57 protein-coding genes (1 of these 57 only partly in view) are annotated in these 54,647 nt (G+C 70.7%); 30 read left to right on the top strand and 27 right to left on the bottom strand.

Annotated features, from left to right (window positions below; translation table 11 throughout):
- Positions 1–779 carry the 5' portion of a DUF2267 domain-containing protein gene (locus tag ACIBD9_RS17705; protein ID WP_396718825.1) on the bottom strand. It extends 199 nt beyond the left edge of the window, so 779 of the gene's 978 nt are visible here — the first part of the coding sequence; its start codon is at positions 777–779; the stop codon falls past the left edge of the window.
- Between the two features lie 203 nt (positions 780–982).
- Between ACIBD9_RS17705 and ACIBD9_RS17700 the strand changes: the two genes are divergently transcribed.
- The gene (locus ACIBD9_RS17700; protein ID WP_396718823.1) at positions 983–1,297 is read left to right on the top strand and encodes a hypothetical protein; all 315 of its coding nucleotides are present in this window, start codon (positions 983–985) and stop codon (positions 1,295–1,297) included.
- Positions 1,298–1,373: 76 nt separating this feature from the next.
- Here ACIBD9_RS17700 and ACIBD9_RS17695 read toward each other — a convergent pair whose 3' ends face one another.
- Positions 1,374–1,718, bottom strand: coding sequence for an STAS domain-containing protein (locus tag ACIBD9_RS17695; RefSeq protein ID WP_396718821.1), 345 nt, complete (start codon positions 1,716–1,718; stop codon positions 1,374–1,376).
- Between the two features lie 210 nt (positions 1,719–1,928).
- Between ACIBD9_RS17695 and ACIBD9_RS17690 the strand changes: the two genes are divergently transcribed.
- The 5 genes from ACIBD9_RS17690 (at position 1,929) to ACIBD9_RS17670 (ending at position 6,361) form a co-directional block, all read left to right on the top strand.
- Positions 1,929–3,686 (top strand): PP2C family protein-serine/threonine phosphatase, encoded by a 1,758-nt coding sequence (locus ACIBD9_RS17690; RefSeq protein ID WP_396718819.1) that lies wholly within the window; start codon positions 1,929–1,931, stop codon positions 3,684–3,686.
- Positions 3,687–3,694: 8 nt separating this feature from the next.
- On the top strand, positions 3,695–4,720 hold the full coding sequence (locus tag ACIBD9_RS17685; RefSeq protein WP_396718888.1) for a B12-binding domain-containing protein: 1,026 nt from the start codon (positions 3,695–3,697) through the stop codon (positions 4,718–4,720).
- A 117-nt stretch (positions 4,721–4,837) separates the two neighbouring features.
- Complete coding sequence (locus ACIBD9_RS17680; RefSeq protein WP_396718817.1) at positions 4,838–5,185, top strand: STAS domain-containing protein; 348 nt, start codon at positions 4,838–4,840, stop codon at positions 5,183–5,185.
- 93 nt (positions 5,186–5,278) lie between these two features.
- The gene (locus tag ACIBD9_RS17675; protein ID WP_396718815.1) at positions 5,279–5,725 is read left to right on the top strand and encodes a response regulator; all 447 of its coding nucleotides are present in this window, start codon (positions 5,279–5,281) and stop codon (positions 5,723–5,725) included.
- Positions 5,726–5,839: 114 nt separating this feature from the next.
- Positions 5,840–6,361 carry an ATPase gene (locus tag ACIBD9_RS17670; protein ID WP_396718814.1) on the top strand — a complete coding sequence of 174 codons (522 nt, stop codon included), beginning with the start codon at positions 5,840–5,842 and terminating at the stop codon, positions 6,359–6,361.
- 24 nt (positions 6,362–6,385) lie between these two features.
- Here ACIBD9_RS17670 and ACIBD9_RS17665 read toward each other — a convergent pair whose 3' ends face one another.
- The 3 genes from ACIBD9_RS17665 to ACIBD9_RS17655 form a co-directional block, all read right to left on the bottom strand.
- On the bottom strand, positions 6,386–7,237 hold the full coding sequence (locus tag ACIBD9_RS17665) for a hypothetical protein (protein WP_396718812.1): 852 nt from the start codon (positions 7,235–7,237) through the stop codon (positions 6,386–6,388).
- 260 nt (positions 7,238–7,497) lie between these two features.
- Complete coding sequence (locus tag ACIBD9_RS17660; RefSeq protein ID WP_196922768.1) at positions 7,498–7,923, bottom strand: OsmC family protein; 426 nt, start codon at positions 7,921–7,923, stop codon at positions 7,498–7,500.
- A gap of 110 nt (positions 7,924–8,033) precedes the next feature.
- Positions 8,034–8,981 (bottom strand): serine/threonine-protein kinase, encoded by a 948-nt coding sequence (locus tag ACIBD9_RS17655; RefSeq protein ID WP_396718810.1) that lies wholly within the window; start codon positions 8,979–8,981, stop codon positions 8,034–8,036.
- A gap of 201 nt (positions 8,982–9,182) precedes the next feature.
- Between ACIBD9_RS17655 and ACIBD9_RS17650 the strand changes: the two genes are divergently transcribed.
- The 3 genes from ACIBD9_RS17650 (at position 9,183) to ACIBD9_RS17640 (ending at position 11,744) form a co-directional block, all read left to right on the top strand.
- Positions 9,183–9,413 carry a hypothetical protein gene (locus ACIBD9_RS17650; RefSeq protein WP_091408172.1) on the top strand — a complete coding sequence of 77 codons (231 nt, stop codon included), beginning with the start codon at positions 9,183–9,185 and terminating at the stop codon, positions 9,411–9,413.
- A 104-nt stretch (positions 9,414–9,517) separates the two neighbouring features.
- The gene (locus tag ACIBD9_RS17645) at positions 9,518–10,264 is read left to right on the top strand and encodes a response regulator transcription factor (RefSeq protein ID WP_396718808.1); all 747 of its coding nucleotides are present in this window, start codon (positions 9,518–9,520) and stop codon (positions 10,262–10,264) included.
- A gap of 31 nt (positions 10,265–10,295) precedes the next feature.
- The gene (locus ACIBD9_RS17640; RefSeq protein ID WP_396718886.1) at positions 10,296–11,744 is read left to right on the top strand and encodes a sensor histidine kinase; all 1,449 of its coding nucleotides are present in this window, start codon (positions 10,296–10,298) and stop codon (positions 11,742–11,744) included.
- Positions 11,745–11,769: 25 nt separating this feature from the next.
- Here the strand turns inward: ACIBD9_RS17640 and ACIBD9_RS17635 are convergent, their stop codons facing one another.
- On the bottom strand, positions 11,770–12,618 hold the full coding sequence (locus ACIBD9_RS17635; RefSeq protein ID WP_396718884.1) for an arginase family protein: 849 nt from the start codon (positions 12,616–12,618) through the stop codon (positions 11,770–11,772).
- 200 nt (positions 12,619–12,818) lie between these two features.
- Here ACIBD9_RS17635 and ACIBD9_RS17630 point away from each other — a divergent pair, with 200 nt between their 5' ends.
- From ACIBD9_RS17630 to ACIBD9_RS17615, 4 genes are all read left to right on the top strand, one after another.
- The gene (locus tag ACIBD9_RS17630; RefSeq protein ID WP_165947858.1) at positions 12,819–12,968 is read left to right on the top strand and encodes a hypothetical protein; all 150 of its coding nucleotides are present in this window, start codon (positions 12,819–12,821) and stop codon (positions 12,966–12,968) included.
- Between the two features lie 18 nt (positions 12,969–12,986).
- Positions 12,987–14,417 (top strand): class I SAM-dependent methyltransferase, encoded by a 1,431-nt coding sequence (locus ACIBD9_RS17625; protein ID WP_396718806.1) that lies wholly within the window; start codon positions 12,987–12,989, stop codon positions 14,415–14,417.
- Positions 14,410–16,413 carry a sulfatase-like hydrolase/transferase gene (locus tag ACIBD9_RS17620; protein WP_396718804.1) on the top strand — a complete coding sequence of 668 codons (2,004 nt, stop codon included), beginning with the start codon at positions 14,410–14,412 and terminating at the stop codon, positions 16,411–16,413. The genes ACIBD9_RS17625 and ACIBD9_RS17620 overlap by 8 nt, the downstream gene beginning before the upstream one ends.
- 257 nt (positions 16,414–16,670) lie before the next feature.
- Complete coding sequence (locus ACIBD9_RS17615; protein ID WP_091408199.1) at positions 16,671–17,954, top strand: citrate synthase; 1,284 nt, start codon at positions 16,671–16,673, stop codon at positions 17,952–17,954.
- Positions 17,955–18,028: 74 nt separating this feature from the next.
- Here the strand turns inward: ACIBD9_RS17615 and ACIBD9_RS17610 are convergent, their stop codons facing one another.
- The gene (locus tag ACIBD9_RS17610) at positions 18,029–18,673 is read right to left on the bottom strand and encodes a maleylpyruvate isomerase N-terminal domain-containing protein (RefSeq protein ID WP_396718802.1); all 645 of its coding nucleotides are present in this window, start codon (positions 18,671–18,673) and stop codon (positions 18,029–18,031) included.
- A gap of 160 nt (positions 18,674–18,833) precedes the next feature.
- Positions 18,834–20,105 carry a glycosyltransferase family 4 protein gene (locus ACIBD9_RS17605; RefSeq protein WP_396718882.1) on the bottom strand — a complete coding sequence of 424 codons (1,272 nt, stop codon included), beginning with the start codon at positions 20,103–20,105 and terminating at the stop codon, positions 18,834–18,836.
- 480 nt (positions 20,106–20,585) lie between these two features.
- Here ACIBD9_RS17605 and glgX point away from each other — a divergent pair, with 480 nt between their 5' ends.
- The 3 genes from glgX to treZ are packed head-to-tail and all read left to right on the top strand — an operon-like array spanning position 20,586 to position 26,732.
- On the top strand, positions 20,586–22,703 hold the full coding sequence (glgX, locus tag ACIBD9_RS17600) for a glycogen debranching protein GlgX (RefSeq protein WP_396718800.1): 2,118 nt from the start codon (positions 20,586–20,588) through the stop codon (positions 22,701–22,703).
- A 1-nt stretch (position 22,704) separates the two neighbouring features.
- A complete protein-coding gene (treY, locus tag ACIBD9_RS17595; protein ID WP_396718798.1) occupies positions 22,705–25,011 on the top strand; it encodes a malto-oligosyltrehalose synthase in 2,307 nt (768 codons plus the stop codon).
- Positions 25,008–26,732, top strand: a complete 1,725-nt coding sequence (gene treZ, locus ACIBD9_RS17590) for a malto-oligosyltrehalose trehalohydrolase (protein WP_396718796.1) — start codon at positions 25,008–25,010, stop codon at positions 26,730–26,732. The genes treY and treZ overlap by 4 nt, the downstream gene beginning before the upstream one ends.
- Before the next feature lie 336 nt (positions 26,733–27,068).
- Here treZ and ACIBD9_RS17585 read toward each other — a convergent pair whose 3' ends face one another.
- The 3 genes from ACIBD9_RS17585 to ACIBD9_RS17575 form a co-directional block, all read right to left on the bottom strand.
- On the bottom strand, positions 27,069–28,268 hold the full coding sequence (locus ACIBD9_RS17585) for a toll/interleukin-1 receptor domain-containing protein (RefSeq protein WP_396718794.1): 1,200 nt from the start codon (positions 28,266–28,268) through the stop codon (positions 27,069–27,071).
- Positions 28,269–28,656: 388 nt separating this feature from the next.
- Positions 28,657–29,166 (bottom strand): NUDIX domain-containing protein, encoded by a 510-nt coding sequence (locus ACIBD9_RS17580; protein ID WP_396718792.1) that lies wholly within the window; start codon positions 29,164–29,166, stop codon positions 28,657–28,659.
- A gap of 2 nt (positions 29,167–29,168) precedes the next feature.
- Positions 29,169–30,545, bottom strand: a complete 1,377-nt coding sequence (locus ACIBD9_RS17575; RefSeq protein ID WP_396718790.1) for a hypothetical protein — start codon at positions 30,543–30,545, stop codon at positions 29,169–29,171.
- A 223-nt stretch (positions 30,546–30,768) separates the two neighbouring features.
- On the opposite strand from ACIBD9_RS17575, the gene ACIBD9_RS17570 reads away from it, so the two are divergent.
- Both ACIBD9_RS17570 and ACIBD9_RS17565 read left to right on the top strand, forming a co-directional pair.
- A complete protein-coding gene (locus ACIBD9_RS17570) occupies positions 30,769–30,930 on the top strand; it encodes a hypothetical protein (RefSeq protein WP_396718788.1) in 162 nt (53 codons plus the stop codon).
- Complete coding sequence (locus tag ACIBD9_RS17565; protein ID WP_396718786.1) at positions 30,917–32,068, top strand: helix-turn-helix domain-containing protein; 1,152 nt, start codon at positions 30,917–30,919, stop codon at positions 32,066–32,068. The genes ACIBD9_RS17570 and ACIBD9_RS17565 overlap by 14 nt, the downstream gene beginning before the upstream one ends.
- Before the next feature lie 28 nt (positions 32,069–32,096).
- Here ACIBD9_RS17565 and ACIBD9_RS17560 read toward each other — a convergent pair whose 3' ends face one another.
- Together ACIBD9_RS17560 and ACIBD9_RS17555 are read right to left on the bottom strand one after the other, a co-directional pair.
- Positions 32,097–32,285 (bottom strand): hypothetical protein, encoded by a 189-nt coding sequence (locus ACIBD9_RS17560; RefSeq protein ID WP_396718785.1) that lies wholly within the window; start codon positions 32,283–32,285, stop codon positions 32,097–32,099.
- 533 nt (positions 32,286–32,818) lie between these two features.
- A complete protein-coding gene (locus ACIBD9_RS17555) occupies positions 32,819–33,457 on the bottom strand; it encodes a TetR/AcrR family transcriptional regulator (protein ID WP_396718783.1) in 639 nt (212 codons plus the stop codon).
- A 61-nt stretch (positions 33,458–33,518) separates the two neighbouring features.
- On the opposite strand from ACIBD9_RS17555, the gene ACIBD9_RS17550 reads away from it, so the two are divergent.
- Entirely contained in the window at positions 33,519–34,187 is a 669-nt protein-coding gene (locus ACIBD9_RS17550) for a class I SAM-dependent methyltransferase (RefSeq protein WP_396718781.1), read from the top strand.
- 31 nt (positions 34,188–34,218) lie between these two features.
- Here ACIBD9_RS17550 and ACIBD9_RS17545 read toward each other — a convergent pair whose 3' ends face one another.
- Both ACIBD9_RS17545 and ACIBD9_RS17540 read right to left on the bottom strand, forming a co-directional pair.
- Entirely contained in the window at positions 34,219–34,896 is a 678-nt protein-coding gene (locus ACIBD9_RS17545; protein ID WP_396718778.1) for a hypothetical protein, read from the bottom strand.
- 95 nt (positions 34,897–34,991) lie between these two features.
- Positions 34,992–36,065 carry a glycoside hydrolase family 43 protein gene (locus ACIBD9_RS17540; protein ID WP_396718776.1) on the bottom strand — a complete coding sequence of 358 codons (1,074 nt, stop codon included), beginning with the start codon at positions 36,063–36,065 and terminating at the stop codon, positions 34,992–34,994.
- Positions 36,066–36,274: 209 nt separating this feature from the next.
- On the opposite strand from ACIBD9_RS17540, the gene ACIBD9_RS17535 reads away from it, so the two are divergent.
- Positions 36,275–36,961, top strand: coding sequence for a Type 1 glutamine amidotransferase-like domain-containing protein (locus tag ACIBD9_RS17535; protein ID WP_396718774.1), 687 nt, complete (start codon positions 36,275–36,277; stop codon positions 36,959–36,961).
- Between the two features lie 263 nt (positions 36,962–37,224).
- Here the strand turns inward: ACIBD9_RS17535 and ACIBD9_RS17530 are convergent, their stop codons facing one another.
- The 3 genes from ACIBD9_RS17530 to ACIBD9_RS17520 are packed head-to-tail and all read right to left on the bottom strand — an operon-like array spanning position 37,225 to position 38,293.
- Positions 37,225–37,647, bottom strand: coding sequence for an SHOCT-like domain-containing protein (locus ACIBD9_RS17530; protein WP_112698352.1), 423 nt, complete (start codon positions 37,645–37,647; stop codon positions 37,225–37,227).
- Between the two features lie 11 nt (positions 37,648–37,658).
- Positions 37,659–37,916 carry a hypothetical protein gene (locus ACIBD9_RS17525; RefSeq protein WP_396718771.1) on the bottom strand — a complete coding sequence of 86 codons (258 nt, stop codon included), beginning with the start codon at positions 37,914–37,916 and terminating at the stop codon, positions 37,659–37,661.
- On the bottom strand, positions 37,916–38,293 hold the full coding sequence (locus tag ACIBD9_RS17520) for a DUF2089 domain-containing protein (protein ID WP_387170025.1): 378 nt from the start codon (positions 38,291–38,293) through the stop codon (positions 37,916–37,918). Before ACIBD9_RS17520 ends, ACIBD9_RS17525 begins: the two co-directional genes overlap by 1 nt.
- Positions 38,294–38,499: 206 nt before the next feature.
- On the opposite strand from ACIBD9_RS17520, the gene ACIBD9_RS17515 reads away from it, so the two are divergent.
- Positions 38,500–38,832 carry a hypothetical protein gene (locus tag ACIBD9_RS17515; RefSeq protein ID WP_396718768.1) on the top strand — a complete coding sequence of 111 codons (333 nt, stop codon included), beginning with the start codon at positions 38,500–38,502 and terminating at the stop codon, positions 38,830–38,832.
- Between the two features lie 185 nt (positions 38,833–39,017).
- Here the strand turns inward: ACIBD9_RS17515 and ACIBD9_RS17510 are convergent, their stop codons facing one another.
- Positions 39,018–39,683, bottom strand: a complete 666-nt coding sequence (locus ACIBD9_RS17510; RefSeq protein ID WP_396718766.1) for a TetR family transcriptional regulator — start codon at positions 39,681–39,683, stop codon at positions 39,018–39,020.
- Positions 39,684–39,783: 100 nt separating this feature from the next.
- Here ACIBD9_RS17510 and ACIBD9_RS17505 point away from each other — a divergent pair, with 100 nt between their 5' ends.
- Positions 39,784–40,698 carry an SDR family NAD(P)-dependent oxidoreductase gene (locus tag ACIBD9_RS17505; RefSeq protein ID WP_396718764.1) on the top strand — a complete coding sequence of 305 codons (915 nt, stop codon included), beginning with the start codon at positions 39,784–39,786 and terminating at the stop codon, positions 40,696–40,698.
- Between the two features lie 65 nt (positions 40,699–40,763).
- On the opposite strand, the gene ACIBD9_RS17500 is transcribed toward ACIBD9_RS17505, so the two are convergent.
- Positions 40,764–41,153: a hypothetical protein gene (locus ACIBD9_RS17500; protein WP_396718762.1), complete on the bottom strand. Its 390-nt coding sequence runs from the start codon at positions 41,151–41,153 to the stop codon at positions 40,764–40,766.
- Between the two features lie 217 nt (positions 41,154–41,370).
- Here ACIBD9_RS17500 and ACIBD9_RS17495 point away from each other — a divergent pair, with 217 nt between their 5' ends.
- The gene (locus ACIBD9_RS17495) at positions 41,371–41,826 is read left to right on the top strand and encodes a DUF3592 domain-containing protein (protein ID WP_396718759.1); all 456 of its coding nucleotides are present in this window, start codon (positions 41,371–41,373) and stop codon (positions 41,824–41,826) included.
- Positions 41,827–41,853: 27 nt separating this feature from the next.
- Here the strand turns inward: ACIBD9_RS17495 and ACIBD9_RS17490 are convergent, their stop codons facing one another.
- On the bottom strand, positions 41,854–42,786 hold the full coding sequence (locus tag ACIBD9_RS17490; RefSeq protein WP_396718757.1) for an NmrA family NAD(P)-binding protein: 933 nt from the start codon (positions 42,784–42,786) through the stop codon (positions 41,854–41,856).
- Between the two features lie 105 nt (positions 42,787–42,891).
- Between ACIBD9_RS17490 and ACIBD9_RS17485 the strand changes: the two genes are divergently transcribed.
- The gene (locus ACIBD9_RS17485; RefSeq protein ID WP_396718755.1) at positions 42,892–43,470 is read left to right on the top strand and encodes a TetR/AcrR family transcriptional regulator; all 579 of its coding nucleotides are present in this window, start codon (positions 42,892–42,894) and stop codon (positions 43,468–43,470) included.
- 176 nt (positions 43,471–43,646) lie between these two features.
- Here ACIBD9_RS17485 and ACIBD9_RS17480 read toward each other — a convergent pair whose 3' ends face one another.
- Positions 43,647–44,306: a winged helix-turn-helix transcriptional regulator gene (locus ACIBD9_RS17480; protein WP_396718752.1), complete on the bottom strand. Its 660-nt coding sequence runs from the start codon at positions 44,304–44,306 to the stop codon at positions 43,647–43,649.
- 75 nt (positions 44,307–44,381) lie between these two features.
- On the opposite strand from ACIBD9_RS17480, the gene ACIBD9_RS17475 reads away from it, so the two are divergent.
- Entirely contained in the window at positions 44,382–44,879 is a 498-nt protein-coding gene (locus ACIBD9_RS17475) for a pyridoxamine 5'-phosphate oxidase family protein (RefSeq protein ID WP_396718750.1), read from the top strand.
- A 39-nt stretch (positions 44,880–44,918) separates the two neighbouring features.
- A complete protein-coding gene (locus ACIBD9_RS17470; protein ID WP_396718749.1) occupies positions 44,919–45,485 on the top strand; it encodes a dihydrofolate reductase family protein in 567 nt (188 codons plus the stop codon).
- A 4-nt stretch (positions 45,486–45,489) separates the two neighbouring features.
- Here ACIBD9_RS17470 and bla read toward each other — a convergent pair whose 3' ends face one another.
- From bla to ACIBD9_RS17455, 3 genes are all read right to left on the bottom strand, one after another.
- On the bottom strand, positions 45,490–46,404 hold the full coding sequence (bla, locus tag ACIBD9_RS17465; RefSeq protein WP_396718746.1) for a class A beta-lactamase: 915 nt from the start codon (positions 46,402–46,404) through the stop codon (positions 45,490–45,492).
- Between the two features lie 26 nt (positions 46,405–46,430).
- Positions 46,431–49,061, bottom strand: coding sequence for a rifamycin-inactivating phosphotransferase (gene rph, locus ACIBD9_RS17460; protein WP_396718744.1), 2,631 nt, complete (start codon positions 49,059–49,061; stop codon positions 46,431–46,433).
- Positions 49,062–49,230: 169 nt separating this feature from the next.
- Entirely contained in the window at positions 49,231–49,932 is a 702-nt protein-coding gene (locus ACIBD9_RS17455; protein ID WP_396718742.1) for a DUF4396 domain-containing protein, read from the bottom strand.
- Between the two features lie 155 nt (positions 49,933–50,087).
- Here ACIBD9_RS17455 and ACIBD9_RS17450 point away from each other — a divergent pair, with 155 nt between their 5' ends.
- From ACIBD9_RS17450 to ACIBD9_RS17435, 4 genes are all read left to right on the top strand, one after another.
- Positions 50,088–50,558, top strand: coding sequence for a hypothetical protein (locus ACIBD9_RS17450; RefSeq protein WP_396718740.1), 471 nt, complete (start codon positions 50,088–50,090; stop codon positions 50,556–50,558).
- A 70-nt stretch (positions 50,559–50,628) separates the two neighbouring features.
- The gene (locus tag ACIBD9_RS17445) at positions 50,629–51,411 is read left to right on the top strand and encodes an MBL fold metallo-hydrolase (RefSeq protein WP_396718738.1); all 783 of its coding nucleotides are present in this window, start codon (positions 50,629–50,631) and stop codon (positions 51,409–51,411) included.
- 8 nt (positions 51,412–51,419) lie between these two features.
- Positions 51,420–52,070 carry a TMEM175 family protein gene (locus ACIBD9_RS17440; RefSeq protein WP_396718735.1) on the top strand — a complete coding sequence of 217 codons (651 nt, stop codon included), beginning with the start codon at positions 51,420–51,422 and terminating at the stop codon, positions 52,068–52,070.
- Between the two features lie 14 nt (positions 52,071–52,084).
- The gene (locus ACIBD9_RS17435; RefSeq protein ID WP_396718732.1) at positions 52,085–52,528 is read left to right on the top strand and encodes a DUF5990 family protein; all 444 of its coding nucleotides are present in this window, start codon (positions 52,085–52,087) and stop codon (positions 52,526–52,528) included.
- Between the two features lie 13 nt (positions 52,529–52,541).
- Here the strand turns inward: ACIBD9_RS17435 and ACIBD9_RS17430 are convergent, their stop codons facing one another.
- Positions 52,542–53,633 (bottom strand): winged helix DNA-binding domain-containing protein, encoded by a 1,092-nt coding sequence (locus tag ACIBD9_RS17430; RefSeq protein ID WP_396718729.1) that lies wholly within the window; start codon positions 53,631–53,633, stop codon positions 52,542–52,544.
- A gap of 9 nt (positions 53,634–53,642) precedes the next feature.
- Positions 53,643–54,326, bottom strand: coding sequence for a DUF418 domain-containing protein (locus ACIBD9_RS17425; RefSeq protein ID WP_396718726.1), 684 nt, complete (start codon positions 54,324–54,326; stop codon positions 53,643–53,645).
- Between the last annotated feature and the right edge of the window lie 321 nt (positions 54,327–54,647).

Here is a 54,647-nt window from a genome sequence, read left to right as displayed (position 1 = left end):
AGGTTGTCGGGCGGCAGCGCGACCACCCGGTAGAGCCCCTGGCTGTCGCCGGCCCAGTAGGGCAGGTCGTCCAGCGCCGCGCTGATCTCGTCGGCGTCCAGGGTGGGCGTGGTGGTGGAGGCGCCCACGAGGCCGCCGCCGGCCTCCGGCGGGTTCAGCAGGTCGCGCAACCCGTCGGGTACGTGCAACGACTCGATCAGGTCGCCGTCCTGCTCGGCGAGCGCGGCGATCGTCGCCTCCGCCTGGTACCGGGCCTGCTCCGGGGTGTTGCCGCTGATCCGGCCCACCTCGGCCAGGAAGCCGGGCAGGTCCTGGTGCCGCTCGATGCCGTCGACCGGCAGCACGTCGTGCAGCGACGACGGCACCGCGGTGAGCAGCCGCTGCCGCTCGGCGGCCTCCAGGGCGAACGCGAGCACCAGCACAGTTGCCTCGGTGCCCACCTTGGCCGTCTTGAAGTCGACCCCGGCGCGACGCCGGACCTCGTCGACCAGATCGTGGTAGCCCACGCTGCTCACACCGGCCGCGCCGCTCGGCGGGGACGGTTGGGGCCGCGGATTGTCGGCGCTACCGACCGGCGGCGGCGCCGGCCCGCCCCGGGTGCTGTCCGGTTTGCGCATTCCGGCCGCTGGTGGGCCGGCACGCTTACCGGCATCGAGGCTCGTGAGCTGCTTGGTGGCGCTCAGGCTGGCACCGATCTCGCTGGGCTGGCGATTCTGTTCGCGGGCCTGCCGGGCCAACGCCCGGCGCCTCTGGTTGTCGCCCTCCATCTGCTTGCGCATGGTGTGGCACCCCTTCCGCTGGGGATCGTGGCTGCGCCAGTCGCCTTCCCGCCGCCCCCGAGAAGGAAACGGAGGCCGCCGGCCGGGTCGGCCCGGTCTCCGCCACGCTTCATCCGGCGGGGGTGAGGGGTGTTCACCCGCACCGGCGGCAGGATCGGGGTCAGGACCGGAGTTCTTCCGAGGTACGCGGAAGGAAGGTCGTCATGAAGGAACTCGTCGAGATCGTCCCCGCTCGACCCGGCTGGTACGCGCGCTGGCAGCTCACACCCGATGTCACCAGGTGTTACCCGGTGAGCCTGTGGGCGCTGCTGGAGGAGGCCGACGGGACGGGCCGCGAGGTGATCGGGATGGACTGCATCGGTCAGTGGCCCGGTGCGGACGACAACGAGGCGGGTGGGCAGTTCGTCCGCTACCTGTACCAGACGCCCGATTCGGGGAAGCCCGAGGACGTCGACCCGGCCCCCATCGGCGAGCTGCGTGAGGACGGCCCCCGGCTCCAGCCGATGACGGCAACCTAGACATTCCTCCGGCCCCCGACCCCAGGTCCCAGGGTCGGGGGCCATCCCCGTTCACTACCCGGGGGTGGCCCTCGGATCAGCCGATGGCGCGCACGTCGTCGTCGGCGTACGCCACGGCCAGCAACTCACTCAGCCCCGTGCGGTCCAGCATTCGCTGGAGCTGGGGGCTGACCCCGGTCAGTCGGATCGCCCCGGCGGCGCGGTGCACCACCAGCAACGCGCTGAGCCCGGAGGAGTCGCAGAGAGTCACCCCGGTCAGGTCGACCAGGACCGGGGCGTCGCCGTCGCCGTCGCCGCGCAGCTCGGCGGCGGCGGCGATCAGCTCGGGCGCGCTGTCGTAGTCGAGCTCGCCGGTCAGCCGGAGTCGGACCTGCCCGGCGGCGAGCCGGGTCGTCTCGATGGTCAACAGCTGGTCGGGCATCCCACCATTTTCCTTGTCGAGCGACAAAACGCAAAGCGGAGGGCGGTGAACGGCCCCGTATCCCTGACCCAATGCCCCGTCCTGGCGGTGCCCGTCACCCGCCGTGAGATGCCGCTATCCGGGTTCGGGCGTAGGGTGGCTGGAGAGTTGTGACCGTGAACGTCGGTTCCGGCACGGGTTCGGTGAACGAGAAGGAGTGAGGCTCAGCTGGTGACTGCTTCCGACGTCAGGGACTGGGACCCGGGCGACGGACGGCTCTCCACGCCGAGCACGACACGACCCTCGGCGTGGTCCGCCGACGTTCGCCGTCCCACTTCGGCCCTGCCGCCACTGGCCCCCGACCGGGGTCAGGGCACGCCCGACTGGTTCGAGGTCGTCGAGCACTTCCGTGAGGGTCTGGTGGTCTGCGACGCCGATGGCGTGGTGCGGCATATCAGCCCGGTGGCCGAGCGGTTGCTACCCGAGGTGACGCCCGGCGAGCTGCTCAGCGCGGCAGGTGTGCCCGGCCTGAGCGAGGGCGTCCCCGGCGGTTTCACCCACCGCGAGCGCAGGCTCACCGCCCGCCAGGTTCCGATCTCCGGCGGGCGCTGCTGCTGGTACGTGGAGGACGTCACCGACAGCGTCAGCCGCGCCGACGCGCTGCTCGCCGAACGGGCGCGTTCGGCGTTCCTGGCCGTGGTCGGCGACAAGCTGGGCAACCCGCTGCACCCCGACCGGGCCGCCGCCGCGGTCGTTCGACTGGCGGTGCCGACCCTGGCCGAGGTGGCGGTGCTGGTGCTCGCCCCGCGGGGCGGTCGCGCCCGCTGGTGGCGGGCCTCGCGCACCGACGACGAGGCGCCGACGGTGGACAGCGGCGTGCTGGCCGGCGGCGAGTTGCCGACCGCGTTCGCCGACGGGCTGACCGGGGCCGAGCCCCACGCGGTGGACTGGCTGGTCGAGCAGGCGGTCGACGCCGGGTGGCTGCCGGGGCTCGCCGGCACCGAGAGCGCCGCCCGGGTCGTCCCGCTGCCGGGCCGCGACGCGCCGGTTGGTGTGCTGCTGGTGGCCCGTCGCGCCACCCGCTGGTACGACGAGGCCGACGTGGAGCTGGTCCGCGCGTTCGCGGCCCGCGCCGGAGCGGCGTTGACCACCGCGCTGCTCTACCGCGACCAGGCGGAGGTGGCCGACACCCTTCAGGCCAGCCTGCTGCCGGTCGAGCCGGTCGAGGCCGTCGGCGTGCAGTGGGGCACCGCGTACCGGCCCGCGCAGGCGGGGCTGCGCATCGGCGGCGACTTCTACGGTTCGCACCGGCTCACCGACGGTGGCTCGTTGTTCTTCCTCGGCGACGTGTCGGGCAAGGGCGTCGAAGCCGCCGTCTTCACCGGCCAACTCCGCCAGTGCCTGCAGGCGCTGCACCGGTTGGAGTCGAACCCTTCGCGGTTGCTGCGGCTGCTCAACGACGCGCTGCTGGAGACCACCCAGGCGCACGGCCAGGGCCGCTTCGCCACGATCGTGCTCGGCGTGGCCCGCCCGGAGCGCGACGGTGGCCTCACCCTCACCATGGCGGGCGGCGGTCACCTGCCACCACTGGTGCTGCGCGCCTCCGGCGAGGTGGAGACGGTGCCGTTGCGCGGCATGCTGATCGGGGTGGTGTCCGACCCCCGCGTCGGAGAGGTGACCGTGCGGCTGGCGCCGGGCGAGACCTGCCTGCTCTACAGCGACGGCGTGACCGAGGCCCGGGGCGGCCGGCGCGGCGACGAGCTGTTCGGCCCCGAGCGGCTGGTCACCGCGCTGACCGGCTGCCAGCGGATGCCCGCGCCGGCCCTGGCCGAACGGGTCGAGCAGGTCACCTGCGACTGGCTGGGACAGGGCGACCACGACGACATCGCCGTGCTGGCGCTGCGGGCGGCCGGCCTGAGCGGGCGCGGGGCGCGGCACCTGCACTCGGTGCCCGACCGCATCGACCAGACAGAGGGGATCGACGCGTGACCGCCGCCATGACCACCAGCCACCTCGGCGAGGCGTACGCCGGCTATCTGGACCACCTCGCCGACGCCGACGAGTACGCCGCGACCGACCTGGCGATCGGCCTGCTCGACGCGGGCGTCCCGGCGGAGCGGGTGCTGCTCGACCTGGTCGCGCCAGCCCAGGCCGAGGTGGGCGAGCGGTGGGCGCGCAACGAGTGGAGCGTCGCCCAGGAGCACGCGGCCACCCACATCAGCGAGCAGGTGGTGGCGGCGGTGTCCGCGCACGTCAGACCGCGGCCGACCGGCGGCCGGGTGGTGGTCGCCTGCATGGACGGCGAGTGGCACGCGCTGCCGCCCCGGCTGGTGGCGGAGGTGCTGCGGTTACGCGGGTGGCAGGTGACGTTCCTGGGGGCCAGCGTGCCGGCGGCGCACCTGGTGTCGTATCTGCACCGCCACGACGCGCACGCGGTAGCGCTGGCGTGCGCGCTGCCGATGCGCCTGCCGTACGCCCACCGGATGATCGAGGCCTGCCGCCGCTCGGACGTGCCGGTGGTGGTGGGCGGGCGCGGGTTCGGCACGGACGGCCGGTGGGCGCACCGGCTCGGGGTGGCCTGGGCGCCGGACGCGCCCTCGGCTGCCGAGTTGATCAGCGACGAGCGGGCCCTGCGCGGGGCGCCCCCGGCGCGGCTGGCCCACCTTGCCGACGACGAGTACGCCAGCCTGGTGCGCCGTCGCGGTGAGCTGATCGACAGCGCGTTGGCGGAGCTGCGGGAGCGGGTGCCGGCGACGCGCGCGTACACCGCGGCGCAGCTCGACGCGACCGTGAGCGACCTGGGCCACATCGTGGACTTCCTGGCCGCGGCGGTCTACGTCGACGACGCGTCGTTGTTCACGGAGTTCGTGCAGTGGCTGGCGGGGATCCTGACCAGTCGTGGGGTGCCGGTCGGGGCGATCGTCCTGCCGCTGGAGCACTACGCCACCGCGCTGCGGGACTTTCCCCGGGCGGCGCGGGCACTGGCGCTGGGATGCGCGGCGCTGCCCGGCCCAGCCCGCTGACCGACCCGCTGGCGGCACCCGGATCGATCACCGCGCTCGGCGGCGCGGCAGTCAGCTCTGCGTATACTTGCCGGACTGCAAACGTCCCACCCGAGGGTGGAGCGAGGGGGAGAAACGGTGACGTTCAGCGTCAGCTACGTCGAGCGCGACGGTGGTGGCGCCTGCCTGCGGCTCGCGGGCGAGCTGGACCTGAGCACCGCCCCCGAGCTGACCGCCGCGATCGACCGGCTCACCGCGGCGGGCGAGACCCGGGTGCTGCTCGACCTGACCGACCTCACGTTCTGCGACTCCACCGGGATGGCCGTGTTCGTCCGCGGTGACAACCAGGCGGCGGCCGACGGGGGTTGGCTCCGGCTCACCGGGGCCAACGGGCGGGTCGAGCGGGTGCTACGGGTGACCGGCCTCGCCGACGTGTTGCGTTACGAACCGGAGGCGGTCGACCCGGCGTCCCGCACCGCCTCCTGATGGGCTAGATTTTCCCGCCAGCATTCCCCGCATTTTCCCGCCAAAGCGGTGACCGTCAGGGTCCCGTCCCCGCCGACTCCGAGGCAGGTAGTGATGGGCGCAGAGAGCCCGCAGCCGGTACGCATCCTGGTGGTCGACGACGACCCGGGCGACGTGCTGATGATCGAGGAGGCGCTGGCGGACTCCGACGTCGACAAGATCATCGACGTGGTGAGTGACGGCGAGGAGGCGATGGAGTTTCTCCGCGCCGAGGGCCGGCACGAGCAGGCCCGCCGCCCGGACGTGATCCTGCTGGATCTGAACATGCCGCGGATGGACGGTCGGCAGGTGCTCGGGGCGGTCAAGCAGGACGAGGATCTGCGGACCATCCCGATCGTGGTCCTGACCACCTCCAACGCCGACACCGACATCGTCGGCAGCTACACGTTGCAGGCCAACGCCTACGTCACCAAGCCGATCGACCTGGACGACTTCAATGACGTGGTCCGCCGCATCGACGAGTTCTTCGGCCGGGTCGTCGTACTGCCCAAGCGCGGCTGACGCCTGCGCCACCTGCGCGCATGCTGAACATTTTCCCCGAACCCCCTCGGCGCGAGCGGTCCCGGCCGAGGATCCAGGTGGGGAAGTAACAGCAGCTGCCTGGGGGGCGACAGTATGAGGTTCTCCGTCGTTGAGACCGGTTACGACCAGCGGCAGGTGGACTACTGCCTGGACGAGTTGGGGATCCGGTTGTCCCGGCTCGCGGCGCGGGCCGAGGGCGCGGCCGGGGCGACCCGCGAATGGGACGAGATCCGTCAGGAGGCGGCCTGGCTCAGCGGGCTCCTGCAACGACTGGACCTGGGCGACGCCACCGCCACCCGGCACGCAGGTGACGCGGTGCGGCGCGAGGCCGCCGAGATCCTGGCCCAGGCCCGCGTCGAACTCGACGAGGCCCGCGAGGAGGCCCGGCGGGTGCGGGAGCGGGCGTACGCGGAGGCCGTGCAGGCCCGACGTGACTTCGAGGCGGCGCTGGACGCCCGTCGACGGCGCGAGGCGCGGGTGGACGAGATCCTCAGCCAGGTGGCAGTCGACCAGGTACCCGCCGACACCCCCACCGCGGCTGCCGGCGTACCGGGCAGTCGGGTCGGTGTCGGCGGCCTGGACGCGGGCGCGGAGCCGCCGCCCGGCCGCCGCTGAGACGCGTGCGGCCGGAGTCCCGGCTCAGGCGGTGAGCGCCTCCGCGACGGTGGTCGCCCGGTCCTCGTGCTGGGCGTACGCGTCGGGGTAGGCGGAGATCTGCACGGCCTGGGCGGCGGCGGTGACGCTCATGTCCTGCCAGCCGGGGATCTCGTTGAGCGCCGTGTAGAAGGCCCGCGCGGCGTACGACGGGCGCATCAGCTGGGCCACCGTGCCCCAGCCGCTGCTGGGCCGTTGCTGGAACAGCCCCACCGAGTCGTGGTCGGAGCCGCTGCCCTGGTTCGGGTACTCCGCCGACTCCGGGAGGACGTCGCTGGCCAGGTTGTAGAGGTTGCTCTCCTGCATGGCGGTGGACAGTGCCACCACCAGGGCGCGGCGCGGCATCTTCATCTCCAGGCCGACGTCCACGATGGTTTTCGCGTTGTCCATCTGTGCCTGGTCGAGGCCGGCGACCGGCCGGGGGCGGCGGGGCTTGACCGGCTTCTTGGGCGCCTTGCGGACGACGGTGGGAGTCGGTGTGGGCTTCGCCGTCGGGCTGGGCGGCAGGATCCGGGCGGGGGCGGCGTCGCGGTCCAGCGACCGGGAGGCGCGCTCGTCGGCGATCGCGGCGCGGTCGGCCACCGCCTCGGCGAGCGGCTCGACGGTACGGGCGCTGTCGTCGTTGCCTCGCGCGGTGGCGACCGCCACGAGGCTGAGGCAGCAGGTGACACCGGTGGCCAGCGCCACCCGCACCGGGGTGGAGCCCAGCAGGGCCCGCCGCGGCGGTTCGGCAGCGCGGTGACGGCCGGTCGTCCGTTCGGTTGATGCGGCGTCGTCCGAGAGGGTGCTCGGGCGCGCGTCGGTCAGCTTCTGGGCGGAGGGGTCGTCGGGATGCACCTGCCGAGGCTAAAGAGCCAAATGCCCGATGCCACCAGCCCGTAGAGTGGCATGCGCCACAATTTGCCCTGATCATGCCGACTTTAGTTCACAAAGCATAGGCGAAGCTGATCAACCTCGCGGATCACTCCAGACGGTTATTCCCGACTTGTCGGGTGAATGCGGTCGCGCTGTCGGCCTGCCGGTCGAGCCCGCAGCCATGCCAGGCGGTCATCCGAACAACCGATGCACACCTCCACCAACCGGCCCGGGCTGGGGCGTCAGTGTCGGCCGTTTTCTGCTGGGGTGACGGTCAGGCGGTGTCGGCTGGTGTCGCTGCTGGAGAACGGCCAGAGCCGGTCGGCGTACTCGACCAGGTCGGCCAGTTGGTCTCGGCTCAGGCCGGCGGAGGAGATCTCCGCGTGCACGTCGGCCCGGTATCGGCCGTCGTTGTCGCGTCCCAGCTTCGCCTCGGCTCGGACCTGCACGGTGTGCGCCTCGTCGGTGATCTCCCCGGCCACCTCCACCGCCGCGTGGTGCAGGCAGGAGGCGAAGGCCGCGGCCAGCAACTGTTCCGGGGTCAGCCCGGTGCAGTGGGGCGCCAGCGGTGAGGCCAGCGCGGTGGAGAGCCCGCCATCGTCGGTGCGTACGTGACCGCCCTCGGCGGTCGCTGTGGCCTCACGCAGCCAGGAACTCTGATCCGGCATCGCGTTTCTCCCGTCGCTCACCAGGCCGGCTACCCGACCGCCGCCCGGCGAAACGCTGTGCCGCCCCGCGAACCCCGCCGCCGCCAACCAAACGTCCGTGCGGCGTGCGGTCAGCGCCCGTAGGGCAGGTTCGGCTCGTGGGCCACCGCCACCGCCTCGGTGGCCTCCGCGGCGGCCCGTTCGGTCCACGGCGACGTCGCGACCGACCGGCGGCTCGTCGGGATCGTCATCGGCACGTACACCCGGGCGTCCACGGCCTCGGCCAGCAGCAGCGCGGCGACCAGGCTGGTCGGACGCTGCTCGGGATCGTCGGCGAGGCAGGAGTGGCACAGCTCGGCGACCTCCGGCGGGAGCCCGGTGATGTCGGGCAGCGGCTCCGGTGGCTGACGGCGGCGGACGAGCAGCAGTTCGCTGGCGGTCGCCGCGCGGTAGGGCAGGCGGGCGGTGAGGCTGTAGTAGAGCAGCACGCCGAGGGCGTACATGTCGGCGGCCGGGGTGGCCGGCGCCTCGTCCAGCTGTTCGGGCGCCAGGTACGCCGGAGTGCCCAGCACCATCCCGGTCGGCATCGGGTCCGGTGCTCCGGCGGCGATGGCGATGCCGAAGTCGAGCACCTTCACCCCGGCCGGGGTGAGCATGACGTTGGCGGGCTTGACGTCCCGGTGCACGATGCCCTCGGCGTGCGCGGCGGCCAGCGCGGCGGCGACCTCCGCGCAGACCCGCACCGCGATCTGCCAGTCAAGCGGCCCGGCGCGCAGGTGCACGGCGAGCGTCTCACCCTCGGCCAGTTCCATGACGATGTAGGGCACCGGTCGGCCGGGCCACGTCGAGGAGGTGCCGAAGTCGTGCACGCTCGCCACGTTGGGGTGCTCCAGGCGGGCCGCCGACCGGGCCTCCGCGCGGATCCGGTCCACCGGGCCGTCCCGATCGTCGTGACCGGGCGAGATGAGCTTCACCGCGACCGGCCGGTCCAGCACCTGGTCGTACGCCCGCCACACCTCGGACATCCCACCCACCCCGATGCGCTGTTCGAGCCGGTACCGCCCGTCCAGCATGCGCATCGACCACTCCTCGTCCTCGCCCCGCCGACGGCCGGGTGCTCAGATGCCGGTACCCGAGCGCCGAACTGGGCAAACCGGAGCCCGATTCGGGGGCGGACGGCCCCGCGCACCTCGCTGCGCCACGGCGGCGGGTGCGGTAGCTTGCGAGCCAGAGCCGGTGTCACCCATTGTGCCGGCACGGTCACCCGAGGGGGCGCCGCGATGAGCGAGGTCACCGTACGCTTCGTCGGCGGGCCCGCGGACGGCCTGGTCCGGCTGCTGCCGGCCGGGTCGGACGGCGCCCCACCCCAGCGTTGGATCATGCGGCACCCGGACGGCACGGGCCCGGTGCAGCCCGGCCCCGACCACCTCTACGAGCGCGACCGGCCCGACGAGGCCGGCGGTTGGAGCATGCGCTTCGTGCGCACCGACGCGTACGGCGTGTCCGAGTGACCACGAGGCGGGTCTGACCGGTGGCGTCGCGGCGGCCCGGTCGCACAGCTGGCGCACAGCTTCCGCAGGGGCGTGGCACAGGTGTCGCGGCCACGCTGGGGCCCATGGTCATGAACGGGCAGGCCGCGCCGAGCCGGATCGAGCTGCGTCGCCCCGACGGTGAACCCGTCCGGGTACTGGTGGTCGACGACGAACCCACGCTCACCGACCTGCTGTCGATGGCCCTGCGCTACGAGGGTTGGCAGGTCCGCACCGCCGGCAACGGCATGGCGGCGTTGAGCACCGCCCGACAGTTCGAGCCGGACGCCGTGGTGCTCGACGTGATGCTGCCCGACCTGGACGGTTTCCAGGTGCTGCGTCGGCTGCGCGAGCACGCCCCCACCGTGCCGGTGCTCTTCCTGACCGCCCGCGACGCGGTCGAGGAACGCATCGCCGGGTTGACCGTCGGCGGCGACGACTACGTCACGAAGCCGTTCAGCCTCGAGGAGGTGATCGCCCGGCTGCGCGCGCTGCTGCGCCGCTCCGGGCTCGCGATCGCCGCCCGGGAGGAGGCGGTGCTGGTTGTCGGTGACCTCAGCCTCGACGAGGACAGCCACGAGGTCCGCCGGGCCGGCCAGCTCGTCACCCTGACCGCTACCGAGTTCGAGCTGCTGCGCTACCTGATGCGCAACCCGCGCCGGGTGCTCAGCAAGGCGCAGATCCTCGACCGGGTGTGGAACTACGACTTCGGCGGCCAGGCCAACGTGGTGGAGCTGTACATCTCGTACCTGCGCAAGAAGATCGACGCCGGCCGGGCACCGATGATCCACACGTTGCGCGGCGCGGGCTATGTCCTCAAACCCGCCGAGTAGGTGCCGCCCGCTGCGGGCCGCCCGGAGGTGGCTGGCCGGGCGCTCCCTGCGTACCCGACTGGTGTTTGCCCTGCTCGCGCTGCTGGCGTTGGTCAGCGTCGCCATCGGGGGCCTGACCACGGTGGCGCTGCGGCACTTCCTGATCGACCGCTTGGACGCCCAGTTGGCCCCGGCGACGGGCATGCGGGGCGACCGTCCCGGCCGGCCGGCCTTCCCCGGCAACGGACTGGGCGGCATCCCACCCGGGTTGCCGTCCGGCGCGGTGGTCGCCGAGATCGCCGACGGCCGGGTGACCAGCGCCCGGACCCTGACCAACAGCGCCTCCAACGCGTTCCCCGACCCGCAGGCCGTCCCGGTGGGGGAGGTCGCCGCGCTGGCGGGCCTGCCGGTCGACGCCAGACCGCGCACCGTCGACCTCGGCGACCGTGGTGACTACCGGGCCGTGGCCCGGCAGTACTGGGACGGCCGGGTACGCGTCGTCGCGGTCCCCCTCTCCGGCGTCCAGGAGACCGTCTGGGCGCTGGTCGCCGCGCAGGCAGCCGTGGCCGCCGTCGGGCTCGTCATCGCCGGTGCCGCCGGAGCGCTGATCGTGCGGGCGACCCTGCGACCGCTCAACCGGGTGGCCGCCACCGCCACCCGCGTCACTGAGCTGCCCCTGGACCGGGGGGAGGTCGCACTCGCCGTCCGGGTGCCGTCCGCCGACACCGACCCGCGCACCGAGGTCGGTCAGGTCGGCGCGGCGCTGAACCGGATGCTGGGCCACGTCGCCGACGCGCTCTCCGCCCGGCAGGCCAGCGAGACCCGGGTACGCCAGTTCGTCGCCGACGCCAGCCACGAGTTGCGGACGCCTCTCGCGGCGATCCGCGGCTACGCCGAGGTGGCCCGGCGTGGCCGCGACGAGGTTCCCGCCGACGTGGCGCACGCGCTGCGCCGGGTGGAGTCGGAGAGCACCCGGATGACCAGCCTCGTCGATGACCTGCTGCTGCTGGCCCGCCTCGACACCGGCCGTCCGCTCGCGGTCGAACCGGTGGACCTGACCGCCCTGGTGGTGGACGCGGTCAGCGACGCGCACGTCGCCGGCCCCGAACACCGCTGGCAGCTCGAACTGCCCGAGGTGGCGATCCGGGTGCCCGGTGACGCCGCCCGACTGCACCAGGTGGTCGCGAACCTGCTCACCAACGCCCGGGTGCACACCCCGCCCGGCAGCACGGTCACCACCACGCTGGCCGTCGACGCCGCCAGCGCCGTACTCACCGTCGCCGACAACGGGCCCGGGGTGCCGGTGGAGCTGCAACCGGAGGTGTTCGAGCGGTTCGCCCGGGGCGACAGCTCCCGGTCCCGCGCGCACGGCAGCACCGGCCTCGGCCTCGCCATCGTCGCGGCGGTGGTGGAGGCCCACCACGGCACGGTCGGGGTGCAGAGCCGTCCAGGTCGGACGGTGTTTACCGTCCGGCTGCCCAATCCCACAGCCGACGCGTAGGCAACGCGCGGCACACCGGCGCCGGTCAGTCGCTCAGCATCTCGGTGAGGACCTCGACGACGCGGCGGGTGTGCCGCCCGTCGGGGTCCTCGTCGGGGTTCAGGTCGGTCACGCTCATCCCGAGCAGCCGGTCGGCGCGGGCCAGCGGCGTGACCAGCGCGATCAGGTCGGCCCAGCGCGGCCCGTCCGGCTCCGGGTAGGTCACGGCGGGCAGGTCGCGCGGGTCCACCACGTCCAGGTCGAGGTGCAGCCAGGCCGGCCCGTCGCCGTCGGCGGCCAGGCCCGCTCCGACCGTCGCCGCGCCTCGGCGCCGCAACTCGGCGGCGTTGATCTGGCGGATCGCCGGGTCGATCCGGGCCGCCTCGACCCGGCTGCTCTCGTCGGTGGCCGGGCGGTGCCCGAGCAGGTGGACGCGGCTCGGCTCGATCAGCGCGCCGGTCGGCCCGACGGCGGCGGCGGGACCGTACCCGGTGACCACCGAGAGGTCCATGTCGGCGGCCTCACCGGTCGGCGAGGTCGTGCCGTCGAGGAAGTCGGGGTGGGCGTCGACGAACCACAGGTCGGTCGCCGGGGGCAGGGCCCGGCAGATGCCGGGCAGGATCGCGCAGTCCCCGCCGAGCACCAGTGGGCGGTGGCCGTCCGCGACGAGCGCGCCGATCCGTGCCGCGATGGCGCCGCCGGCCCGGACCAGGCCCGCCGCGCCGATCACCCCGCTCGCCGGGTCGCGGTTCGGGTCGCGCAACCGGGCCTCGTCGATCTGCCCGTCGTCGTCGGCGGCCAGGGCTTCGCGCAGGCCGGCCCGGCGCAGCGCGGTGGGGGCCCGCTCCTCGCCGCGGCCAGCGCCGGAGGAGTCCAGCGGCGCGTCCACCATCATCCAGCGCACGTCCGCAGCGTACCGGCGCGGTCCGCCGTCCCGGCCGCATTCTGTGGCGAGGCTGGGAGTACGCCGATGTGCCCTCGACGGCGACAGGGACCGGCGTACGGTGATGGACAAGTCCGGCTTTCTGGGTTAAAAGCCTCATCGGTGTATGCCCGGGACGCCGGTGTCGAGGCGGCGAGGGCAAGGAGCGATCGGTGGAACATCTGGCCTACCTGGACGCGGGGTCCGGCAGCCTGATCGTGCAGGCGGTCGTCGGCGGGGTGGCTGGCGCCGCGGTCGCCGCGAAGCTCTACTGGCGACGGCTGGTCGACCGGTTCCGCCGGCAACCCACCGACCAGCGCTGACGCGGGCCAGGCCCGACGATGGCGATCTCACCCACCGAGGTACGGCCCGAGCCGGCCTCCTTCCGGGACCCGGCCAACCGGGTCTTCCACGTCGGCGACGAGGTGCTGCGGGGGCTGGACCCCCAGGCCGCCGAGCACTGGCGGGCACTGACCGGCAGCACGTTCTTCCCGGCGCTCGTCGCCGCGCGCAAGGTCTGCGCCACCGAGGACGCCCCGCCGACACTGGTGCCCGCCACGGCCGGCACGCCGTGGGCCGCCGTGCTGCGCCACGAGCGCATCCCGTTCGTCTCCCACCCGTACGAGTGGTCGTTCAGCATGCTGCGCGACGCCGCCCTGCTGCACCTGGAGATCCTGAACGCCGCGCTGCGTGAGGGTTTCACCACCAAGGACGGCTCGGCGTACAACCTCCAGTGGCGGGGCGCCGCACCGGTCTTCATCGACATCGGCTCCTTCGAGCCGGTCCGCGACGGCGAACCGTGGGCCGGCTACCGGCAGTTCTGCCAGACCGTGCTCTACCCGCTGATGCTCACCGCCCACCTGGGCGTCGACTTCCAACCGTGGCTGCGCGCCCGGGTCGACGGCATCGAGGCCGACGAGCTGCGGCCGCTCTTCAACGGGGCCCGCCGGCTGCGCCCCGGCGTGCTGACCCACCTGCACCTGCACGGGGCCATGCAGCAGAGCAACGCCGCCGCCAGCACCAGCGAGGTCCGCGACCAACTGCGCGCCGCCGGCTTCTCCCGCGAGTTACTGCTCGCCACCGTACGCGGCATCGAGAAAATGGTCCGCAAACTGGACCGCCGCCCGCCCGAGAGCCACTGGTCGGACTACCAACGCACCTGCGGCTACTCGGCCCGCGACCGGGTGGCGAAGGAGCAGTTCGTGGCCGCCGCGGTGGCCGCCGGCACCCGCCCCCGCCTCGTGCTCGACCTCGGCGCCAACGATGGCCGGTACTCCCGGCTGGCGGCCGGCCACGCCGACTACGTGGTCGCCGTCGAGCAGGACCCGGCCGTCGTCGACGAGCTGTACCGACGGCTGCGCTCCGAGGGGCAGCGCCGCATCCTGCCGCTGGTGCTGGACCTGGCCGACCCCTCGCCGGGTGGCGGCTGGCGGGGCGTCGAGCGGGCCGGTTTCGCCGAGCGGGCGTCCGCCGACGTGGTGCTCGCCCTGGCCGTGGTGCACCACCTGGCGATCGGACGCAACGTGCCGCTGCCGGAGGTCATCGACTGGCTGGCCGGGCTGACCGCGCCGGGCGGCGCGGTGGTGGTGGAGTTCGTCCACCCGGAGGACCCGATGGCGACCCGGCTGCTTGCCAACAAGCCCGCCGGTCTCTTCCCGGACTACCGACGCGACACCTTCGAGACGCTGCTCGGCGCCCGGGGACGGATCACCGACCGGCTCGAGCTGCCCTCGGGCACCCGCACGCTCTACCGGACGGTGATGGGTGGTTGAACCGCGGTGGGAGCGGGGCTGGCGCGGCGAGCTGGGTCGGCTGCTGGAGATCGTCGCGTTGGTCGGTCTCGTGGTCACCCAGCCACTGCTGGACGTGCTCGGTCGCAGCCCCGACTTCTTCCTCTTCCACCGCGCCGACCCGGCCCAGATCCTGCTGCTGGTCGCCCTGGTGACGGTGCTCCCCACAGTCGCGGTGGCGCTGCTCGGCGCGCTCAGCCGACTCGCCGGCCGGACCGCCCGCGCCATCACCCACACCGGGCTGGTCGGGCTTTTGGTCGCCGCGCTCGCCGTGCAGGTGGGTCGGCACGTGACGCCGCTTCGGGGCGTACCCCTGCTGCTGGTGGCGCTGCTGGCCGGCGCGGCCGGCGCGGCCGCACACCGGCGGTGGCGGGCGCCGGGCCGGGTGCTGCGACTGGCCGCCGCCGGCCCGGTGGCCTTCGTGGCGCTCTTCCTGCTCGTCTCGCCGACCTCGGCGGTGGTCCTGCCGCGCGGCGACGGCGGCACGGCCGGCACCGCGCAAGGCTCGGCCGTGCACCCGCCGGTGGTCATGCTGATCCTCGACGAACTGCCACTGGTCAGCCTGCTCGGCACGGACGGGAAGATCGACGCCGGGCGGTACCCGCACTTCGCCGAGCTGGCCGGCGGATCCACCTGGTACCGCAACTCCACCGGGGTCAGCGGGTGGACGCCGAACGCGCTGCCGGCGATGCTCACCGGCCGCTACCCGGCCAAGCCGGTCGCCCCGCACTACTCGCAGTACCCGGACAACCTCTTCACCGCCTTCGGTGGCCTGTACGACATCCGCGCCGAGGAGAGCATCACCCGGCTCTGCCCACCGAGTCGCTGCGAACAGCCGGTCACCCCGGAGCAGGGGCTCGGCGTGCTGGTCCGGGAGACCGGCAAACTGCTCGGCCGGGTCGCCGGGCCCACCGAGAGCGCCGTCGACCCGGAGGACTCCTACCGGGAGCAGACCCGCGCCGAGGCCGGCCTGGACGCCGCCGAACCGGCGCCGGCCGACCCGAAGTTCCGCTGGGACAGCCTGGACGACAACCAACCCGCCCGGTTCACCAGCTTTCTGGCCGGGCTGACGCCGACGAACCGGCCCACCCTGCACTTCCTGCACCTGCTGATGCCGCACTCACCGTGGGCGTACCTGCCGTCCGGGGCGCGCTACGACGCCCCCGAGGACCTGCCCAACGACGGCGCCGGGTGGGTCGACCTGGCCCGGCAGCGGCACCTCGCCCAGCTCGGCTACACCGACCGGCTGATCGGCGAGACGCTGCGGACGCTGCGCGCCAACGGCCTCTACGACCAGGCCCTCGTCGTGGTGACCGCCGATCACGGGGTCAGCTTCCGCCCCGGCGCCCAGGGCCGGGGCATGGACGCCATCAAGGCCGCCGCCGGCGAGGTCGCCTGGGTGCCGACGTTCGTCAAGGAACCCCGGCAGCAGACCGGCCGGGTCGACGACCGCAACTGGGAACACGTCGACCTGCTGCCGACCGTGGCCGACGAAGCCGGCATCCGGTTGCCGTGGCGGGTCGACGGGCGCTCCGCCCGGCAGGCCCCCCGCACCGACGGTACGAAGCACTTCTACGACCGCCCCGGCGAACCGGTCACCTTCCCCGGCGGCGTGCCCGCCCCGCCACCCCTGCCGACACCCCACCCGCTGGTCGGCACCGAGGTGCGCGCCGGCCCGGCCGACGGCAGCGCCCGGGTCGCCGACCTGGCCGCGTTCACCGCCATGGACCCGGACACCGGCACCCTCCCGGCGCTGGTCTGGGGCGACGTACCGGACCGGATCCCGGACGGCACCCTCCTCGCCGTCGCCGTCAACGGCCGCATCGGGGCCGTCGTCCCCGTGGTGCCGGCCGACCCCGGCGGACGCCGGTTCGCCGCGCTGCTCGCCGACGACAAGCTGTTCCACGCCGGCACCAACAAGCTCGACGTCTTCCAGGTCGCGACGGACGGTACGCTGCGACGCCTCACCCTGTCCTGACGAGGCTTCCGGGTTCGGTCCGTTCCGGCTTCCGTGGTCGGTCCGGCCGGGGCTTCGGGGGTCGGTCCGGCCCCGGCTTTCGGGGGATGGTCCGGTCTGGTCCCGTCTGGCGGGATGCGGGTTTCCCGGCCGCCCGGTCGGGAATCGGGTGACGCATACCTCACCGCCGAACCACGGCGGGCGTTGTCCCCCGAGCCGCAATTACGGTAGAAGCGAAGGCAATTCAACGTAGATCTGCCGGCGAAGCGAGGAACCACATGACGGAAGTCAAGCTCGATCACCCCGGTGGGCAGCTGTCGATGCCGGTACATCCTGCGGTCGAGGGCCCCGCCGGTATCGGGGTGAGCAAGCTGCTGAAGGAAACCGGGATGACCACGTACGACCCCGGTTTCGTCAACACCGCCGCTGCCTCATCCGCGATCACCTACATCGACGGCGACGCGGGCATCCTGCGTTACCGGGGGTACCCGATCGAGCAGCTGGCCGAGAAGTCCTCCTTCCTGGAGGTCTCCTACCTGCTCATCTACGGTGAGCTGCCGACCGAGCAGCAGCTGACCGAGTTCACCGAGTGGATTCGGCGGCACTCGCTGCTGCACGAGGAGATGCGCCGCTTCTTCGACGGCTTCCCCCGGGACGCCCACCCGATGGCGGTGCTCTCGTCCGCGGTGAGCGCCCTGTCCACCTTCTACCAGGACAGCCTGGACCCGTTCGACTCCGAGCACGTGGAGATCTCCACGGTCCGGTTGATGGCGAAGGTCCCCACCATCGCCTCGTACGCGTACAAGAAGTCCATCGGTCAGCCGCTGCTGTACCCGGACAACTCGCTGGGGTACGTGGACAACCTGCTGCGGATGACGTTCGGCGTGCCGGCGGAGCCGTACGAGGTCGACCCGGTGATGTCGAAGGTGCTGGACATGCTCTTCGTCCTGCACGCCGACCACGAGCAGAACTGCTCCACCTCGACCGTCCGCCTGGTCGGCTCCAGCAACGCCAACCTGTTCGCTTCGGTCTCGGCCGGCGTGAACGCGCTCTTCGGCCCCCTGCACGGCGGCGCCAACCAGGCGGTGCTGGAGATGCTCCAGCAGATCCACGCCGGCGACGGCGACGTCCGGTCCTTCGTCCGCAAGGTCAAGGACAAGCAGGACGGCGTCAAGCTGATGGGCTTCGGCCACCGGGTCTACAAGAACTACGACCCGCGGGCGGCGATCGTCAAGAAGGCCGCGCAGGACGTGCTGGGCCGGATGGCCAAGCCGGACCCGCTGCTGGACATCGCCATGGAGCTGGAGGAGATCGCCCTCGCCGACGACTTCTTCGTCTCCCGCCGGCTCTACCCGAACGTGGACTTCTACACCGGCCTGATCTACAAGGCCATGGGTTTCCCGACCAAGATGTTCACCGTGCTCTTCGCGCTCGGCCGGCTCCCCGGCTGGATCGCCCAGTGGCGCGAGATGATCAGCGACCCGGAGACCAAGATCGGCCGTCCGCGGCAGGTCTACGTCGGCTCCGCCGAGCGGGACTACGTCCCCTTCGGCGAGCGCTGACCCGCTCCTCGCTTCACCGCAGGCCGTCGACCCCTCCGGGTCGGCGGCCTGCGGCGTTCGGTGCGTCAGAGCTGTCAGAAGGCGGAGATGTTCCCGGCTCGCTCACTGCGACTCAGCGCGCTGATCAACGCGGACTGGCCGTTGCGACGCACGGCCAGTCGGACCAGCAGGTCGCGTACCGGGTCGAAGACGTCCGCCGGGAACTCCGGCGTGGGTACGCCGATGCTCACCGCGAGGTCGTCGGAGTGGACCACGATCTCGAGCTGACGAGTGAGTAGGAAGTCACCGCGCCGCAACGACCAGCCCTGCCACGGGATCGGCACGATCTCGCGGGCGGCACCTCGGGAGAGCAGGTCGCCGACCTCCTCCAGCGCCCGGGCGGAATGCGCGTGCAGGTCGGCCGGCCCGCGGAGGGCGTCGGCCTCGTCCGGGCCGGAGGCGACGGTGTCCTTGTCCGGGGCACCCTCGCTGACCCAGGCGGCCCGCTCGTAATGGGTGTCGGCCGACTCCAAGGTCGGCAGGTCGGTCGGCGTCGGCAGCAGCTCCGCCGCGCGTACCGCCTGACGTCCCAGGTGGCACGCCAGGCCACCCACGGACAGGTGCGGCAGCGCGCTCGGGCTGGACCACTGCTCGGACACCTCGGGGCGTCGGATCAGGTCCAGCGCGATCGCGGCGGCGACCGGAAAGCTGGCGTCCAGGGCGTCGACAGGGCGAGACATTCGCACATTCTGACAGCCCCGGCCACGCGGCGCCGGGTGCGCTGCGCTCGTCACGGCATGATCGACTCGGCTTTCAGGAAGTCGGGGGGTCCCAGCACCGGGACACCCCGACTTCAAGGAAACCGAGTCGATCAAGCGCGAACGGGCCGGGCCAGCACCGTCAGCGCAGGCCGGCGGCGGCGAGGAGGTTGCCCTCGGGGATCGCCGGGAGGGCGCGACCCTGCGACATCCGCTGCTCGGCGCGCTCGGCGGTGAACGCGGCGTCGTGGTGGATGGCGGCGGCGTAGCTGGCGGCGGTGCGCTGGGCGATGGCGGCCCAGCCGTACTGGTCGTGGACCATCCGGCGGGCGTGGCGGGCCATGACGCGGGCGCGGTCGGCGTCGGACAGCAGCGCGTCCACGGCGTCGGTCAGGCTGTCCGGGTCGTGCGGGCGGAAGGTCATCCCGGTGACGCCCGGTTCGACGATCTCGGCGAGGCCACCGGTGGCGGCCACGGCGATGGGAGCGCCGGCCGCGGCGCCTTCCAGGGCGACCATGCCGAACGGCTCGTAGATGCTGGGCACGGCGAAGCAGTCGGACGCGGCCATCAGCGCCGGCAGGTCGGTGCCGCCCAGGAAGCCCGGCATGGTGACCATGCCGCCGAGGCCGCGGCGGTGCACCTCGGCCTCCAGTTCGGCGCGGTACGGGCCGTCACCGGCGATCACGGCGCGCAGCCCGGGGTGCCGCTCGCGCAGCCGGGGCAGTGCGGCGATCAGGTGCTGCACGCCCTTCTCGTACACCAGACGGCCGGCGAAGGTGACCAGCGGGCCGTCCCCGGCGAAGCGGGCGCGGGCGGCGGCCACGGCGCGTGCGGGCACCCGCCAGCGGTGCGGCTCCACGCCGTTGGCGACCACGTCGACCCGCGCGGCCGGTACGCCGAAGAGCGCGTTCACCTCGTCGCGCATGTACCCGGAGCAGACGATCACCCGGTTGGACTCGCTGCTGAGCCACTGCTCGACGCCGTGGATGGTGCGGTTCATCTCCTCCGGCAGCCAGCCCTGGTGCCGCCCGGCCTCGGTGGCGTGGATCGTGCTGACCAGCGGGATGTCCAGGTGGTCGCGCAACGTCATCGCGGTGTGCGCGACGAGCCAGTCGTGGGCGTGGATGACGTCGTAGGAGCCGGCTTGGGTGGCGCGCAGGGCGGTGCGGGTGAGGGTGTGGTTGAAGGCCATGGTCCAGGCCAGCAGGGAGCCGGTGGCGAGGGGGAAGGTGACCGGGTCTTCGGGGGCGCGCAGGATGCGGACGCCGTCGGCGTACTCCTCCAGGGGTGCGCCTTCGGAGTGGCGGGTGACGACGGTGACCTCGTGGCCGGCGGCGGCGAGGGCGACGGAGAGGGCGTGCACGTGTCGGCCGAGACCGCCGACGAGCACTGGCGGGTACTCCCAGGACAGCATGAGGATGCGGCGGGTCTGCGGGGGCACCCCGGGGCCGGACTGCGCCGGCGCGGGCGTGCCGGGCTGCGCGGTGGGACCGGGCTGCGCGGGGGGCCGGGAGGTCAGGGTGGGCCGGTGGGCCCGGTCCTTGGTGGCAGCGAGCTGCTCGTCGACCCGCAGGGTCACATCAGTCTCCGTCCATGCATGGTGGTGCGCGCCGGCGTCAGTGGCGGCGGAGCGAGAGGTGTAAGGGGTGGCCGAGGGCCTGGCGGGCACGCGCGGACGCTTGTCCCCGGTCAAGGAAAGTCCATCGGACCCAAGAACGCACCTCGAAAAGGGTCATCGTGACGGAGGACACCCGATCGGTGTACGGCGCATCAGACAGGTGGTTTTTGGTCACCGCCTGAAAGGATGGATTGGCGCGCCCGGGCCGGGGGCACTACCCGCATGCGCGCGGGTGGAGTCGGCCGGCGCGCACATATCCATGGTCTAAGGAGCGACATGCAGGTCTGGCCGGGCGAGCGGTACCCCCTGGGCGCCACCTACGACGGGATGGGCACCAACTTCGCCATCTTCTCCGAGGTGGCCGAGCGGATCGAGCTGTGCCTCTTCGACGAGTGGGACACCGGCGCGGAGCGCCGTGTCGAGCTGCGCGAGGTCGACGCGTACGTGTGGCACGCGTACCTGCCGGGCATCGAGCCGGGCCAGCGCTACGGCTACCGGGTGCACGGCCCGTACGACCCGGCGAACGGGCTGCGCTGCAATCCGCACAAGCTGCTGCTCGACCCGTACGCCAAGGCCATCGACGGTGACGTGGAATGGGACCCGGCGGTCTACGACTACGACATGGCGGAGCCGGAGCGGATGTCGGAGACCGACTCGGCGCCGTTCATGCCGAAGTCGGTGGTCGTCAACCCGTACTTCGACTGGGGCAACGACAAGCCGCCGCGTACCCCTTACCACCACTCGGTGATCTACGAGGCGCACGTACGCGGGCTGACCATGCGCCACCCGGACATCCCGGAGGAACTGCGCGGCACGTACGCGGGCATCGCCTCGCCGCCGATGATCGACTATCTGACCCGGCTCGGGGTGACCGCGATCGAGCTGATGCCGGTGCACCAGTTCATCCACGACAACCGCCTCGTCGACCTGGGTCTGCGCAACTACTGGGGCTACAACACCATCGGCTTCTTCGCCCCGCACCACGGATACTCCGCGCTGGGCCGCCTCGGCCAGCAGGTGCAGGAGTTCCGGGGCATGGTGAAGGCGCTGCACGCGGCCGGCATCGAGGTCATCCTCGACGTGGTCTACAACCACACCGCCGAGGGCAACCACCTCGGGCCGACGCTGAGCTTCAAGGGCGTGGACGCGCCGAGCTACTACCGGCTCAGCGAGGAGGACCGCCGCTACTTCGTCGACTACACCGGCACCGGCAACAGCCTCAACGTGCGCAGCCCGCACTCGCTGCAACTGATCATGGATTCGCTGCGGTACTGGGTGACCGAGATGCACGTCGACGGTTTCCGCTTCGACCTGGCGGCCACACTGGCCCGGGAGTTCTACGAGGTGGACCGGCTCTCCACCTTCTTCGAGGTGGTGCAGCAGGACCCGGTGGTCAGCCAGGTGAAGCTGATCGCCGAACCGTGGGACGTCGGCCCCGGCGGCTACCAGGTGGGCAACTTCCCGCCGCTGTGGACGGAGTGGAACGGCAAGTACCGCGACACCGTGCGGGACTTCTGGCGCGGTGAGCCGGCCACCCTCGCCGAGTTCGCGTCCCGGATCTCCGGCTCCGCCGACCTCTACCAGGACGACGGCCGCCGCCCGTTCCACAGCATCAACTTCGTCACGGTGCACGACGGGTTCACCCTCAACGACCTGGTGTCGTACAACGACAAGCACAACGAGGCCAACGGCGAGGAGAACCGGGACGGCGAGAGCCACAACCGGTCCTGGAACTGCGGGGTCGAGGGCGACACCGACGACGAGGCGGTCCTCGCCCTGCGGGCCAAGCAGCGGCGCAACTTCCTGGCCACCCTGATGCTGTCGCAGGGCGTGCCGATGATCGGCCACGGTGACGAGCTGGGCCGCACCCAGCACGGCAACAACAACGTCTACTGCCAGGACAGCGAGCTGGCCTGGGTCGACTGGGACAACGTCGACGAGCAACTGCTGGAGTTCGTCCAGACGCTCACCGCGTTCCGCAAACGTCACCAGGTGTTCCGGCGTCGCCGCTTCTTCACCGGCCTGCCGGTGAACGGGCGCGGCATCGACGAGCCGCTGCCCGACCTGGCCTGGCACACCCCGGACGGGCGGGAGATGACCGGCGAGGACTGGGGCAACGACTTCGGCCGCTCGGTGGCGCTCTTCGTCAACGGCGAGGGCATCCGCGAGCGTGGCCAGTACGGCCAGAAGCACCACGACGCGTCGTTCCTGCTCTGCTTCAACGCCCACGACGCGCCGCTGGACTTCACCATGCCCGGCAGCGAGTACGGCCAGAAGTGGGAACGGGTGATCAGCACGGCCGAACCCGAGCCGGGCGACGCCACGGTGATCAGCGCGGGCGGCACCATCCGGGTGCCGGACCGGTCCCTCGTCGTGCTGGAGAGGACGATCTGACATGCCGGCCACCCCTCCGAAGGCCACCTACCGGGTCCAGGTCCGCCCCGGCTTCGACCTGGACGCCACCGCCGCGATCGTCGACTACCTGGACGACCTCGGCGTCAGCCACCTCTACAGCGCCCCGCTGCTGACCGCCACGCCCGGGTCCCAGCACGGCTACGACGTGGTCGACCACCGGGCCGTCAACCCGGAGCTGGGCGGGGAGGCCGCCCGGCAGCGGCTGCTGCGCGCACTGCGCGACAAGCAGCTCGGCCTGGCCGTCGACATCGTGCCCAACCACGCCGGGGTCGCCGTTCCGGCGGCCAACCCGCCCTGGTGGGACGTGCTGCGCCGGGGGCGCGACTCGGCGTACGCCGACTGGTTCGACATCGACTGGGACCGGGGCCGGCTGCTGCTGCCGGTGCTGGCCGACGACCCGGCCGCCCTGGACGACCTCAAGCTTGTCGATGGGGAGCTGCGCTACCACGAGCACCGCTTCCCGGTCGCCGAGGGCACCGGCGACGGCAGTGCCGCCGAGGTGCACGACCGGCAGCACTACGAGCTGGTCTCCTGGCGGCGCGGTGACGCCGAGCTGACGTACCGCCGGTTCTTCGCCATCGCGGGCCTGGCGGGTCTGCGCGTGGAGGACCCGGCGGTCTTCGCCGCCACCCACGAACTGGTCCTGCGCTGGGCCGCCGCCGGGGAGGTCGACGGCATCCGCGTCGACCACCCGGACGGCCTGCGCGACCCGGCCGGCTACCTGGCCCGGTTGCGGGCCGCCGCGCCGGACGCCTGGCTCGTGGTGGAGAAGATCCTGGAGTACGGCGAGGAGCTGCCGGACTGGCCGGTGGACGGCACCACCGGCTACGAGGCCCTGGCCGCGGTCGGCGGGCTCTTCGTCGACACCGACGCCGAGGGTGACTTCACCGCGCTGGACAACCGGCTGACCGGGCGGCACACCTCCTGGGAGGACCTGACCCACGCCACCAAACTGGCCGCCGCCACCCAACTGCTCGCCGCGGAGCTGACCCGGCTGGCCGCCCTCGCCCCCGAGGTGCCCACCGAGCAGGCCCGCGCGGCGCTCGCCGAGCTGGCCGCCGCGTTCCCGGTCTACCGGGGCTACCCGCCGCACGGCGCCCGGCACCTCGCCGCCGCCCGCTCCGAGGCCGGCCGCCGCCGCCCCGACCTGGCCGGTGCCCTGGACGCGGTCACCCGCCGGCTGCGCAACCCCGACGACGAGCTGGCCCAACGGTTCCCGCAGCTCAGCGGCGCGGTGATGGCCAAGGGTGTGGAGGACACCGCGTTCTACCGCTGGACCCGGTTCGTGGCGCTCAACGAGGTCGGCGGTAGCCCCGCCCACTTCGGGGTGCCGCCCGCGGAGTTCCACCGCTTCGCCGGCGCCCACCAGGTCCGCTGGCCCGCCAGCATGACCAGCCTCTCCACCCACGACACCAAACGCGGCGAGGACGTCCGCGCCCGGCTCGCCGTGCTCAGCGAGCTGCCGGGCCGCTGGGCCGAGCAGGTCAAGACCTGGATGGAGTACGCGCCGCTGCCCGACCCGTCGTTCGCCCACCTGCTCTGGCAGACCGCCGTCGGGGCGTGGCCGATCGAGCGGGAACGGCTGCACGCGTACGTCGAGAAGGCCGCCCGGGAGGCCGGGGCCTCGACCAGTTGGGCGGACCCCGACCCGGCCTTCGAGCAGGCCCTGCACGCCGTCGTCGACCGGATGTACGACGACCCAAGCCTGCACGACGAGCTGACCGAACTCGCCACCGCGATCACCCCGGCCGGCTGGTGCAACGCGCTCGGGCAGAAGCTGATCCAGCTCACCATGCCCGGGGTGCCGGACACCTACCAGGGCACCGAGCTGTGGGACAACTCCCTCGTCGACCCGGACAACCGCCGCCCGGTCGACTTCGACGTACGCCGAGAGCTGCTGGCACGCATCGACGGCGGCTGGCGTCCCCCGATCGACACCGACGGGGCGGCGAAGCTGCTCGTCGTGTCGCGGACCCTGCGGTTGCGGCGGGCTCACCCGGAGCTGTTCACCACCTACCGGCCGGTGCCCGCGCACGGGCCGGTGGGTCGGCACGTGGTGGCCTTCGACCGGGGCGGCGCGATCGCCGTGGCGACCCGGCTGCCGCTGGGCCTGGCCCGCGCCGGTGGGTGGTGTGACACAGCCCTGTCACTTCCCGTTCACGAGATGAAGGACCTGTTCACCGGCCGGGTCTACAGTGGCGGGGAGACCCCTCTGGACGACCTCCTGGCCGACTATCCCGTGGCTCTGCTGACTCCTCTCACCGCTGCCGAGGAGGCCGTTTCATGACCGAATTCTCCGTCTGGGCACCGGACGCCGCCCGGGTGCGCCTGCGCCTGGCCGGCGACACCGACCACGAGATGCGCGCCGCCGCCGACGGCTGGTGGCGGGTCGACGTGCCCGACGCCGGCCTCGACTACTCCTTTCTGCTGAACGACGACGAAACCCCCCTGCCCGACCCCCGGTCACCGTGGCAGCCTGCGGGAGTGCACGGGCCGAGCCGCCGCTACGACCACGCCGAATTCGCGTGGTCCGACAGCGCGTGGACCGGCCGGCAACTGCCCGGCAGCATCCTCTACGAGCTGCACATCGGCACCTTCACCTCGGAAGGCACCTTCGACGCGGCCATCGACCGCCTCGACCACCTCGTCTCCCTGGGTGTCGACCTGATCGAGCTGCTCCCGGTCAACGCCTTCAACGGCGAACACAACTGGGGGTACGACGGCGTCTGCTGGTACGCCCCACACGAGCCCTACGGCGGCCCCGACGGCCTGAAACGGTTCGTCGACGCCGCCCACGCTCGCGGTTTGGGGGTGATCCTCGACGTTGTCTACAACCATTTCGGGCCCTCCGGGGCCTACGCGCCGCAGTTCGGGCCCTACCTCGCCGAGCAGAGCAACACCTGGGGTCGCTCGATCAACCTGGACGGCCCGCACTCCGACGAGGTACGCCGCTACATCATCGACAGCGTGCTCATGTGGCTGCGCGACTACCACGTCGACGGGCTGCGTTTGGATGCTGTGCACGCGCTGCCCGACTCGCGGGCGGTTCCTCTGCTCGAAGAGCTGGCCATCGAGGTCGAGTCGCTGTCGACGCACCTGGGGCGGCCGTTGTCGCTCATCGCCGAATCTGACCTCAACGACCCGCGGCTCATCACGCCGCGCGAGGCGGGCGGGTTCGGGCTGCACGCCCAGTGGAACGACGACGCGCACCACGCGCTGCACACGTTGCTGACGGGGGAGCGGCAGGGGTACTACGGGGACTTCGGCTCTCTGGAGACGCTGTCGGACGTGCTGACCGGCGGGTTCTTCCACGCTGGGACCTGGTCTAGCTTCCGGAATCGGCATCACGGGCGGCCGGTTGATCCTCGGGTGCCTGGGCACCGGTTCGTGGCCTACCTGCAGAACCACGACCAGATCGGGAACCGGGCCACCGGGGATCGGATCTCGGCTTCTCTGTCGCCTTCGCTGCTCCGCGTTGGGGCCACGCTGCTGCTGACGGCGCCGTTCACTCCCATGCTGTTCATGGGGGAGGAGTGGGCGGCTTCTACGCCTTGGCAGTTCTTCACCTCGCACCCGGAGCCGGAGTTGGCGTCTGCGGTGCGGACCGGGCGGCGACGGGAGTTCGCGGCGCACGGGTGGCCGGAAGGGGACGTGCCCGATCCGCAGGACCCGCAGACGTTCGTACGGTCGCGGTTGGACTGGGCCGAGCTGGACAAGCCTGAGCATGCTTCGATGTTGTCGTTCTACCAGCGGTTGATCGCCACGCGTCGATCTCTTCCTGACCTGTCGGATCCTCGGTTGAACGCTGTCTCCGTTCAGCACGGGGACCAGTTCCTGGTGATGCGGCGGGGGGACACGCTTGTCGTGGCGAACCTAGCTGGGCGGGGGCAGGGGGTTTCGCTGCCTGGGGTGGCTCGGCGGGTGCTGCTGGCTACGGGGGAGGGGGTCACGGTGATGCGGGACCGGATCCAGCTGCCGGCTGAGACTGCGGCGATCGTGGCGCTGTGACCAGAGTTTGACGAGGAAGTCCAACGGCCTTGGTGGCTGGTGGATGCACGAGGGCAATGTGCGGAAGCTTCCCGCGAGCGGTTCGGATTCTTAGGCGTGACCCGAAGCCGAATCGCGTGCCGCTCGCACGATGGCAATTCGCGGTTGCGCAGTCCTTCGGTCAGCTGGATCCGGTCCTGCGCTCCAGCTTCAGGTGGTCGGACACCTCGTTAGCCGCTGAGAGCCTTTGCTGATGGGCGACGCGACCGCAAAGATTCCGCCCCACGTCCGATTAGTTGGAGGCGGGTCTGCCGCGATAGTTGGATGAGGCTACCGCTGTGGATGCGTAGGCTTCGACTACGATGACGCATCGATTGCCTGCTCTATGATGATTCGTCGCTTATTTGGTGAATCTGTTTTCGTCCAATAACCACTAGGGGTCCCGCTTAATGGCAAGAAGTTTTCCTGCTCCACTATTTCACCTAGGCCATTATTCCACCAGCCGGCCACTATCTCATTGCCTTGGCTTACGAAAGCTTGAGCGGTCTCGAGGCACTTCTCGGCCTTGTTGATCGTCTGGCTAAGATGATTGATGGTAGATAGGTAGTGCCTCCCGTGCTTGGTTTCCGGGTCGGTAAAATTATCCACGGCGTCGGCGATGCCTTCGAGTATGTGGTTGGCCAGGCTGGATTCCTCCGGATGCTCCTTCAGTTGACGTATGAGGGTCAGCATTAACGGGTTAATCTGAGAACTGCGCGCCAGGTACACCTGGGCATCGCGCAAGAATCGCTCGGCAAGCGGTAATATGTCGGGGCCGAATCGAAGTTGCGTTGCGAGGATCGCCGAGCGAGGGCTCCGCCTCGCCCTCAGCCGCGCCAGATGGTCCTTGTGCTGTTCGTAGGTCGCATTCATTTGCGCTGAATTTACTTTATCCCCTAACACCGCCTTCAGCCAATCGGCGAAGGAGCCGTCGATCTCCTGTACCACGTCGTGGATCCCCGAACCGTCAGCATGGCTTGGATCGAGTTCGCGGGCCAGCTGAATTTCGTTTGCTTGAAGCTCAAGCTCGTTCAATCTCTTGGCCAGTTGGTGGACGGATTTCCGGTGTTCAGGGGAAGTTAAACCTTCCAGACGTAAGCTGCGCCAGTCGACACTCTGAATTCGTGCAATGAGGGCTACAGCTTCATCCTGGTTTGCTCCGGTAAAGTCAGGCACATCGACGTAAAGGATGGGCAGCATCAACCGCTCGAGGCCGACGCTCTTTGCTCGCCCGTAGAAGTCGAGAAGCTCCCTTCGGCATTCAATTCTAGTAAAGTATCTTGGTGTTAATACGGGAATGAAGAATACCGCCTCATTCAGGGCCAAATCAATGCGTTGTCGCCATTCGTCGCCCCATTCAATCGAATTTCTATCCACGAATAGCTTGAGTGGTCGGCCAGCAATTAGATTGAACTCCTGTTCCAGTGCGGTCGCCAGCTTGAGGATAGCCCCGTCGTCTAGGCGATTATCCTCTCTGGCGTAGCTCCAGAAGCCCCTGGCCCCAGTCTGTTCGCCCATGCGGCAAATCATTCTCGATCCGGTGCAGGATGTCGACTCCTGGCAACCGACTTGGCCGGAATGGCTTGCAGCTGTGTCGGATGGTTGACAGTGGTCACCGTCAAGGCATCACGAAGTGGGCGGCGATATCCGCCTAGTCGAGGGCGAAACCGAGACGCGGACCGACCCGACAGACCCTAGGTAGCCCTCGATCACTGGAATTGGCCGTGACTGGGCCCTCTCGGTGCACCTACCGTTACACCCTATGGGTTGGACGACTACCAGCAGGAAGGCAAGTCAACCCCCATGGAGCGCTTGACCTTGAGCGTGCAGGACGAGGGGCCCATGCGTCGGACGAGGATGACCCAGTTTGCGGCATAGGCGTAGCTTCGTTGCCGTTCTCATCAAATCAGGGCGGTGGGACGGTCGAGCCACCAGCAAGGTATACGGGAGCATGTCGTTCACGTGCGCGCAAAGCCGCACGAACGCGCGGGGCTACGTTGGCGGGAAGGCGCTGCTCGACCGTTTGGCACGGGAAGAAGGCAACGTCCTCCAGCTCATGACTTGGTAGATTTAAGCCGTCATGGCTGACAATGGAGCCGCAATCGAACGTGAAGCTGACGATTGCGCGAGGTCGCTGCCCGGCGGGCTCTGCCCAATCGACTACGAGAAGGTCACCCACGAATACAGCTATCCCCAGCTCCTCTCGGACCTCGCGTGCGCAGGCGTCATGTGGGTACTCGCCCTCATCCACGTAGCCGCCGGGAAAGGCCCAGTGGTCTCGGTACGTGGGCTTGACGAGCAGCACGTTGCCTGCTGGATCAGTGATGAAGGCAGCGGCGGCCGCGTAGAAAGACGCCAGATGGGCGTACCAGGTTGAGGGCTCCGTCCAGGTCACATCGGTGACGCTAGCGGACATGCCTATCCGTGCTTCCGCCCTAGGGTCACTGCTGGCATGGCAGCAAGGGTCAGCAGGACTTCGTTGACCTGCGGCGATGCCTGATGAGGCCTGAGCGCGGCAGTGAGTTCGCGGACGCGTTGGTGAAGACGCGCCGACTGAATGCCCCCAGCTTGCTGCGCCAACTTCCAGCTCCAGTTGCAGGCGGTATCGGCGTCTCCAGCGCGGGCATGAGTCTTGGCGATGAGGGCGGTGTGCAACGCACGCGTCCGTAGGTTCTGGCTGCCTACGGTGAGCGCTCCGGGAACGTGTCGGAGGGCTTCAGTATGCAAATGAAGGTCTCCCAGGCACCTCAGCGCGGCCCCGGCCAGATGGGCTGGGCTGAAGTAGCCGACCCAACGCGGGCCGGGGTCATCGCCCGCCCGATCGAGAGCACGCTCAGCCGTCGTGAGGGCGAGTTGGCAGGCGCGCCGCTCGCCTGACTGTCCGTAGGCGGTGGCGGCGGTGGCGTGCAACCGAGCGAGGACCGCTGCGGGTGCGCGCCCGGCTCCGTCGATGGCTGCCTCGACGAGCCGGGCTGCCTCTCGGGCTTTTCCCAAGAACACGGCCTGGGTGGCCAGGTTGGCCAGCAGGTGAGCGCCGTAGAGGCGGTCGTCAGCGGCCTTGGCGAGACGCAGGCCGAGGGTCACATGATGTTGCGCCACGGCATGTTCGCCCGCGTCGTACGACATGAAAGCGAGTTGGCCGGAGAGTATTGCCGCCGCAAGCATGAGACCGCGTCCAACGGCATCGGTGTAGGTGCCACGCAGCATGGGCGCGACCTGATGGACGAGGAAGTCGGCCATGACGGCCCGGGTGTGCGGAGAGCCGCTGCCGTGACGTCGGTCGAGGTCGGTGAAGTGGTCCGCGAGCGCGTACAGCGATTGAACGTCGGTGGAGGTGACCTGTTGCCGGCCGGTCCGGCTGGTCGACCCGTCGGACAGGTCATACCGCCAGCCGAGTGCTGCCTCCAGCGCTTTGCCGCTGTCGAACGTCCCGCTGGCTTGTTGGTTGAGGTGCTTGGCCAGCCTCGTCCAGATTTGCTCGGCCTTGTTGATTGCCCCATCGATTGAAGTGGGGTAAGTGCACTCTCCGATGCTCTCGGTTGCGCCGAATCCCAGCTCCGTGACGGCGACTGGCCGACCGAGCTTGCGGGCAAGCGTTTCGGCCATGGCGGCCTGTACGTGCTCGCCAGGCCGGCGACCGCGCAGCCACCAGTAAACGCTGGCAGCGTCGTAGCGCCAGGCGCCCTCGTTGCGGCCGGCGTGATTGAGCTGGCGAGCGAAAGTGGCGTGGGCGTTGCCGTAGCCGGCGGCACTCAGCAGCCCCTCGAACGCCGAGTTCGTCACCGGTCGCGCCATGGTTCCGCCTCCAGGCATCAAGCAACTACCAACAGTCACGAGCCTATGGGCTGCTGCGGTCCTGTGGGGACCCGCGCAACCCTGCGCAACCCACGTCCTGAACAGCGCAACCGAGCGCACCGCTTGCCATCTGGTCCGTGGACCGGCAGCCCGCTTCGCTGATCGAAGGGGTCCTGAGTGGCGGCGAAGTCTGAACGTCACACCCCGACTGACGGAGGTGGCGATGCAGGACGACGAATCGGCAAACAAGGGTGAGCAGGTGGAGGCGGTCGAGCGGGAGGCTGCCAAACAGCGTCTCCTGGCGCAGGCTGAGGCAGAGCGCGTACCGGTGGAGGACACGACCCGCGCGGTCCCGGACCGGCGGTGGCGGCGTGACCAACGATGACCTCCCGATCGGCCGCCGCGTCGCCCGCTGGCGGGTGCGGCGGTCGATGACGCAGCAGATGCTCGCCGACCGGTTGCGCAGGTCGAAGAGTTGGGTGGACAAGGTGGAGCGGGGTGTGCGCGCCCTGGACCGGTATTCGGTGATCCAGGAGTTGGCCCACGTTCTGCAGGTCGATCCGGAGGTGCTGCTCGGCCAGCAGCGCAGCACGCCTGCCAACCCGCCGGACGGCGTGGACGACATCCGGGCCGCGCTCGCCCGCTACGACACCCCGCAAGCCCCAGAGCAGACGGACGAGCTGAGAAGGCAGGTCGGGTACGCCTGGCTGAGCTACCAGCACGCCCACTACGGCCAGTTGGTGCGGGTCCTGCCGGGTCTGCTCGACGCCGTCCGGGGCGCGCGGTCGGCGGAGTTGCCGGTGCAGGCGTACCGGATCACCTCGTCGCTGCTGGTGAAGCTCGGCGAGGCCGACCTCGGCTGGCTGGCCGCCGACCGGGCGATGTCCGCTGCCGGCGATGACCCGATCCTGGCGGCAACGGCGGCCACCTCGGTCGCCCAGGCGCTCCGCGCGTCGGGCCGCGACCGCCTCGCCCTGGCCGCGACGCTCGCCGCCGCCAACCGCATCACCTCGGGTCCCCACCGGTCGGCGGGGGAGTGGGCTGTGGGTGGGACGTTGCTGCTCCAGGCCGCCCTGGCCGCCGCCGGCTGCGGCGAGCACCGCCGCGCCGACGAGCTGACCGACCGGGCCGCGGGCGTCGCGGCCAGCGTTCGGGGGTACGACGATCGGCACCGCACCAGCTTCGGGCCGCTCGCCGTCGAGCTGGCGCGGGTGGCGGTGGCGACGCAACGGGGTGACACCGACGAGGCGCTACGAAGGCACTCAACGGTGGTGCGGCGGGAGGCGTGGCGGCGGTTGCCGGCCGAGTACCGGGGCGCGTATCTGGTTGACGTCGCGCGGGCGTACCTCCATGTTGGTGACCTGCGCGGCGCTGCCCGCGCGCTCGTCGACGCGGACAGCGTCGCGCCGGCCGAGGTCCGGTGCCGGCCGTTGGCGCGTACCGTGATCGCCGATGTCGCCCGCGCGCAGCCGGCGCCGGCCGGCGTGGCGCGACTGGCCACGCTGGTCGGCCTCACCCGCTGACCGACCTACCTGCCGGTCGTGGCTGGCCTCACCTCGTCGCCAGCACGCGTCGGCCGTTGGCGAGCCGGGCGCTCTTGGCCTGCTCGTAGCGTCCGATGTCGGCGGAGCGGCTCGCGATCGTGCGCCGCTGGTGATCCACCATCGCCGCTTGCCAGATCGTCACGAGGTCCGTGCTGTCCTTGCACGCGACGTCGGCCACCGCGGTCCGGCGCTCCACGTCGCTGGGATGGTCGGTGCTCCACCTCGGGTCGTCGTTGGCCTGCCAGGGGTCGGCGTGGGTGAACCCCTAGCCTGCCATGCACGTCGACCAGGCCCGGAACCCGGCCGGAACGCGCGCGTCCTGTTCTGCCAGTCTGCCGACCCGCAGGGCCATGTCGGACAGGAGCGTCTCGCCGACCGGCAGCGCGCCCTCGGCCAGGTGCCGGTTCGCCTCGCCGAGGCAGCCGCCCTCAGGGATCCGGCCGCCGGCCGGCTCGGGTCCGTCGGTGCCGAACCGGGTGCCGGTCAGCGCCAGCGCCGTCGCCTACGCCATTGTAGAGGCGGGCTCGCACGACGAGGCGGTGCAGATCTTCTCCGGGCACCCGCACCTGGGGCTGTTCGCCGGGAACTCGATCGCGGTCCTGGAGTGCCCGCCCCCGCCCAGCGCGCCATGACGAGTCGCGCCAGCCGCGCGGCGCGCACACCATCACGGCGACGCCGATCAGGCAGATCACCGCGTCGGGCTGGAGGGCGATCGTGACATCTGTCCGCTCAGCCGGGGTCGGCGCAGAGTTGGGAGGTCAAGGCGGTGCGGGCCCATTCTTCCCACGTGTCCGGTGACCAGTCGCGGTCGCGGACGAAGATCAGGTAGAGCTGCGGGCTGAGCAGGCCGAACAGTAGGTCCGCCGCCATCTCGACGGAGAGGCCGGGACGGAAGTCGGGCTTGCCGGCCAGGGCTTCGGCCGCTGCGTACTGCACTGTGTAGCGCGGGTCGGGGCCGTCCGGCCACTGTGCGGCGATCTCCGGGTCGGTGGCTGCGGCAGCCTCGATCAGCGGCATGATCGGGGCGACCCGGCCCAGGATCTCGCCGGTGCCGTGGACGTGCGCGCGCAACTGCCCGGCCGCGGTGGGCTCGGCGCACGCGGCGCGAAACCACTCACGATCCATGGTCGCGACCGGCTCAGTGTCCCCGGCGATGGATGTGTCGACGACGTCCTTGAACAGCGTGCGCTTGTTGCGGAAGACGAAGTAGACCGTCTGGACGGCCACGCCCGCACGGTCCGCGACCTCCTGCAGGCTCGTCGCCCCGTAACCCTGCGCGACGAACAGCTCGCGAGCCGCCTCGATGACCTTTTCGCGGGTGCGACGTGAGCGCTCGGCTCGCTTGTCCGGCCGCTTGACCGTATCCATGTTACGAGTCTAACTTTAGAGCATGTCACTAGAGTTCGACTCTAACTTGTTGGAGGAGACGATGGACCAGCCCAACGCCACCCAGAAGCCGGAACCGGACCTGGCCTCGACGCAGCGAGACCCGGAGGAGGAGGCCGTCCACCGTGCACTGGAGGGCTACTACCGCACCGGCAAGCCACCGTGGGACACCGGCGTGACGCCGCCCGAGCTGGTCGACCTGGTGGAGGGGCACAGCGCGCTGCCGCCCGGTCGGGCCCTCGAACTCGGCTGCGGCACGGGGACCAACGCCATTTACCTGGCACGGCACGGCTGGGAGGTGGCCGCCGTCGACCTGATCGACAGCGCCGTCGACCAGGCCAGGGAGAAGGCCGCGGCGGCGGAAGTGACGGTACGACTGCTGCACGGAGACGCCACCCGCCTCGACGAACTGGACGTGCCAGGCCCCTTCGACCTGTTCTTCGACCTGAGCTGCTACTGCGGGGTCCCGCTACACCGCCGCGACGCCTACGCCGCCGGGCTCACCCAACGCGCCGCTCCCGGAGCACGGTTGCTGATGTTCGGGTACGGCCCCGAACCGGTCGACAATCCGAGCACCGAGATCGCGTCGTGGGCGGCGGGCGTCACAGCTGACGAGTTCCCCGCCAGGTTCCCCGGCTGGGCACTGACCGACGTCACGCCGGGCACCAACTCGGTGCCGACCTTCTGGTTCACGCTGCGCCGCGACGCCTAGCAATGTCAACGGAAAGGCGCGCAGGCGCCGACTAGCCCGGTCTGCGGGCCATGACGAGGGGGCGGAGCTTGGCAGTGATTTCCTCGTTGAGCACGAGCTGGTAGTAGGTCCCGCCCGTCACCGTGTAGACGACTGCCGGACAGGAGTTCACACTGCCCCTCAACGTGAAGCTGCTGACCTGCTTACCGGTCTTGGCCTCGAACACCCGGTAGATGAAGCGCGCCGACCGCAGCACGGCGGTCGTCTTCTCGCCGGTGCCGGTGTCGTAGGTACATGTTTCGACCTTCTTGCTCGAATAGTCGTCGTCGAAGTATTCGCATACGACGAGCTGCGTGTGCTGCTCCGGGTACAAGCCCGGATGCAGCTGCGACTGCCACTCGGCAGGCAGCTCGTACCCCTGCTCCCGGGAGTCATACGGGTGCATCACGAAGAATTCCGCCAGGTGGATGGGACCTCCGGCGTAGGCAGGGCCGTCCGGGTTGTAGGGACGTACCGCTCGCGGGTTGTAGGTGGAGCCGCCGCACGCCTCCTCGTAAGTTCCCATCGTCGGGGGCGGTGGCGGCCAGGTCGGGCTGGCTGCCGTCGACGCGGACGGCGTCGGCGTCGTTGCTGCCGGTGGCGGGTCGGGCTCGCCTGCGCAGGCGGTGAGGCCGCACAGGGTGCCGACGACCACGGCCAGGAGTCGTGCTGTCCGCTGCGAACCGGTCACGCCGCCCCCATCGTCCTACTGTCGGCCCACGGGAGCACCCGTGAGCGCTCGGGTCACGTCCGGCTGGGTCTCGACGATGGTACCGACGGTAGCGATCACTCGAAGAACTTGATGCTGAACCCGGTGTCGGTCGTCGGGCCAGGCACGTTGGCGCGGCGGTAGGTGGTGTTGCCCCACCAGCAGAAGGTGCCGGTGTACCAGTACCGGTTCGCCCAGGAGTACGCGGTGCCCTTGGGTACGGCGTGGAACATCAACGGGAACCTCGGCCCGGCGGGCGGGCTCGTGGCGATGTCGCCGTTGAGCAGCACGAAGCTGTGGTGGCCGGGCCCGTTGACGTGCAGGGTGGGATCCCAGCCGGCCATCATGGTGGCCCGGTTCGAGCCGAACAGGCAGCCGTTCGACTTGTACCAGTCCCACACGTACGTCGGGTCGCCGCCGGCGCGCAGTCGCAGGTCGGCGAGGCAGTACTGGTCACTCCAACTGCCGTTGGCGGAGTAGACGATGTGCAGCTGCCCGTTCGGGTCCTTGATCGCTTCCGGGGACTCGTTGATGAACGGGTTGCCGACGACGCGCTCCCAGCTCTCGCGTGGTTGGGAAATGATGTAGCGGCTGCCGGTCGGGGTGAGCGGGTCGCTCATCCGGCTGAGGTAGATGTTCTGCTCGACGTTGGTGTCGCCGGCCCATCCCGACCAGACGAACCACCGCTGCCCGTTGAAGGTGAACAGGCTGCCGTCGATAGCCCACTTGCCGTCGGGCAGCGCGAGCTGCCGCTCGGTCGTGTAGCCGCTGGCCGGCGACGCCGAGTGGATCGCGTACATGCGGTGGGCGGCACCGCGCCCGGCCGTGAAGTAGATGTAGTACCGGCCGCCATCGGTGATGATCTCAGGGGCCCAGACCTCACCGAGGTTGCGGCTGTCCGTCCACACCTGCCGCGCGGGCGCGGCGGCCAGCGAGTCGGGGGAGGCCGCCTGCCGGACGGCGATCCCGCCGTTGAGCGACTGAACGGAGATGTAGGTACCGCCGACGCGGATCACGCTCGGGTCGGCAGCCCGCAGGCTGGTTTGCCCGGCGGTCGCCGGTCCGGCACCGGCGGCGGACAGGCCGGTGGCGAGCACGGCGGCCAGCAGGGCGGAGAGAATTCGCGGGAGGGTTCGGTTACCGACGTTCACGATCGGGCCCTTTCCTCGGACTGCGCTGATCGCCAGCATTGATACCCATAGATTAGGCGAAACGTCGAGGCGAGGCGCCGCGCGGTTGACGGTTGGACGGCCGCCAGCGGATGATCCAGCGATGCGTCGCGCGGGCCAGCGAGCCGGCACGCCGGTCCTGATGGACAACATGATCGCCGTCACGCGGTGGCTTCAGGAGAGCGGATTCCATGAAGTTCCTTCTCACGTCGTCAGGCGTCCGTAACCCGAGCATCGCCGACGCGCTCGTCGACCTGCTGGGCAAGCCGATCGCCGAGTCCACGGCCCTGTTCATCCCCACCGGTGTCTACCCCTTCCCCGGCGGAGCCGAGAGAGCGTGGAAGGCGATTCACGGCCCGGCTCACATCCCGCTGTGCCAGCTGGGTTGGAAATCCCTGGGGATATTGGAGCTCACCGCGCTGCCGACCATTCGAGAAGAGAACTGGGTGCCGGCGGTCCGGGAGGCCGACGCCCTCCTCGTCTGGGGTGGCGACGTGCTGTACCTGACCTACTGGCTGCGCCAGTCAGGCCTGGCTGACCTCCTGCCGTCGCTCAGTGAGACGGTTTATGTGGGGGTCAGCGCCGGGAGCATCGCGGTCACCCCGTACAACTGCGACGCCGAATTCGACCTTGGATTCGTCCCTGACGGCAGCGACATGGTGCAGGGCGCCGACCGGGCGCTGGGGCTGGTGGACTTCACGCTGTACCCCCACCTCGACCATCCGGACATGGAGGACGTCGCGCTGTCCGACATCCAGAAGTGGGCGTCCGGAATCCCGGTCCCGACTTACGCCATCGACGACAACACCGCGATCAAGGTGGTCGATGGCACCGTTGAGGTCATCTCCGAAGGCGACTGGAGACTGATCAACCCCTGACCGAGGCGTCCCTTTCGCCAGGCGACGAACGTTCACCGCAACGATGGTGCGACCGCCGGGCAACACCGCAGTCGGGCCGGCGGACCGCTGCGACCAGCGGCAGGACGGCGCGGAGGGACCACTTGTCCGAGTGGTCCCTCCGCTGGTTTGTTGCTGAGTGGCTAAACTTCAGGTTGGCAGTTCACCTGTGCTCTGCTGCGGCGGGCGCAGCCTCGGGAGGGTGTTCCAGCACCCTCTCGAGGGGCCGTCCCATCAGACGGCGCCTACTCGCAGAAGACCCGCACGGTGGCATCGGGCGAATCCACCTCCACGGTCACCTCGTCGAGGTGCTCCACGAGCGCCTCCAACTGCTCGGGCTTGAGCTGCGTCAGGTCGATCGGCACGCCCGAATCGCTGAGTGAGGCATTGGCCTTGACCAGGGCCTGCGGCGGGACCAGCGCCGCCAGCCGTACACCAGCCCGCAGCAGTTGCAGTGGCACCCGCACGTTGACCCGTGACGGCTCGCCATTGTCGGTGGCGTCCACCACCACCCGCAGGTACTTCACCTTGCCCTTCGGTCGGGCGTCGTGACTCGCCGTCGCCGGGGCGTGGTCCCGTTCGAGGGCGGCGATGAGCTGCTCCGCCTCCTCGGCCGTGATCTTGCCGGCGGCCAGCATGTCGAGGATGTCCTTGCGTTGTTCGGTCATTCGAACCTCTCCTATCGGATAGCCACGAGCACGGCCGTGCGGCCCTGCTCGATGTCGAAGCGGGCGCCGCGAAGGGCGGAGATGACACGCCAGGCGGCGCCGAGTGCCCGCACCACACCGATGCGGAACACGACGCAGGCCACGATCGCCGCCAGCACGACCAGGACCACAACCGGGAAGAGCACGAGCGCCACGGGAAGCACCGGAACCCAGACGCGGATGGGTCGGCGGTCCGGGCGGTTGACCTTGACGGCCACCAACTGCGGCATCACGTCCGGCCGTCCAGCTCGGCCAACGCCTGCTGTGCGGTGATCTCACCGCGGCGCAACCGGTCGATGATGTCGGCTCGCGAGGGCGCCGGGTCGGTCTCGACGAAGTCGAGCATCTGCGTGATCCGGTTGAGCCGTGACTTGATCGTCGGGTAGCTCACCCCGAAGATGCGTTCCATCTCCTTGATCGAACCGTGGCAGCGCACGAACGCCGTGACGAAAACCTGATCATCGACGTTGAGCTGAGCCAGTTGCGGTGGCTCGAACTCGCCTTCGATCGCGACGCCGTTGCTCGCCAGGCGCACCCGCTCGACGACGAACGGCTGCCCTCGCGTCAGGCTGGTGAGTTCCTGCCAGTCCATCGCCTGCTCTGTCATACCTGAATTTGTAACTCAGAAAAGTTCAACTTCCAAGAGTTTGATCTTAATTTTCTTAAGATGGAGCTCGCCGCGGCGGAGGCGGGTGACGGGCTGCGACGGGCGGGTTCGCGGTTGAGGGGCACCACGACGGCGCGCTGGCCCCGTAGCGCGCGGATCGTGATCACGGCTCGGTGGCCTGAGCGGGCCGCCGGTACGATGCCAGGGTGGGCAGGTTCCTGGCGCTCTTCAACGGCGCGGCTGACGAGGCCGGCAAGGCCGAACTCACCGAGCAGCAGCAGACCGAGTTCATGAACGCGTGGGCGTCGTGGGCGCAGGCCCACGAGAAGGCCATCGTGGACCCCGGCGCTCCCCTGTACGCGAAGAAGCTGGTCACGGCGCGAGGTGTCGAGGACTTCACCGACTCCCTGATCGCCTACACCATTGTGGAAGCGGGCTCGCACGACGAGGCGGTTCGGATCTTCTCCGGGCACCCGCACCTGGGGCTGTTCGCCGGCAACTCGATCGCGGTCCTGGAGTGTCCGCCACCGCCCAGCTGACACATGCACCGCTCGTCGGGTTTCAAAGCCCTCGCCCGGCGGCGACTCGGCTGCCTGCGCTCCGTCCGGCAGCAGCGCCCCGCCGTACAGCAGCGCGCCACCGTCGACGTCGGGTAGACCATGCTCGTCTCACCGACGCCGGCGGCCCCGGAGGAAGGCCTGCGGCGGTTGCCGGCCGAGCAGGCTCAGGAGCGCGGCAGGATGCCCACGAGTGACGTGATGATCGCGAGCCGCAGGGCTGTCCGCAGGTCGACGTGGTGGACCGCGAGCGCCGGCTCGGACTCGTAGACGGCGAGCAGGCTCGGTGGCGGCGAGGTGTAGGCGGACAGCGCGCCACCCATGATCAGGGCGTGCAGGCAGAACAGTTCGGCGTTGTCGCCGATCTCGGGCAGGTGTCGCCGGACGAGGCCGGCCATCACCGCGAGGTTGCCCAGCGCGGCCCGCTTGTGCCGGCGGACCACCTCGACCGAGACGTTGTGTTCGAGCACCCCGCCCTGCGCGCCGAACAGATCGCAGAGCACCGTCTGGGCGGCGAGCGACCGGCTGAGCACGTCGGCTGTCTGCTCCGCCCGTTCCATCGCGGGTCGGTTCAGGTCGACGCCGTGGGCCAGTTCCTGGTCCAGCTCGGCCAGCCAGGTCGTCGTCCGGTCGTCCAGCAGGTCGAGCAGCACCGCCTCGCGGGACTCGAAATAGCGCAGCACCGCCGTCTTGGCCAGGCCGACCCGCCGGCTCAGCTCGTTCAGGGTCACCTCGGCCACCGGCATCTCGTCGAGCATCGCCGAGGTCGTCTCCAGGATCGCCCGACGCCGGACCTCACGCTGCTCCTCGCTGCGCGCCCGCTGGAACGTCATGACGCCCACCCTAGCTTAGGTACCGGCGGTCCCTTGACAGCGTACCGGCGGTACATTACCGTTCGGGCATAAGTTACCGGCGGTACCTAAGGAGCCCGAGATGAAGTGGACCGAGCAGCAGATTCCGCGCCAGGACGGCCGGGTGGCAGTGGTCACCGGCGCCAACACCGGGCTGGGCTTCGAGACCGCCCGGCGGCTCGCCGAGCGCGGGGCGTCGGTCGTGCTGGCCGTACGCGACACGGAGAAGGGCAAACAGGCCGCTGCCCGGATCAACGGCGACGTCTCCGTACGGGAACTGGACCTGACCTCGCTGGAATCGGTACGCGCTGCCGCGGCCGGCCTGCGTGCCACCCACCCGCGGATCGACCTGCTGATCAACAACGCCGGCGTGATGTACACCCCGAAGCAGACCACCCGCGACGGCTTCGAGATGCAGTTCGGCACCAACCACCTGGGCCACTTCGCGTTCACCGGCCTGCTGCTCGACGTGATGCTGCCCGTGCCCGGCTCCCGGGTGGTCACCGTCAGCAGCGTCGGCCACCGCATCCGCGCCGCCATCCACTTCGACGACCTGCAGTGGGACCGTTCCTACAGCCGGGTGGCCGCCTACGGCCAGTCGAAGCTCGCCAACCTGATGTTTACCTACGAGCTACAACGCCGGCTCGCCGAGCACGGCACCACCGCCGCGGTGGCCGCACACCCCGGCATCTCCAACACCGAACTCGCCCGCAACTCCCCGGCCGTCGTCCGCCGGCCGCTCACCTGGCTCGCCCCGGTGATCACCCAGCCCGCGACGGCGGGCGCGCTGCCCACCCTCCGGGCCGCCACCGACCCGTCCGTCCTCGGCGGGCAGTACTACGGCCCCGACGGCCTCGGCGAGGCACGCGGCTACCCCAGGCTTGTCACCTCCAGCCCCGAGTCCTACGACGTGAGCGTGCAACAACGCCTCTGGGCCGTCTCGGAGGACCTCACCGGTGTGCGGTTCCCGCTGGGTCGGGCAGCCGTCGCGGCGTGACCGCACCAAAGGGCAGGCGCCGGTAGCGGCTGGTGATCACCGGCGGCCCGGCGGCGGTCAGGCGGTCAAGGAGTTGTCGTCCCTGCCCTCCGCCGGGCCAGTGTGTCGCGGATGGTGAAGACGACGAGCGAGAGCGGCACGAAGACCCACAGCTGAAGCACGGTGTAGCGGCGCAGTTCCTGGTCGGTGTCGACGCCGGCCAGTTCGGCGTCGAGGGCACCGGGTCGCATCAGCTTGAGCGCGTACGTGGACAGCGGGGCGTAGTTGAGACCTGCACCGGTCAGCCACAGGCCGAACGCCCGGCTGCCGAGGTCAGTCGATGACGACAGCAACCAGATGCCCCACGTCACCATGGCAACCACGCCGACGAGGAACTCGGCCAGGATGATCCGCCGTCGGCGGGTGGTTCCTCGGCTGCCGTACATGTCGACGGCCGCCAAACGACGAACGTTCATCGGACCGATGGTGCCACCGGCGGGCAACCTCCGGGGTTGCAGCGGCACAGGCCGCACGACCCGACGATCCACTCGCGTTCACGGAAGTCGGGGAGTCCCAGCTCCGGGGACACCCCGACTTCACGAATCCCGAGTCGATCTGGCTTGTCGGCGCCGGCCTCCACTGTGGAGTTGCGCGCTGGAGATGGTCTTGCGACGCGTGACTACCCTCTCGGCCATGTCTGACTTCCGCGGGGACACCTCAGGTGTCTCGACGCTCCGGGCCGCACTGACGATCGTCATCGTCGGAATCCTGGCGACCGGTCTCGGCGTCACCTTCATCTGGGACGACCGAGGCTCCCCGCAGGAAGTCACCACGACGGGCACGCTGACCGGCTCACACCCATCGGACCAGCGCGAGAAGCGCAAGGGAACGTGGTACGAGTTCCAGTACGCCATCGCCGACGGACGGCAGGTCGCCAGCACCTTCAAGGTCACCCCCAGCGGCTCCCTCGACCGCGACGGTGACACCGTCAGGGTCATCTATTCGCCGGATGCCCCGCTGCATGGCCGGCTGTGGGTGTCCCGAGGCGGCCTGGAGTTTCTGCCGGCGGCCGGCGGGACCGCGCTCACTCTCGGCGCGCTCCGGGTCGTCATCCGCGAGCTGCTCAAACGGCGCCGCCGACGGGGCTGATCTCCGTAGCTGCGCCGTCGCGGGCCCTTACGGCTGCGACGGCTCGGGCAGGTGGTGACGCGCCCAGGCTGCGAAACTCGTGAGGGGAATGCCGAGGGCCCGCGCGTACTCCGGGCGGGCGGGTTGCCCGACCACGTTCATCTGCTCGTGGGAGATGCCGGCCCACTCCGGCATGCCTGCGGCGACCGCCTCCTGCTCGGTCATGTCCGGCGCGGTCAGTTCGGCGCCCAGGGCGTCGGAGAGCGCCTTCGCGATCTCCGTCATCGTCAGGTAGTCGCTCGCCAGCTCCAGTTCGACTTCGTGGAACCGATCGGGTTCGGCGATGGCCGCGGCGGCCGCGCGGCCGATGTCGTCGGTCGCGACGAGGGAGAGCGAGGTCTGTGGCTTGATCACCGTGGCCAGGCCGCCGGCGACGCCCCGGGGGAGCAGGTAGGCCATCGAGGGCAGGAAGTTGTCCATGAAGAAGCCCGGCTTGAGGAGCGTCCAGTGCGCGAAGCCCGCTTCTCGTACCCGATCCTGGATGCCGGCCTTTGTGGTGTAGTAGGGCTGCATGGTCGCCCAGCGGCCCTCGGCCCACCCGGGCGCCTCCGTGTGCTGGCCGGCGCCGCTGACGGACGTGTGCACGAACTGCGGCACCTTCGCGGCCAGCGCGCTTTCGATCAGGTTGACGCCCTGGGCCAGCTCGCCGTCGAAGTTGATGGTGTTGCCGTCCATCGCGGGCATCTGCACCGAGAAGACGGCCCGTGCTCCGTGCGCGGCCCGGACCAGCGACTCGCGATCGTCGAGGTCGCCGGTGACCAGTTCGGCCCCGAGGGCCTGGACCGCCCGCGCGCGGTCGGTCGCGGGGTCGCGGACCAGTGCCCGGACGGGTACGCCGGCCGCGAGCAGGGCGCGGGCAGTGGCGCCGCCCTGCCTCCCGGTGGCGCCGGTGACCAGGACGGGTGCGGAGTCGGTGGGCATGAGGGGTCTCCTGTCGCGGGGCAAACGCTAAACGGCGGGGCCCGCCGTTTGTCCTTCGCTAAGATACGGCGGACCCCGCCACTTAGCAAACCTTGAGGTGACGCCATGTCCACCCAGCGAGCGGACGCCCGGCGCAACTACGCGCGCCTGCTGGCCGTGGCCGAGCAGGAGATCGCCGCGCACGGCGCGGACGCGTCCCTGGAGCAGATCGCCCGCATCGCCGGAGTCGGCTCGGCCACCGTGCGCCGGCACTTCCCGAGCCGCCACGCACTGCTGGACGCGGTCTTCCGCGGGGTGGTCGAGAGCCTCGGCGTCCGCGCCCGGGAGCTGTCCGATGTCGACGACGCGCGGGCCGCGCTGCTGGAGTGGCTCACCGCGGTCAATGGGAACGTCGCCACCATCAGGGGCCTGGCCATCGCGCTCACCCGCGACTGCACGGCCAACCCCACCGAGGCGCACGAGCACTGCGCCACCGCGCAGCTCACCGAGGCGGGCGAACCACTCGTACGCCGGGCCGCGCTGACCGGCGCGGTGGCGCCTGACGTGACCATCACCGACCTGCTCGCGCTGATCACCGGCATCGCCCTGGCCACCGAGCACCACTCAGATCCCGCCGCCGCCGCGACCCGACTACTCGACCTGGCGGTAGCAGGAATCAGCCCAGCAAAGGGCAAGCGCGCCTGACCCCGACCCCGCCCCCACCCCCGACCCTGGCCGATCATGGAGTTGTGGTGCCGGCTTGAGGATGCATCACGGCTTTTGTGGCCCACCACAACTCCATGATCGACCACGGTCAGGGTGGGCGGGGCGGCTGGCCGGCCGACGGAACGGCGGGGCGGCGGGGCGGCGGGCGGCGGGCGTTAGCGTGCGGGGGTGAACGGGGTCAGGAGCAGGTCGGTGAGGCGTCGCCGGGCGTCCTCGTCTCCGCTGAGCCGCAGCGCGCCCGACTCGACCGCCGCCGCCATGGTGATCTCCCCGCCGCAGACGGCCCGGAGGGTGCCGATGTCGGTGCTGAGCGCCGCGTCGGGCTCGGACGCCGTGCCGCGCCGGAGCTGCACCGTGTCGTCGGCGACGTCGGCGAGGTACGTGTCGGCGTCGATGTGGAACGCGTAGCTGCCGGCGAGCTCCCGGGCCCGCGCCGGGTCGAAGGCCGCCTTGATGCTGAGCAGCAGGGAGTCGATGCCGAGAGCGCCGTCGGGTGACTGGGAGGACTGGCTTCCCCAGCGGCCGAACTGCAGGAGGATCGGCTCCAGAGCGCGGCCCCACTCGGTGAGCTCGTAGAGGTGGATCCGGGTCGGTGGGCCCAGGTCCCGCCGGCGCACCACCCCGTGCTCGGTCAACTGGCGCAGCCGCTGGCTCAGCACGTTGGGGCTCACGCCGGGCAGGCCGCCGAGCAGGTCGTTGAACCGCCGGGGGCCGAGCAGCAGGTCGCGTACCACCAGCAGCGCCCACCGCTCGCCGATGATGTCCAGTCCACGCGCGACACCGCACGGATCTCCGTAACTACGCATGCCGCTCATGACGTCCACCCTACCTGGATCCTAATTCAGGAGTTGCACTTGTTCTTTAGGAGTTGGCCCCCTAGCGTGGTTCTCATGAGCCTGCCGCAAGGTGACGTGAAGCTGCTGGACACCCCGTTGGCCCGACGCCTGCTCACCGCGTCCCTGGTGGCACGCCTCGCCTACACCGGCAGGGACGGCACGCCGCGGTTGATCCCGGTGAACTTCCTCTGGACCGGCGACGAGCTGGTCGTCGGCGCGTTCGCCGGCACCTACAAGATCCGCGACCTGAGCGCCCGGCCGGACGTGGCGGTCTGCATCGACACTGCGGACGGTCTTCCGGAGGTGCTCATGCTGCGCGGGAAGGTCACCCTGGCGGAGGTCGAGGGCGTCCTGCCGGAGTACGCCACCATCCAGCGCGCCGGGATGGGCGACGAGGTGGGCAACGCCTACCTCAGCGCGATCGACCAACCGGGCCTGCGGATGGTCCGGGTCGGCCTGCGCCCCACCTGGGTCGGAGTCGTCGACTTCCAGGAGCGGTTCCCCGCGCGTACACCGGAACCCGTCCGAGCCGCGCTCAGCGGCAGCCAGTGACCAGCCCGGGGTTCACCACACCATCACGGAGGACGAGAGATGCGCAAGATTGTCGTGTCGATGTGGACCACCCTCGACGGGTTCGTCGCCGGCCCCGACGACGAGATGGACTGGCTCCTGGTCGACGACCACCTGCAGAAGTACGAGCGGGGCCTGGTGGACAACGCCGGCAGCCTGATGCTGGGCCGGATCACCCACGCCGACTTCGCCGGCCACTGGCCGCGGACCGCCCAGGACCCCGACCAGCCCGACGACGTACGGGGGTACGCCCAACGCCTCGACGAGCTGGAGAAGATCGTCGTCTCCGCCTCGGGTAACACCGCGACCTGGACGAACACCCGACGGCTCGCCCGCCTCGACCCGGACGAGATCACCGAAATCAAGCGCGGGCCCGGCGGCGACATCGTGGTCTACGGCAGTCTCACCCTGGTCCGGTCCCTCGCCGACCTCCGGCTCATCGACGAGCTGCACCTCCTGGTGCATCCCCTGTTCCTCCGCCAGGGCAAGCCGCTGTTCGCCGGTGGTCTGCCGCCGGCACGACTGGAGCTGGTCTCCGCCGAACCCTTCGCCTCCGGGGTCGTCCTCCTCACCTACCAGCCCGCCTAGCCGCTCACAGTTGGGCGACGACGACCCGGGTGGCCTGGGCGAGAAGGGCGTCGTCGGGGCTGGCGTCCTTCTTGTCGCGACTTGACAGCACGGCGAGGACGATCGGGGCCCGGTCGGGCGGCCAGAGCACCGCGATGTCGTTGCGGGTGCCGTACCCTCCGGTCCCGGTCTTGTCCCCGACCACCCAACCGGCCGGCACCCCGGCGCGGACGAGCGCCGCGCCGGTGGTGTTGCCCCGCAGCCAGCCGCGCAGCACGTCACGGTCCGCCGGTTCCAGAGCAACCCCCACCGTGTACGCCCGGAGGTCGCCGGCCAGGGCCCGCGCGGTGCTGGTGTCCCGCTTGTCGCCAGGTGTTCCCTCGTTCAGCGCGGTCTCGTAGCGGGCGGCCTCGGTGACCGTGTCGCCGAGCGCGCGCAGCTTCGACTCGAACCCCGCCGGCCCGCCGAGGTGTCGCAGCAGCAGGTTGCCGGCTGTGTTGTCGCTGTAGCGCACGGCGGCGTCGGCGAGGTCGCGCAGGCTCATGCCCTCGCCGACGTGCTTCTCGGTGACGGGGGAATGCGCCACCAGGTCCTGCGCGGAATACCGCACCACCCGGTCCAGTTGGGCGTCGGTGGTGCCGTCGAGCACCTCGGCGGCAGCGAGGGCCTTCCAGGTCGAGGCGTACGCGAACCGTTCGTCGGCGCGGTACTCCACCGTGCGACCGCTGCCCGTGTCGACGGCGTAGATTCCCAGCCGCGCCCCGAATTGCTCCTCCAGCTGCCGGAACTCCTGATCGGCGGCCGGCGACGGGGCGAGCGTCACCTGCGGGCTCGGCGTCGTCCGCGTCTCGGTGGCGTCCCCGCCGCCGCACCCCGCCAACGACACCACTGTCGCCGCCGTGGCCACCACGGTAGCCAGCCGTCGGACGGGAACCGCCATCGTCGTTCCTCCTGAGGTGCCGTCGGTCAGGGCAGGATCTCGACGTACCCGTCACTGCCGTGTACGCGGATCCGCTGCCCGTCACGGATCAGCCGGGTGGCGTCCAAGACGCTGACCACAGCCGGCAGACCATACTCCCGTGCGATCACCGCGCCGTGCGTCATTGACCCGCCGACCTCCGTCACCAGCCCGGCGATGCCGACGAACAGGGGCGTCCAACTGGGGTCCGTGTGGGCCGTGACGAGGATGTCACCCGCTTCGAGGTCGGCCTGCGCCATGTCGAGGATGACGCGGGCGCGTCCTTCGACCGTGCCGGCGGAGACCGGCACACCGGCCAGGGCGCCGGCCGGCACGTCGTCACGTCGGTACGCGCCGGTGATGGTCTCGCCGTCGGAGGTCAGCACCCGGGGCGGCGTGAGCGCCTGGTACGACCGGAACGCCTCCCGGCGTTGCCGGACCAGCTCGTGGTCCACCCGGTGCGAGCGCGCCACCTCGTGGAACTCCTGGAATGTGAGGTAGAAGACGTCGTCGGTCTCGGCGAGCACGCCGGCCCGTACCAGGCGCTCGGCCTCCGCCAGCAGGGCCTGCTTGTAGATGAAGTAGCGGCTGATGATGTCGTACTTCGGGTACTCCCGATAGCCGGTGAAGGCCCGCACCTGGTCGATCATCCGCGCGGTCTCGTCGGCCTTCTGCTCCCCGTCCGGCAGCGCCCGCAGGCGCGTCAACACCTCCTGCGCCTTCTGCCGCGCCTGCTGTTCGCCCTGCTCGAAGCGCTGTCTGGCCGCGCCCGGCTCGAAGAGCTTGATGTTGTCCAGGAGCACGGGCACGAGCGTGCCGGGGCGTTCGCTCCACCGCGGCCTGGTGATGTCGATCTCGCCGACGCAGCGCATGCCGTACCGGTCGAGGTACGCCTCGATGGCGTCGCGCGCCTCGGCCCCGCCCGGGACCTTCGGCAGCTCGTCGAGGACGTCGTCGCGCGCGACGCCGTTGTCCGCGACGCCCTGCAGGAACGCCACCACCTCCGGATACGGACGGATCACGTCGGCGACGTCGAGCAGCGCCAGCCCCATCTCCGACGTCACGTTGCCGGGGGCGGAAAGGGTGAGGGTGTCCGCGGCGTTCTTCTCGCCCAGCCACTCCTGCAGCCGGTCGTTGAGCCACCAGGTGGCCTCCATGCCGGCCATGATCGCCTGGATGTTTAGGGGATCGCCGAGGACCCGCTTGTGCTCCTGAAAGGCCTCCAGCAGGAAGTCGAACAGCGCCGGACCGGCCACCGTCGCGATGTCGCGTCGCAGGGCGGCGATGGACGCCCCGCTGCGCTCGATCAGCTCGGTGACGACGGCCGGGTCGATCTCGGTCGAGGTGGACTTGCCGCCGGTCGTCGGCCCGCCGGGACCGCCGCCGTCCGGGAGCGTCGGAACGAAGTCTCCACGGTCGATCAGGGTCTCCAGCGCGTCCCTCATCAGCGGATCGGACTTGCCCGCCATGGTCAGGAAGCCGGCGCGGCTCGTGGGCGAGGCCAGCAGCCGAGTGGCGTCGACGAACAGCCTCCCGCCGGCCTCCAACATCGGGGCCATGGCGGTGAGCTGCCACATGGAGAGCCCCAGCGGCCGCATGGCGTCGGTCATCATCTGCTGGTGACCGACCGAGAGGTAGACGTGGTTCTCCTGGTCAGCGGCCGCCGGAATGGGGAACAACGTGGTGATCGGCCGGCTCTGCACGATCTGGAAGTCGTCGTCGAGAAGGCACCACTCGATGTCCTGCGGGCGGCCGAAGTGCGCCTCGATCCGTCGCCCGAGCCGTACGAGCCGTACCACCTGGGCCTGTGTCAGTGCCGGCTGCTCCTGCCGCTGCCTGTCGACCGCCACCTCCCGCGTCCCGCCGCCGGGCAGGGCGGCGACGGCGCGCTGCTTGGCGGCGACCGTGCCGGCGACGACCTCCCCGTCGCGCACCGTGTAGACATCCGGGTTCACCAGGCCGGACACCAGGGCCTCGCCGAGGCCGAAGCTGGCGTCCACGGTCGCGACCTTCCGGTTGCCCGTCACCGGGTCGGCCGTGAACAGGATGCCGGAGGCATCCGGAAACACCATCCGCTGTACGACGACAGCCATCTGGACCGCACCGTGGTCGATGCCGTTGCGCAGGCGGTAGATGACGGCCCGCTCGGTGAACAGCGAGGCCCAGCACCGGCTGACGTGCCGCAGGATCGCCTCCGGCCCCACCACGTTCAGGTAGGTGTCCTGCTGGCCGGCGAAGGACGCCGTCGGCGTGTCCTCCGCCGTCGCGCTGGACCGCACGGCGTAGGCGGCCTGCTCGCCGAACCGGGGGAGCGCGCCGGTGATCGCGGCGGCCAGGTCGTCCGGTATCGCGGTCTCCTCGACGCTTCGGCGGATCTCCGCGCTGAGCGTGCGGATCGCCTCCCGGTCCTCCGGGCTCAGGCGCGACAGCCGATCGAGCCGTTCGTCGATCCCCGGCGTCTGCGCCATGACCCGCCGGAAGGCGGCCGTCGTCACGCAGAACCCGGCCGGCACCCGGATGCCGTCGATCCGGGACAGCACGCCCAGGTGCGCGGCCTTGCCGCCGACCACCGACACCTGAGTCTCGTCGACCTCTCGAAGGTCCAACAGCGGTGCCCGGTCGCCGCGGTCCCCGTCCATCGACAACACACTCACGTCGCGCCCCCGTTACCTCGTTTGTGCTGGTCCGGCCGCCGATTGTGCGCCACGACCGGGGTCTTGCGGCAAGCCCCCAGGTGCGATATATGTTAGAAGTGGCAGGGGGAGTGATCTCCTTGCCGCTTGTTTTTGTCCGGGCGGCCGGGCCCGTTCAGTCGTAGGGGAGTCGGCGCGGTTCGATTCTCAGCCCCCGGCCGAGCTGCCAGGAGGCGGTCGGCCAGGCCGCGACGAACCCGGCTATCAGCCCGAGCTGACCGGCGAACCAGAACGTGGGGTTGTCGGGTCGCAGGGGTGGCTCCGGCAAGACCACGCGATGCGCGAGCGTCAGCCACGCGAACAGCGCCACCTCGAACGCGGTGATGGTTAGCAGCTCGATCCGGCCGACGTTCGACAGCGCGTGCCAGACCTTCGTCAGGCTGCGACCCGGCCCGGCGAAGTACCGGAAAAGCACGGCGATCGTCACCGCCATCAGGTAGTCGCCGGCGTAGTCGACCCACAGCGGGTCCTCGGCCGGGTCGAATCTCACGGCGTACAGGGCGACCTCGGCGATGATGAAGCCGAGAGCGCAGTGGGCGCCGCAGCGGGACACGTGGGTGACGACGAGTCCCCGGCGGGTCCGTCGCGGTTGACCCTCCTGGCGCCGTCGAGAGAACGCCTCGGGCCGACCCCAGTTCCAGTAGAGGCGGACGGCGGCCGGGCCGATGTAGAGGACGGTCACCAGCCAGACGATCTCCATGACCCGGACCGGCTGTCGGTGGCCGCGGAGATAGGTGTCGGCCAGGACGACCGCGAAGCTGACGACGCCGACCGCGAGCGAAGCCCACGAGAGCGCTACGAGCCAGGTAGGTTGCATCCCCGCCCCTTCCGCCAGCCGGGCGAGTCTTTCACGTCATACTCGTTGGCACCGGAAGATCGGGCGGCCCGGCCGGCCGGTGCGAACGGGTTCACCCTCCCGCCGTCGCCCGGACGGTGGAGTGACCTTCTGTGCCGCTGCACTACCGTGCGAGGGTGACGAGTGCCCCTCGCGAAGCGGAAGCGCGTGTCGGTCCGATCGGCGCGCTGCTCTCGCGGCTCCTGTTCCTGGCCATCTGCCTACCCGGACCGGTCCTGCTCGTCGCCGCCATGACGCTGGACCCGCCGCGATCGTCGACCGACTTCTGGGGTCTGCTGGTCGGGGGCGTCCTGGCGACAGCCATCGGTGTCGGCTTCGGCGTCTTCGGCTGGCAGGTGGTGGGCCGCTCACGTCGCGACGCGCGTCGACTGTCCGCCGCCGGTGTCGCCGCGACGGCGGAGATCCTCGCGGTGGCGAACCACCTGGCTGGAGAGAATCCCGAGCTGAAACTCCACCTGCGCATCAGCGGGCCGGGGTTCGCCACCTTCGAGGCGGACGCGATCCGCGCGACCGACCCGGCCCTCGTGTCCGGCGCGGTGCTGGCCGCCGTCGTGGACCCCGCTGACCGTCTCTTCGCGATCATCTGAGTGGCTTCCCTGCCCCGGAGCGTGATTCTCGGGGTCGAAGCGGCATCGCCGCGCTGGCACACTTTCGGACATGGTCGACTGGTACAGGCGGGTCGAAGTGGACGGCGACGTCGTCCGGATCTCGGAACCGCACGTCAACGAACTGCTGTCGGCGAACTTCTGGTGGCTGCGGGGCAACGATCGAGACATCGTGATCGACGCCGGGCTGGGCGTCGTCCCCGTGCGGGAGGCGATTCCGGGCCTGTTCGACCGCGATCCGCTGGTCGTGCTCACCCACGCGCACCTGGATCACGTCGGTGGGGCACCGGAGTTCGGTGACCGGGCCGCCCACCCCGCCGAGGCGGGGATCCTTGCGGCGGGCGTACCGGCGAGCCTGTACGGCGCGGAACTCTTCGACAGGCTGGGGATCGACGCCGCCGGTGAAGCCGTCCCGGAGCTCATGATCGACGTGCTGCCCGATCCCGGCTACGACCCCGCCGCCTACCGCGTCGAACCCATGACCCTGACCCTCCTGCTCGACGACGGTGAGCGGGTCGACCTCGGCGGGCGAGTGCTGACCGTGCTGCACCTTCCCGGCCACACGCCGGGAAGCATCGCCCTGCTGGAGGAACGCACCGGGACCCTGTACTCGGGCGACATCATCTACGAGGGCGCCCTGATCGACGATCTGCCGAACTCCGACGTGGCCGCGTACCGGCGAAGCATGCAATTCCTCGTCGACCTCGACGTGTCCGTCGTCCACCCCGGCCACGGGGACAGCTTCGACCGTACGCACCTTCGCCAGTTGGCCGAGACCTACCTGCGTAAGACAGCCGCCAGCGTTGCCGATAATGAAAGCCGACATATAGCATAATTCGCTGCGTGCCTCCCAAAAGGGAAACTTCACGGCTCACCCGCAGTCCGGGCCGGCTGCTGGCCTTCAGCGACGGTGTCTTCGCGATCGCCGTGACGCTTCTCGTGCTGGAGATCCAACCGCCCCACGACTTCGGGCACCTCGTCCAGGGGCTCGGTGCACTGTGGCCGTCGTACCTGGCGTACACGCTGAGCTTCCTGCTCATCGGGCAGGTGTGGGTGAACCACCACGTCATGTTCGACCGCGTCCGGCACGTCGACCGAGGGGTCCTGTTCCTCAACACGCTGCTTCTGATGGTCATCGCGTTCCTGCCGTTCTCCACGTCGCTGCTCGCCGACGCGTTGCGGGCTGAGCAGGGGCTGCGCGCGTCGGTCGTGGTCTACGGCGGCACACTGTGGACGGCGGCGGCCCTCTTCAACATCGTGTGGGCCCACCTCCGCCGCGCCAAACTGCTGGACCGCGGCCTCGGTCCCGTCGGCGCTCGGGCCATCGGTCGCCGATTCGCGCTCGCGCTGGTCTGGATCGGCGGCGGGATCCTCGTCGGCGCGTTCGTGCCGATCGCCGGCGTCGCCATCATCGCCGCGTTCCTGCCCGCCTACTACCTGCCCATCCGCGGCGAGTACGGCGAGGACGACACCGCCGCGCAACCGGCCGATTGACTAGAGTCGGCGGCATGCGGATCCGGATCGACGGCACCGATTTCCCAGGTCAGCGTCCCGGTGCGGAGGCCGACGCCGTGCGGTTGGGCAACGTGCACGTCGGGGTTCAGCGCAAGGCCGAGGTGGTCGATCAGGTGCCGGCCGACGCGGCCAGCGCCACCTGGTCCTTCGAAGTGTCCAGCCGCGAGATCGACGGAGCGCTCGACGTCGGCGGCCCCTGGGTGCACGGCCGTCCCGGGGCACGATTTTTGTATCTGAGCTGGGGTGCGGTGACCCAGGACGGGTTCGCCATGTTCCGACGAGCGAAGCTGATGTTCACCGACGTACCGACCGACCTGCTGCGCGCCGCCCACGAGGGCAACGGAACGCTTGTCGGCCGGGTCGGGTTGACCGATGCCGCCGGTGAGCCGATCTGCGCTCGGGTGCACCCGCCCGCCATCGCGTGGGCGGTGGAGTGAGCGTCGTTGACGGCTAGCTGCCGAAGTCGACGCCGCTGAGGGAGACGGAGCGGTACGCGGCGAGGTGTTCGGCCTGCGCGGTGACGGCCTTACGCGTGGCGTCCGACAGTCGGTGCCACGGCTGGACGGCGACCGTGAACGCCTTGCCGGACTTGCGGGGGCGCCAGGTGCCGACCAGTTCGCCGTCGACCAGGACCGCGCCGGGGCGACCCAACACCGGCCACAGCTCCTTGGCGTGGGCGGCGTCCGGCACCAGCGTCGCCCGGTCCTTGGCCTGCAGGAACAGGTCGAACGGGCCGAGCAGGCGGGTGCCCCTGCCGTCGGCCGACTCCAGCGCCTCCTCGTCGGCGGCCAGCAGTGAACGCACCTCGCGGTCGACCGTCACCTCGATCACATCGTCGGGCCAGTGCGCCTTCACGTCCTTCACCGGGGCGTCGAGGTAGTCGGCCACCTGTTTCGGGGTCGCCGGGCCGAGCAGGCGAAGGTACGCGCGGATGAGGTCGAACCGGTCACCCGCGGCGGCCGACTTCCGGAACCCGGTGATGCGCCGCAGGACCGGAGGTGAGGTGTCGAGCTGCAACTCCAGTCCGGCCCGTATGGCGGCGAGCCGGAACGGCATCTCGTAGAGGTGCGTGGCGTTACACGGTCGGCAGAACCGCAGATACGGCTCGGGCAGCATGGTGGCCAGGCGCCCGGAAACGTCCCCCTTGACCGTCGGCGTGCTGACGACGGTCCGCATCCGGTCGGCGATCTCGTCCAGGGCCGTGAGGTTGTCGATGCCAGCGGCCTTCAACGGCTTCGCGGCGTCGTAGATGCGCTTGCCCGCGTCGGCCTCGGAGAAGGGTTCGACCGCGGCCGCCACCTTCGCCACGTCGGCCCGGCGGTAGAGGTGGGGTGCGCCCCGCACGGTCCACAGCAGGACCAGATCCGTGTCGGACAACGCGGTCACGTCGACCCCGCGTACCGCCAGCGCCCACCGGGCGCCGTCCGGACCGGTGTTCTGCACCCCGAGGTCCAGGACGGCGGTGTCGGCGAGCGTGCCCTCGGCCCGGTCGAGCTGCTGGGCACGGACCCGGAAGTTCATCACCTGGTGCCGATCGACCATGTCAGCACCCTAGTTGCGGCGGCGCTCCCGGTGGGTCCAGGCGCGCAGCGCCCATTCGACGGGGCCGTACCGGAACCGCCGCAGCCACCACGCGCTGGCCACCAACTGGAACGCGAAGATCACCAGCGCGATCAGCAGTGTCTGTGCCGGCGAGGTGCGGCCGACCAGACCCCACCCGACACCGGTGAAGACGAGCACGCACACGAGCGACTGGGCCAGGTAGTTCGTCAGGGCCATCCGCCCGGCCGGCGCGAACGCGTCCGCGACACGAGATCGCCGCGTGAACAGGCGCAGCAGGGTCGCGGCGTAGGCCGCGGCCAGGAGCGGCGCGGTGACGATGCTGACCATCAGCCCGGTCAGGTTCGCCGTACCACCACCGACGGTGAATACGACGGCGCCGGCCAGACCGATCGGATACCCCACCCGTTCGCACCGGCGCAGCAGGTCCTCGTGGGCGGGCACGGCGGCGAGAAGTCGGTGTCGGCCGGCGGCGAGGCCGACGAGGAACGCCGCGAACGCCAGGGGCCCCTGCACGGCGAGGCCGCCGACCATCGCCGGCATCGACCGCAGGTGCTCCAGGACGACGTCACCGAGGCCACCGCCGAGCGCCAGCGTCGAACGCGCGCCGGCGTCGACCGCGGCAGCCTCGTCCGGAACCAGCGTGGCGCCGAGGACCGCGGCGAGCCCGACCACGACGGCGATGCCGCCAGCAGGATGAGCAGCAGCGCGCTGCCCCGCAGGGCGTCCACGACGGTGATACGGGCGGAGGCGCCCCCGTACGAGGGCTGTGGACGGCCGTCGCCCGGTCGGTCGAGTCGGGTCACGTTCATGGTGTCCAGCCTCGGGAGCATGGCCCGCCGCCGGGAAGTGTTTTCGTCACACGCGCTGTCGTGACGAATAGACGCCATCCCCGGACGAGGGGAGGCCGTTCCCTCCGCGCGGCGATCCGCTCGCCTCGCCGGTCGGCCACGGTGATCTCGGATGTGCCAACGCCCACCGCTGAGGAGACGACGC

This window comes from Micromonospora sp. NPDC050784 (assembly GCF_044456765.1).
GTDB lineage: Bacteria > Actinomycetota > Actinomycetes > Mycobacteriales > Micromonosporaceae > Micromonospora > Micromonospora foliorum.
Note: the sequence above shows the minus strand (reverse complement) of the source record. Positions and strands in the feature narration are given on the sequence as shown.

Coding starts and splice junctions, on each gene's coding strand:
- ACIBD9_RS17575 (WP_396718790.1), bottom strand. CDS start 30,545: ATGGCGCGACCGGTGACGAACTCGGCGTTCGAGGGGCTGCTGAGTGCC.
- ACIBD9_RS17695 (WP_396718821.1), bottom strand. CDS start 1,718: ATGCCCGACCAGCTGTTGACCATCGAGACGACCCGGCTCGCCGCCGGG.
- ACIBD9_RS17435 (WP_396718732.1), top strand. CDS start 52,085: ATGCGGATCCGGATCGACGGCACCGATTTCCCAGGTCAGCGTCCCGGT.
- ACIBD9_RS17625 (WP_396718806.1), top strand. CDS start 12,987: ATGGCGATCTCACCCACCGAGGTACGGCCCGAGCCGGCCTCCTTCCGG.
- ACIBD9_RS17510 (WP_396718766.1), bottom strand. CDS start 39,683: ATGACGTTCCAGCGGGCGCGCAGCGAGGAGCAGCGTGAGGTCCGGCGT.
- ACIBD9_RS17685 (WP_396718888.1), top strand. CDS start 3,695: ATGACCACCAGCCACCTCGGCGAGGCGTACGCCGGCTATCTGGACCAC.
- ACIBD9_RS17535 (WP_396718774.1), top strand. CDS start 36,275: ATGAAGTTCCTTCTCACGTCGTCAGGCGTCCGTAACCCGAGCATCGCC.
- rph (WP_396718744.1), bottom strand. CDS start 49,061: ATGGACGGGGACCGCGGCGACCGGGCACCGCTGTTGGACCTTCGAGAG.
- ACIBD9_RS17655 (WP_396718810.1), bottom strand. CDS start 8,981: ATGCGCATGCTGGACGGGCGGTACCGGCTCGAACAGCGCATCGGGGTG.
- ACIBD9_RS17430 (WP_396718729.1), bottom strand. CDS start 53,633: ATGGTCGATCGGCACCAGGTGATGAACTTCCGGGTCCGTGCCCAGCAG.
- ACIBD9_RS17490 (WP_396718757.1), bottom strand. CDS start 42,786: ATGCCCACCGACTCCGCACCCGTCCTGGTCACCGGCGCCACCGGGAGG.
- ACIBD9_RS17495 (WP_396718759.1), top strand. CDS start 41,371: ATGTCTGACTTCCGCGGGGACACCTCAGGTGTCTCGACGCTCCGGGCC.
- ACIBD9_RS17485 (WP_396718755.1), top strand. CDS start 42,892: ATGTCCACCCAGCGAGCGGACGCCCGGCGCAACTACGCGCGCCTGCTG.
- ACIBD9_RS17530 (WP_112698352.1), bottom strand. CDS start 37,647: ATGACCGAACAACGCAAGGACATCCTCGACATGCTGGCCGCCGGCAAG.
- ACIBD9_RS17475 (WP_396718750.1), top strand. CDS start 44,382: ATGAGCCTGCCGCAAGGTGACGTGAAGCTGCTGGACACCCCGTTGGCC.
- ACIBD9_RS17670 (WP_396718814.1), top strand. CDS start 5,840: ATGAGGTTCTCCGTCGTTGAGACCGGTTACGACCAGCGGCAGGTGGAC.
- ACIBD9_RS17520 (WP_387170025.1), bottom strand. CDS start 38,293: ATGACAGAGCAGGCGATGGACTGGCAGGAACTCACCAGCCTGACGCGA.
- ACIBD9_RS17505 (WP_396718764.1), top strand. CDS start 39,784: ATGAAGTGGACCGAGCAGCAGATTCCGCGCCAGGACGGCCGGGTGGCA.
- ACIBD9_RS17645 (WP_396718808.1), top strand. CDS start 9,518: ATGGTCATGAACGGGCAGGCCGCGCCGAGCCGGATCGAGCTGCGTCGC.
- ACIBD9_RS17445 (WP_396718738.1), top strand. CDS start 50,629: ATGGTCGACTGGTACAGGCGGGTCGAAGTGGACGGCGACGTCGTCCGG.
- glgX (WP_396718800.1), top strand. CDS start 20,586: ATGCAGGTCTGGCCGGGCGAGCGGTACCCCCTGGGCGCCACCTACGAC.
- ACIBD9_RS17585 (WP_396718794.1), bottom strand. CDS start 28,268: ATGGGCGAACAGACTGGGGCCAGGGGCTTCTGGAGCTACGCCAGAGAG.
- ACIBD9_RS17650 (WP_091408172.1), top strand. CDS start 9,183: ATGAGCGAGGTCACCGTACGCTTCGTCGGCGGGCCCGCGGACGGCCTG.
- bla (WP_396718746.1), bottom strand. CDS start 46,404: ATGGCGGTTCCCGTCCGACGGCTGGCTACCGTGGTGGCCACGGCGGCG.
- ACIBD9_RS17675 (WP_396718815.1), top strand. CDS start 5,279: ATGGGCGCAGAGAGCCCGCAGCCGGTACGCATCCTGGTGGTCGACGAC.
- ACIBD9_RS17700 (WP_396718823.1), top strand. CDS start 983: ATGAAGGAACTCGTCGAGATCGTCCCCGCTCGACCCGGCTGGTACGCG.
- ACIBD9_RS17550 (WP_396718781.1), top strand. CDS start 33,519: ATGGACCAGCCCAACGCCACCCAGAAGCCGGAACCGGACCTGGCCTCG.
- ACIBD9_RS17570 (WP_396718788.1), top strand. CDS start 30,769: ATGCAGGACGACGAATCGGCAAACAAGGGTGAGCAGGTGGAGGCGGTC.
- ACIBD9_RS17605 (WP_396718882.1), bottom strand. CDS start 20,105: ATGCTGTCCTGGGAGTACCCGCCAGTGCTCGTCGGCGGTCTCGGCCGA.
- ACIBD9_RS17480 (WP_396718752.1), bottom strand. CDS start 44,306: ATGAGCGGCATGCGTAGTTACGGAGATCCGTGCGGTGTCGCGCGTGGA.
- ACIBD9_RS17610 (WP_396718802.1), bottom strand. CDS start 18,673: ATGTCTCGCCCTGTCGACGCCCTGGACGCCAGCTTTCCGGTCGCCGCC.
- ACIBD9_RS17455 (WP_396718742.1), bottom strand. CDS start 49,932: ATGCAACCTACCTGGCTCGTAGCGCTCTCGTGGGCTTCGCTCGCGGTC.
- ACIBD9_RS17580 (WP_396718792.1), bottom strand. CDS start 29,166: ATGTCCGCTAGCGTCACCGATGTGACCTGGACGGAGCCCTCAACCTGG.
- ACIBD9_RS17500 (WP_396718762.1), bottom strand. CDS start 41,153: ATGAACGTTCGTCGTTTGGCGGCCGTCGACATGTACGGCAGCCGAGGA.
- treZ (WP_396718796.1), top strand. CDS start 25,008: ATGACCGAATTCTCCGTCTGGGCACCGGACGCCGCCCGGGTGCGCCTG.
- ACIBD9_RS17555 (WP_396718783.1), bottom strand. CDS start 33,457: ATGGATACGGTCAAGCGGCCGGACAAGCGAGCCGAGCGCTCACGTCGC.
- treY (WP_396718798.1), top strand. CDS start 22,705: ATGCCGGCCACCCCTCCGAAGGCCACCTACCGGGTCCAGGTCCGCCCC.
- ACIBD9_RS17635 (WP_396718884.1), bottom strand. CDS start 12,618: ATGATGGTGGACGCGCCGCTGGACTCCTCCGGCGCTGGCCGCGGCGAG.
- ACIBD9_RS17615 (WP_091408199.1), top strand. CDS start 16,671: ATGACGGAAGTCAAGCTCGATCACCCCGGTGGGCAGCTGTCGATGCCG.
- ACIBD9_RS17525 (WP_396718771.1), bottom strand. CDS start 37,916: ATGCCGCAGTTGGTGGCCGTCAAGGTCAACCGCCCGGACCGCCGACCC.
- ACIBD9_RS17470 (WP_396718749.1), top strand. CDS start 44,919: ATGCGCAAGATTGTCGTGTCGATGTGGACCACCCTCGACGGGTTCGTC.
- ACIBD9_RS17660 (WP_196922768.1), bottom strand. CDS start 7,923: ATGCCGGATCAGAGTTCCTGGCTGCGTGAGGCCACAGCGACCGCCGAG.